This is a genomic window from Methylobacterium ajmalii (assembly GCF_036448855.1).
Classification (GTDB): Bacteria; Pseudomonadota; Alphaproteobacteria; order Rhizobiales; family Beijerinckiaceae; genus Methylobacterium; species Methylobacterium ajmalii.
This window is the reverse complement of sequence record NZ_JAZFXT010000020.1, coordinates 1-56,640: the sequence shown is the minus strand read 5'-3', so window position 1 is coordinate 56,640 and position 56,640 is coordinate 1. Positions and strand designations below refer to the sequence as shown.

Here is a 56,640-nt window from a genome sequence, read left to right as displayed (position 1 = left end):
CGTGCCAGCTTTAACCGCTTGGCCGGCTGCGCTCGCCCGACCGGCTCCGCCGGCCAAGCTACCCGTGGTGGAAAGGCCCACGGTTCACTAACATTCCACTCGGGCCACCCCGTGGGGGCTGATCAGTCGGAGCGACAAACATATAAATTCCGAAAGAGAGTCTTTCAAAAAGCAAAATGTGAATAAACCAAAACACCATCCTAAACAGACCAGTGGCCAGACTGCTAAAAAATCTGAGAACAACGCCGATTATGGGACGCTAAAAAAGCGACGCCGAAATAGGAAGCGTAATAAACCCAACACTACGGCCACAGAAAAATAAATCGCGGGAAATAATAAATATTAATATATTTTAATGCGCACCTTACGACACATCGATTAACTGAACGATCGCAGTAGCCAAACAGATCCGGTCACGAACATGAGTTCGTGACCGGATCTGTTTGATAACACAGCCCTACAACGTCAACCGTCAGCTCTTCACCGCGCCCGCCGTCAACCCACCCACCATATACCGCTTGAACACGTAATAGATCGCGGCTGGCGGCAGGGCGTAGATCAGCCCGGTGGTCATCAGCAGCTCCCACGGCGAGTCATCCGCCGCCAGGAAGCTGCCCAGGGCCACCGGCAGGGTCACGTCGGTGTCGCGGGAGAGGAGCAGGAAGGCGAACAGGTACTCGTTCCAGGCGAGCAGCAGCGCGTAGACGCCGATCGCGACCAGCGACGGGACCATCAGCGGCAGGTAGACGAAGCGGAAGAGCTGGGGCGGCGAGGCGCCGTCCATGATCGCGGCTTCGTCCAGTTCCACCGGCAGCTTGTCGGAGGCCTGCTTCAGCACCCAGATCGCGTAGGGGCTGGCGATCGTCACCATCGCGAGGATCAGCGCCCACTTGCTGTTCAGCAGCCCGTACGCTCCCATCGTCTTGTACATCGGCACGGCCAGGAACGCGGCCGGGATGAAGTAGGTGAACAGCGCCATGTTCATCACGGTCCGGCCGCCCTTCACCTTCAGGCGGCTGATCGCGAAGGCCGCCGCGGTGGCGACGAACAGCGTCAGCACGCCGGTCGCGAAGGCGATGACCGCCGAGTTCCAGAATTGCTGCCAGAAGTTCGAGAGGAAGTAGTGCTGCTGCCCGAACACGATCCGAAAATTCTGGAGCGTCGGGTGGGCCGGGAACAGCGCCCCCGACATCGCGTCCTGCTTGGGCGAGATCGCGAACAGGACGAGGTGGTAGATCGGGATCACGGTCCAGAGCAGGACCGGGATGCCGATGAGGAGGAGCTTGGCCTCCGTGCCGGCCGCCTTGAGCCAGTTGGTGCGGGCGGCGGCGCGCTCCTCGGCGGACGGCGTCGCGCGGGCGGTCAGGGTCGTGCTCATTTCGAGAGCCTCTTCATCAGCACGTAGACCAGCGGCAGCACGAAGGGCATCGCGCAGACCACCGCCGCCATCGAGGCGTCGACCTGATCGAGGCGCAGATACCGGATGCCGAGCGTCGCCAGCACGTGGGTGAGATCGGCGGGACCGCCGCCGGTGAGCAGGTAGACCGAGTTGAAGTCGCCCAGCGTCCAGATCATCGACAGGATGGTGCAGGTCACGTAGAGCGTCCGCATCGACGGCCAGGTGACGTGCAGGAACTTCTGCCACTTGGTGGCGCCGTCGACGGAGGCCGCCTCGTAGAGGTCGGCCGAGATGGCGAGGCGGCCGGCGAGCAGGATCAGCGTCCAGAACGGCAGCGACTTCCAGATATGGACGCCGATGGCGAGCGTCAGCGCCAGCGACGGGTCGTTGAGCCAGTTCGGGCCGTCGTCGCCGGTCAGCCGGAAGATCAGCGAGTTCACCACGCCCCATTCGGGGTTCAGCATGAACCGCACCGACAGGATGGTGGGGATCGACGGCACCGCCCAGGGCAGGATGAACAGCACCGACAGCCAGCGGATCCACTTCCGCTCGTTGGTGAAGAAGCCCGACAGCACGAGCGCGATCGCCATCTTCACGTTGATGCCGACGAGCAGGAACACCAGCGTGTTGACGACCGCGCGGGCGAAGATCGGGTCTTCGGCCAGGTGCACGTAGCTCGCGGGGCTGCGCGCCAGCCACAGGCCGTAGCCGATCGGGTAGATGACGAAGAAGATGAAGATCAGCAGGTAGGGCGCGATCAGGATCAGCCCCCAGGCCTGCCACGAGGTCAGGCGGAAGGGCTGGGCCGCGGCGACCGGCGCTGCCTCAGCGACCGTTGCGGACATGGTCGGTCTCCTTGGTGAGGCCGTGAGGCGGGGGATGGGAAAACCGAGAGCGGGCCCCGATCAGCGTGTGATCGGACCCCGCTCTGGACGGTGTGGATTGAGGCACGGGTGCCTCTCCTGTTGTTCCGCGGGTCTGGGCGGGACTGTCCTTCAAAGGACGAGCACCCTCCCCTCCCCCTTGTGGGGAGGGGTCAGGGGGTGGGGGTGGTGCCGCGTAGAGCGCGAGGCTTCTCCGGCACCACCCCCACCCCTAGCCCCTCCCCACAAGGGGGAGGGGAAGCGCGCACCTTTCAAAACGAGAGATCGGTCAGGCCGATATCTTTGTTACTGCCCGGCGATCTGCTTGATGCGGGCCAGCATCTCGTCGGCGGCCTTCTCGACCGGGACCTTCTCGCTCACCACCCGGTTCATCGCCTTGGCGAAGACGTTCTCGTTGTTGACCAGCGTGAACTTGTAGTTCTTCACGTAGTCGAACGGCTCGGTGCCCGACTTGAACTGGTTGTAGACCGCCTTGCGGTGCTTGTCGGCCTGCCAGAACGGGCTCTCGATCGAGTCCTTGGTGACCGGGAACCAGCGGCCGATCGCGCCCTCGACGTAGGGACGGAGGTTGTCCTCCTCCATGATGAACTTCACGAACTCCTTCGCCGCCGCCTTATTCTTGGCGCCCGAGAAGACCACGCCCTGCTTGACGTCGGCGCGGTAGGTCATCGGCTTGCCGTCCGGCCGGTTCGGGAACGGCGCGGTGATGATCGTCTCCTCGTAGGCCTTCTTCGAGGCCTCGCGCTGCTCGGGCGTGTTGTTCGGGTTGACGCTGTCCTCGTACCACTTCGCGGCGATCGAGATGGTGAAGTTGTGCGTCATCACCGTGGTGCGGTTGTGGAAGGCGACGTTGTTGTCGGGATCCTTCCAGGTCGTGGCCGAGGGCGGCACGCAGCCCTTGACGTAGGGATCGGTGTAGTCCTTGAGCGCCTTGACCACGCCCTCGCGGGTCTTCGGGTCGTCGACGGTCAGCTTGCCGTCGGCGTCGACCAGCTTGGCGTCGTAGGCGTCCATGAAGGCGTAGAACGACTGGAAGCTGTCGGTCGATTCGACCCCCATCGGCGCGCCGATGCCGTAGGTCCGGGTGCCCGACGCCTTGCGGTAGCCGGGCTGGACCTTGTCGCACCAGAACGCCCAGTAATCGGACCACTTCTGCGGGATGTCGGCCTGCTTGAAGCCGGCCTTCTCCAGCATGTCGCCCCAGATCTCGGTGTGGAGCGTCTGGCGCTTGAGCGGGAAGCCGTAATAGGCCTTCTTGCCGGTCTGGCCGTTCATGAGCAGCACGTGCTCGACGGTCTGGGGCGCGAAGCGCGGCATCATCGGCTGGAGGACGTCGGTCAGGTCCTCGAGCTTGCCCTCGAACGCCCACTTGCCGGCGGCCTGGTTGTTGTAGGTGTCGGAATAGCCGACATCCGGCGGCGAGCCGGAATCGAGCGCCGCCACGGTCTTGGGGATCATGTCCTGGATCGCGTATTGCGACAGCTCGACCTTGATCCCGGTCTTCTGCTCGAACTTCTTGATCGTCGCCCAGAGCGACTCGTCCTCGGACCGATAGAAGCCCTTGCTGAACCAGACGGTGAGCGTCTTGTTGTCCTGCGCCACGGCCGGCAGCGCTGCCATAACGAGGGCGCCCAGGGACAACGCTCCCGCGATCACTCGCTTCATCGATCGATTCCTCCCAACGCCGCCCCGTTGGTCGGGCGGCTTATGCCGCATATCAGCACGCCCCGCGGGCCGAGGCAATTCGGCGAAAGTCAATGACGGTCCGGATCAAGCGAAATTATATGGCGCGCGACGGAGCATGACTCGCAGGATTATTCCACCGGTCGACACACTCCGCACGCAACGGCGCGGCCGTGCCCCGCCGCAATACACGACGTTCCTGCATCGACGCGCCCCGGGTCCGAGACGTTACGCTGGCGCTAACAGGAAACCGACGACGTCGGATGCGGCGGACCGGGCGTCACGACGTCCGGGCGGACAGGGCCGCCGGGCCCGCCGCCACGCGGAAGCGCGCCCTCCCCTCGGCCTTGGCGGCGTAGAGCGCCGCGTCCGCCGCCGCGTAGAGCTCGGCGGAGGAGCGGCCGTCGGCGCGGGCGATGCCGATCGAGGCGCCGATGCTGAAGGTCCGGCCGGCCCAGGCCACCGGCTGCCCGAGCGCGGCGACGAGGCGGGCCGCGACCTCCTCGGCGATGCCGGGCGCGGTCGTGGCGAGGAGGACCGCGAACTCGTCGCCGCCGATCCGGGCGACGAGGTCGCCGTCGCGGCACGACCCGCGCAGGCGGCCCGCGACCTCGACGAGGCAGGCATCCCCGGCCGGATGGCCGAGCGTGTCGTTGACCGGCTTGAAGCCGTCGAGGTCGATCAGCAGCAGGGCGCCGAAGGGGGAGCGCCCCGGGGCCTCGTCGAGGGCGGCGAGGCGGGCCTGGAACGTCGCCCGGTTGGCAAGGCCCGTCATGGCGTCGAACTCGGCGAGGTAGCGGGTCCGGTCGGCGAGGAGCTTCTCTTCCGTGATGTCCTGCTTCATCCCGAAGATCCGCACCGGGTCGGCGCCCTCGCACTCGACCACCGCGTTGATGCGGATCCAGCGGCGGCGGCCCTGGCCGGTGACGATCTCGGCGTCGAGGGTGAAGCCGCCGCGCTCGGCGATGGCCCGCCCGCGGGCCTCGGCGAGCGCGGCCCGGGAGTCCGGCGCGTAGCAGGCGACGATCCGGTCGCGGTCGAGGGGCGCGTCGCGCGGCAGGTCGAACATCGCGTAGACCTGATCGGTCCAGGTCAGGGTCTCGTCCGGCAGGGCGCATTCCCACACGCCGATCCGCGCGGCGGTCGCGGCGCGGTCGAAGATCTTGCGGCTGTGGGCGAGCGCCCGCCCCTGGGCGGCCAGGGCCTGCGCCAGGCCCTCCCCCGCCCGGGCGAGGCGGCCGAGGCTCTCGGCGGCGACGGAGAAGTCGGCGAGGCGCCGCTCCTGCACCCGCGTCAGGCGGCGGGGCCGGGCATCGAGGAGGGCGAGGAGGCCCGGTCCGGACCCGAGCGCCTGGGTCGCGACGAAGCGCCAGCCCGGCGCGCCGGCGACCGCCGGGTGGGTGCGCCAGCGCGGGGCGGCGAGGTCGGGGACGACGCGCAGGCCCTCGCCGGAGACCGCCCGGCACAGGGCGGCCGCCGCGGCGTCGGGCGTCGCGCCGCCGCTCGCCCAGGCGGGCGCCCCGCCCTCCGGACCGAGCAGCAGGACGGCGCGCACGGCGAAGGCCTCGCGGACGCGATCGAGGAACGCGACCACGGTGTCCGCCCCCGGAGCGAGGGACGAACAAAGGTCGGTTGCGTCGTACAACCCGTTGCTCGCGTGCATTGCAGGCGGATGTCACATGCCGAACAGTCTGACCGGACGTAATGGCCATGACTTAAGACATGATTGATCGGCCGGAATTCACCGGTCAAGCTCCGTTCGTCGAAGGACCGGCGGCGAACATGGTCGCCGCCGCGGCCAGGATCGACGGCGCCCCGCCTCAGCCGCGGGTGAAGCGCAGGCTGTCGCGGGTGAGCTGGTCGATCCTGGTGCAGCCCATCAGCTTCATGTCGCGCTCGATCTCGATCCGCATCAGCTCCAGCGCCCGCTCGACGCCGGGCTGGCCCGCGGCCGCGAGCGGGAAGAGGTAGTAGCGGCCCAGGCCCACCGCCTTGGCGCCGAGCGCCAGGGCCTTGAGCACGTGAGTGCCGCGCTGCACCCCGCCATCCATGATCACGTCGATCCTGTCGCCGACGGCATCGACGATCTCGGCGAGCTGGTCGAAGGCGCTGCGCGAGCCGTCGAGCTGGCGCCCGCCGTGGTTCGACAGCACGATGCCGGTGCAGCCGATCGCCACCGCGCGCTTGGCGTCCTCCACCGACATCACGCCCTTGAGGCAGAACTGGCCGCCCCAGTCGCGCACCATCTCGGCCACGTCGTCCCAGGTCATGCCCGGATCGAGCATCTCGGTGAAGTAGCGGCTGATCGAGAGGGCGCCGCCATCCATGGCGATGTGGTTCTCGAGCTGCGGCAGCCGGAAGCGCTCGTGGGTGACGTAGTTGATGCCCCAGGCCGGCTTCATCGCGAACTGCGCCATGCCGCCGAGGGTGAGCCGGAACGGAATCGCGAAGCCGGTGCGCTTGTCGCGCTCGCGGTTGCCGCCGGTGATGCTGTCGACGGTCAGCATCATCACCTCGATGCCGGCCTGCTTGGCGCGGGCCATCATCTCGCGGTTCAGGCCGCGGTCCTTGTGGAAGTAGAACTGGTAGACCTGGGGACCGCTGCTGATCCGGCGCGCCTCCTCCAGGCTGACGGTGCCGAGCGAGGAGACCCCGAACATCGTACCGAACTTGCCGGCCGCCGCCGCCACGGCGCGTTCGCCCTGGTGGTGGAAGAGCCGCTGCAGGGCGGTGGGCGAGCAGTAGACCGGCATGGCGAGGCGCTGGCCCATCACCGTCACCGACATGTCGACGTCGGTGACGCCGCGCAGGACGTTGGGAACGAGGTCGCAGGCCTCGAAGGAGGCGGTGTTGCGCCGGTAGGTGACCTCGTCGTCGGCGCCGCCGTCGATGTAGTTGAAGATCGGGCCGGGCAGGCGGCGTTTCGCCATGCGGCGGAAGTCGTGGAAGCTGTGGCAGTCGCTCAGGCGCATCGGGGCTCTCGCATCAAGGCTTTCCCGGGGGGCGATCCCGCGGGCGCGGGGAACCGCGCGGCCAGGCAGAGGGAAGGACGGGGGCCGGGGGTCGCAGCCCCCGGCCCGGTCGGAGGATCAGTGCGCCGGCACGAGCGCGGTGAAGGGCGGCACGTAGGCCTGGAGCATCACGAGGCAGCCGACGAGGCAGGCGAGCGCGACCGAGTGGAAGAACACGTAGCGCAGGATCTTGGCCTCGCCGCCGTACCATTGCGTGGCCGTGGAGGCGACGACGATCGACTGGGCGTCGATCATCTTGCCCATCACGCCGCCCGAGGAGTTGGAGGCGGCCATCAGGGTCGGCGAGAGGCCGAGCTGCTCGGCGGTGATCTTCTGCAGGCCGCCGAACAGCACGTTCGAGGCGGTGTCCGATCCGGTCAGGGCCACGCCGAGCCAGCCCAGCATCGCGCCGAAGAACGGGTAGATCCAGCCGGTCTGCGCGAAGGCGAGGCCGAGCGTCGCGTCGGTGCCCGAGTACTTGGTGACGTAGCCGAGCGCCAGCATCGCGGCGATGGTGAGGAGGGAGTAGCGCACCAGGTAGGTGGTGCGGCCGTACTCCCGCACCAGCCGCAGCGGGGAGAAGCCGAGGATCAGCCCGCCGACGAGGCCGGCGAGCAGGATGCCGGTCCCGGTCGCCGAGAGCAGGTTGAGGGTGTAGACCGCGGCCTCCATGGTGGGCTTGGCGACGACCGGCGGCATCTTCACCACCAGGTTGTGCAGGGCGGGCACCGGCAGCTTCCAGACCCAGAGCGAGTCGAGCCAGGCGCGGAATTGCGGCGTGCCCCAGGCGAAGACGAATACCGACAGGATCATCCAGGGCGTCCAGGCGCGCAGGACTGCCCGGGTGGCGTGGGTCTTCGGCTCCGCGACCGGCGCCTGCGCGCCGTCGTCCCCGGTCGAGGTCCAGATTCTGGCCGGGCGCCAGACCCGCAGGAAGCCCGCGAGCGCCGCCATCGAGCAGAGCGCAGCCACCACGTCGACGAGCCAGGGGCCGTGGAAGTTCGAGACCAAGTATTGCGGCACCGCGAAGGACAGGCCGGCGACGAGGAGCGCGGGCCAGACCTCCCACATGCCCTTGCGGCCGGCAAAGGCCCAGATCAGCCAGAACGGCACCAGGACCGAGAAGAACGGCAGCTGGCGGCCGATCATCGCCGAGAGCTCGATGAGGTCGAGCCCGGTCACCGCCGAGAGCGCGATGACGGGGGCGCCGAGCGCCCCGTAGGCGACCGGCGCGGTGTTGGCGATGAGCGAGAGGCCCGCGGAGGCGAGCGGCGAGAAGCCCAGGCCCATCAGCATTGCGGCGGTGACCGCCACCGGCGTGCCGAAGCCCGCCGCACCCTCGAAGAAGGCGCCGAACGAGAAGGCGATGAACAGGAGCTGGAGCCGCCGGTCCGGGGTGATGCCGGCGATCGAGTCGCGCAGGACGTCGAACTGCCCGGTCTTCTCGGTGAGCCGGTAGAGGAAGATGACGTTGAGGATGATCCAGCCGATCGGCAGGAGACCGAAGGCGGCGCCGTAGACCGCGGTGGCGCCGGCCATCGGGGCCGGCATGCCGAAGCCGAGCACCGCGACCGCCAGGGCGACGGCGAGGCCGGCGAGCGCCGCGACGTGCGCCTTGAGGTGCAGGAGGCCGATGCCGCCCAGCAGCACGACGATCGGCAGGGCGGCGAGCGCCGTCGACCAGACGCTGTTCGACAACGGATCGTAGACTTGATTCCAGCTCACCTTGTGGATCCTCCCCCTCTTCGACTTCCTCGTCCTCTCGGACCGTCTCGCCCGTTGCGGACGCGTGCGGGTCCTTGGGACCTCTCTCTTGCGGATGCGGCTGCCTTCGATCCGCGCGGCCGCCATCGCCGTCCCGCACCGGGTGCGGGGGCGTGAGCGGGCGCACCGGCCGACGGGACCGCGCGACCTCGATGACCGACTTGAACCAGAGGCATGGGAACGGTAAAATGATTTTACCAACCCGGTCAATTGGAAATCGCGATTTCCCGCATTATAGTGCCGGTCAGGGTGACGGTGGTCGGCGGAGCGCGGGATGGAGCAGGACCCGATCAAGGGCGCGAGCGTGGCCGAGGGGACGGCCCGCCACCTCAAGGACCTCATCCTCGAAGGCTCGCTCAGCCCCGGCGACCTGCTGCTCCCCGAGCGCGACTTGGCGCTGCGCCTGAACGTGTCGCGCCCCACCCTGCGCCAGGGGATGAAGATCCTGGAGGAGGAGGGCCTGCTGGTCGCCTCGGGGGGGGGGCGCGCGGTGGCGCCCCTCGGCCGGGAGATCACCGATCCGCTGATCGCGCTCATCGCCTCCCACGCCGAGGTGGTGGACGACTACCTGGAGTTCCGGGCGACGACGGAGCGGATGGCGGCCCGGCTCGCCGCCGCAAGGGCCAACGCGGTCGACCGCGACCGGCTCACCGCCTGCATGGCGCGGATCGACCGCGCCCACGAGGAGGGCGTGCACCGGGAGGAGGCCGAGGCCGACGTGGACCTCCACGTCGCGGTCTACGAGGCGAGCCACAACCTCGTGGTGCTGCACACGATGCGGGCCCTGTCGGGGATGCTGCGACAGGGCGTGATCGAGAACCGCGAGAAGCTGTTTGCCCGCCCGGAGACCCGCGACCGCCTACGCGCCCAGCACCGGGCGATCTACGAGAGCGTGATGGCGGGCGACGTCGAGGCGGCGGGCGAGGCCGCCGAGGCGCATATCCACTACACCCACCAGGCCCTCACCGAGATCAAGGCCGCGGAGGCCCGGCTCCAGGTCTCGCTGCGCCGGCTCAACGGCGGCAGCGTCTCGGTGCGGCGCAAGGGCGAGCGGTAGGACCCAGTCCTTGAACGGGGCGCCGTTGCGCAGCGCGCCGGGCTTGCGGGCGAGCACGGGGACACAGGCGAGCGGCACGAAGGCGGGAGCCGTCACGCCGGCCTGCTGGCGCTTCCGCGTCTTGGCGTAGCGACGGACGCCATCATAGCCGCCCTCGTAGCCGAGTCCCCGCAGCGCCTCGAAGATCCGGGTCAGCGTCAGCCGATCCCGCGCCGGCTTCCCGGCATGGGCCGCCAGCATGCGGTCGAGCTCGTCACGCCAGGACCCGAGCTCGGGCGCAGGCTGGACGCTGCGGGTGTAGCGGAAGATGGTTGTCTCCGGGCGGGCCCCCTTCCTGACGACCTTGCGGGAGAGCTTCAGCTCCCGGCAGATCTACTTGATCGGCTTATGCTGCACGAAGTACGCGCGGCGGATCTTCGCGACCAACATCCTCCGCGAGCCTTCCGTTTCGAGTATGGGAGGCGTCTGGATGACGTATCCTGGGGGCTCGTTTGGACACCGATCACCCCGGAAACGGGGTCCTTATCCCTCGCCTGATAACAAGCCGGGGGCGGCGACCGGGGCGGGCGAGGTGACGACGACCATCGCGGGCGTGGCCGGCCGGGCCGAGGAGACCGGCGCGGCGGCGTCCCAGGTTCTGTCGGCCTCCTCGGAGCTGTCGCGCCAGTCCAAGCACCTGACCGCCGAGGTCGCCCGCTTCCCCACCACCGTCCGGGCGGCCCGGGACCGGGTCGTACCCGGTCGATCCGGCGAACGATCGTAGACGAATGATCAAGCCCCCATGACGCTGGTGCAGCCGGTCGTCGTGGCGAAATTTCCGTCTTGTTCCACTCCCCTCCGTAACGTCTTATGACGGAAGTCATAACATAAATCTTCGATTAATTCTAACGACCAATGTCGATAGGGCCCGACTCGCCTAGCGATCCTGGATTATGCATGCTGCCAGCATAGGGATCAGCAAGCGAACGGCGCCATGGACTGCATTTCACCCGCTCCCGCTCCCGTCCTCGTCGAGGAGCAGACGGCCCTGCTGCAGCGTCACCTGGTGACGATCTCCGACGCGATCGTGCGCACCCGCGAAGAGATCGCCGGGCTGCGCCAGGAGCAGGATGCCGGGCGCGCCCGCGACGAGCTCCAGGCCGTCGTCCAGGGCACCGAGCGGGCCACCAACACCATCCTGGGCGCCTCCGAGACCGTGGACGACCTCGCCGGCCGGATCGTCCGCGGTGCCGCCGACGAGGCGACGCGCGGCCATGCCGCCGCCATCCAGGCCCAGATGCAGACCGTCTTCGTCGCCTGCAACTTCCAGGACCTGACCGGCCAGCGCATCTCGAAGGTCGTGCGCACCATCGCCTTCATTGAGGACCGGGTCGCCGAGATGCTCCGCGTCTGGGGTGCCGGCGCCGCCCCCGCGGCAGCCCGCAGCGACCGCCGCCGCGGCGAGGACGCCCTCCTCAACGGCCCCGCCCTGCCCGACGTCGCGGCCGTCTCGCAGGACGCCGTCGACGCCCTGTTCGCCTGATCCTCCCGCCGGGGCCCGACCATGCACCGGATCCTAATGATCTCGGACGATCCCGGCCGCAGCCGCGGGCTCGCCCGCGACCTCGGCGAGGGCACGGCTTGCGAGATCCGCGACCTCTACGACGACGACGCCCCGGCCGGCCCGGCCTCGGCCCTCCTCGCGGACGTCGAGGACCACAGCGCCGAGGCGCTCGACCGCCTGCGCCGCATCCTGGCGGTCGCCCGGCACGGTGCTCCCCTCGTCGTCCTGCTGCGCCAGAACTCGGCGCGCGCGCGGCTGTTCGGCGTGGCGCTCGGCGCCTCCGAGACCCTCTGCGCGCCCTTCGATCCCGCACGGGTCCGCGCCGCCGCCGGAATTCCCCACCCCGTCGTGCTCGACCCCTGCACCCTGCGCGCCAGCGAGGAGGCGCGCCAGTTCTTCGGCTCGGTGTTCGTGCCCGACGGCCCCGTCACCACCCGCGTCGTCGAGACCGGGACCGACTTCATCGCCCAGGCGGTCCGCGACACCGGCATCCGCGACTGGGTCCGGGCGGTGCGCCGCTTCGACGACGCCACCCACCAGCACTGCCTGCTGGTCACCGGGCTCGCCGCCGCCTTCGCCCGCAGCCTCGGGCTCGGCGAGCGCGAGTGCCACCGCCTCACGAAGGCCGCGCTCCTGCACGACGTCGGCAAGATCCACGTCCCCTCGGCGATCCTCAACAAGCCGGGCCGCCTCGACGCGAACGAGATGGCGATCGTGCGCCAGCACCCCGACAAGGGCTACCGCATGCTCGCCGGCCAGGGCTTCGAGCCCGAGATGCTCGCGGTCGTGCGCTCCCACCACGAGATGCTCGACGGATCGGGCTACCCCGACGGGTGCCGGGAGGACGACATCCCCGACCTCGTACGCCTCGTCACCGTCTGCGACATCTACGCCGCCCTGATCGAGCAGCGCCCCTACAAGCCGCCGCTGCCCGGCGAGGAGGCGATGGCGATCCTAGAGGGCATGACGGGCCGCCTCGATCCCGCGGTCGTCGCCGCCTTCCGGCCGATCGCCGCGGCCTTCACCCCGCACTTCCCCGCCGACGCATGAGCGTGCGCCTGATCTCCCTCCTGCCGCGCGGCCTGCGCTCGGCCCGGACCTGGGCCGCCCTCGGGGTCGTGGCTCCCCTCGGCATGGTGGCGGTGTGCGGCGCGATGCTGGCCGACATGCGCCGGGACGCCTGGGACAAGGCCGCCCGGACCTCCTGGAACCTGCTCCAGGTGATCGAGCGCGACGTCGACCGCAACGTCGAGATCATCGATCTCGCCCTCCAGGGCGTGATCGAGAACCTCCAGATCTACGATCTCGAGGAGGTGAAGCCCCACTTCCGCCAGCGCGTCCTGTTCGACCGGGCCGTCAATGCCAAGGACCTCGGCGTGATGCTCGTCCTCGACGAGCACGGCAACGCGATCTACGACGCCGCCGGCTGGCCGGCACGGCGCCTCAACAACGCCGACCGCGAGTATTTCAAGGCGCACAAGGCCGATCCCGACCTCGGGCTCCACATCAGCCGGCCGGTGATCTCGCATCTCGCCGGCAAGCCGGTGATCGTGCTCAGCCGCCGCGTCGCCATGGCGGACGGCTCGTTCAACGGGATCGTGCTCGGCAGCCTGTCGCTGTCCTACTTCGACCGGATGTTCGAGCGGATCCGGCTCGGGCCCGGGAGCACGATCGCGCTGTTCCTCGCCGACGGCACCCGGATCGTGCGCCACCCCGAGCCCAACGAGGAGCTCGCCCCGAACTTCGCCTCCTCGCCCAACGTCCAGCGCTTCCTGCGCGAGGGCACGGGCAGCTTCGTCGGGGTCACGCCGAGCGACGGCGTGGAGCGGTTCTACACCTTCACCCGCGTCGGCTCCCTGCCGCTCTACCTCAGCGTCGCGCTCTCGACCCGGGAGATCGAGGCCGGTTGGCGCACCAAGGCGATCGGGATCGGCCTCGTCGTCCTCGCCCTGTGCGCCCTCGCGGTCGGGCTGTCGGTCCTGGTCGCGGGCGAGCTGCGCCGGCGCAATGCCGCCGAGGCCGAGCTGGCGCTGCTCTCGCGCACCGATCCCCTCACCGGCCTGCCCAACCGCCGCGCCTTCGACGAGACGTTCGAGCGCGCCTTCGCGGAGGCGCGCCGCCGCTCCTCGCCGTTGGGCCTCCTCGTCGTCGATGCCGACCACTTCAAGCGGTTCAACGACCGCCACGGGCACGAGGGCGGCGACCGGGTGCTGGTGGCGCTCGCCGGCGCCCTGTCGGCGAGCGCGCGCCGACCGGGCGACCTCGTGGCGCGTCTCGGCGGCGAGGAATTCGCCGTCCTCCTGCCGGACACCGACGCCGAGGGCGCCGCCCGCGTCGCCGAGAACGTGCATGAAGCCGTCGGCTGCCTCCTCGTGGAGGCGCGGGACGGCCCGGTCGGCCGGATCACCGTCAGCATCGGCCTGGCCTTCGGGATGCCGCGCGCCGGCGGGGAGGCGGCCGAGCTGTTGCGCCTCGCCGACGCCGCCCTCTACGAGGCCAAGGCCGCCGGGCGCGACCGCACCTGCTACGCGCTGATGGCGGACGACGCCGTGCCGGGCGAGATCGCGAGCTGGATGGACCCGGCGAGCGACGAAGCCGCCCCGGCGCATCGCGGCGCGGCCGGCCGGCAGCCCGGCGGCCCCCTCCCCTTCCCCCTCGCATCCTGAAGAAGGCCTGCCGTGCACGTCGCCCTGATCGATCCGAGCCGCGTCGTCCTCAAGATCGTCGCCGGCATGCTCGAGGCCGGCGGCCACACCGTCGTGGCGTTCTCGAACTCCGCCGCGGCGCTGGCCCATGTCGAGGCCGACCCCTCGGTCGCCTGCGTCCTCACCAGCCTCGAGGTCGAGCCGCTCGGCGGGCTCGAGCTGTGCTGGTCGCTGCGGGCGCTGGTCGACGAGCGCCGCCCCCTCACCATCCTGGTGATGTCGAGCGCGCGCGACGACCGGCCCCTCGGCGAGGTTCTGGACAGCGGCGCCGACGACTTCCTGTCGAAGCCGCCGAGCCCCCAGGAGCTCCACGGCCGCCTGCGCGCGGCCGAGCGGGTGCTCGGCCTCCAGCGCGCCCTCATCCGCCAGGCCGACACCGACCACCTCACGCAGCTCCTCAACCGCGGCGCCCTGATGCGCCGAGCCGAGAGCGACCTCGCCGCCGCCTCGGCCGAGAACCCGCTGGCGATGCTCCAGGTCGACATCGACCACTTCAAGTCGATCAACGACCGCTTCGGCCACGACATCGGCGACCAGGTGATCCGCCGCGTGGCGCAGATCCTGCGCGAGACCGGCGAGACCAGGGCGACCGCGGGCCGCCTCGGAGGCGAGGAATTCGCCGTGCTGATGCCCGGCCACGGCATCGCCGGCGCCGCGGTGGCGGCCCACCGCATCCGCATCCAGTGCGCGGCGGGCACGGTCCCGGGACTGCCGGACCTGCGCTTCACCGCCAGCATCGGCCTGAGCGAGTGGGCGCCCGGCGACACCGTCGACAGCCTGCTCAAGCGCGCCGACGTCGCCCTGTACGCGGCCAAGCGCGGCGGGCGGGACCGGGTGGCGGTGGCCGGCCCCGACATGGAGCCGGCGATGGTCGGCTGAACGCTTAGATCGAACGGCCTATTGGATGCGAAAAACACCCTGTTATGCTTTAGATGTGCAATGGATTTAATATATTTTAATGAATACCCGCAATACCGGTAAAAAATAAATCCAGGGATTTTATCATGTTTGGTTCGGTGTCCGTCTCCGGCGACCTGAGGGCCAAGTTCGAGGCCCTGGATCGCTCCCAGGCCGTCATCGAGTTCGCCCCCGACGGCACCATCCTGACGGCCAACGAGCGGTTCCTGGCCGCCATGGGCTACGCGCTCGACGAGGTCCGGGGCCGCCACCACAGCCTGTTCGTTGAGACGAGCCACCGGGACAGTCTGGAATACCGGAGCTTCTGGGAGGCCCTGGGCCGGGGCGCCCACCAGGTGGCCGAGTTCGAGCGCGTCGCCAAGGACGGCCGACCGGTCTGGATCCAGGCCAGCTACAATCCGGTGCTCGACCGGTCGGGACGCGTCGTCAAGGTCATCAAGTTCGCGACCGACATCACGGCGCACAAGCTGCACGCCCTCGACCTCGCCGGCCAGATCGCCGCCCTCCACCGCTCCCAGGCGGTCATCGCCTTCGACCCGGCCGGGACGATCCTCGACGCCAACGCCAACTTCCTCGACGCGATGGGCTACGCGCTCGACGAGGTCCGGGGCCGCCACCACGGCCTGTTCGTCGATCCCGCGGAACGGGCGAGCGAGGCCTATCTCGGGTTCTGGCAGCGGCTGGGCCGCGGCGCCTTCGAGGCCGGCGAGTTCCGCCGCATCGCCAAGGGCGGGCGCGAGGTCTGGATCCAGGCGACCTACAACCCGATCCTCGCGCCGGGCGGCGAGGTGCTGAAGGTGGTGAAGTTCGCCGCCGACATCACCGCCCAGGTGCAGGAGCGCCGCCGGCGGCACGAGGCGCAACGGACGATCGGCCTCGAGCTCGACGCCGTCGCGGCCTCGGTCCGGGGCGCCAGCGCCCGCACCGCCGAGGCCATGGACCTGACCGGGCGCGTCTCGGACGACATCCGAGGCGTCGCCTCGGGGGCCGAGGCGCTGTCGGTCTCGGTCGGCGAGGTCAGCCAGCAGGTCGGCTACGCCGCCCGGATGGCCGCCGAGGCGGTCGCGCAGGCCCGGCACACCGGCGCCGTGGTCGAGGGCCTGAGCGATCTGGCCGCGCGGATCGGCGACGTCGTCGGGATGATCCAGGCCATCGCCGCGCAGACCAACCTGCTGGCGCTGAACGCCACCATCGAGGCCGCCCGCGCCGGCCCGGCCGGCCGCGGCTTCGCCGTGGTGGCGGCCGAGGTGAAGGCCCTGGCCGGGCAGACCGCGACGGCCACGACCCAGATCCGTGACCAGATCTCGGGGGTCCAGGCGACCACGCAGGAGGCCGCCACGGCCATCCGGTCGATCCGCGGCACGATCCAGGGGCTCGACGCGATCTCGACGGCGGTCGCGGCGGCGGTCGAGGAGCAGTCCGCGGTGACCCGGGAGATCTCCGGCAGCATGGCCGCGCTCGCCCGGAACGTCTCGGCCTTCGCCGGCGGCATGGCCTCCATCGCCGATGCCAACGGGGCGATCGAGGCCGCCACCCGGCACGTCCGGGAGCTCTCCCGGTCCGTCGGATGAGACGGGGCTGACCTCGACCGGGTCGATGCCGGGCGGTGACCGTGCGCCCGGCCACGGCGGGGTGGCATGAACGACAACCGCGCCGGTCCTGATCGGGCCCCGAGGACGCAAGCCGTCCTGAACACGGTCCAGGGCTTCGGCCGCCGAGACAGGCGCCGCCTCAGCCCGGACGCGCCTCCTTCGCGTTCGCGGTCCTGCGCCTGGCGGCCCTTCTCCCCGACGACGCGCGGCTCCGGTCGGATCGAGGGGACCGGATGGCCTACGGGAGCAGGTCGGCCGATGCCTTGCGCCGCAGATGCTCGGGGCGAAGCGTCGATCGGATGACGGCGCGGGCACCGGTCCGCACGAGCACGGTTGCCGGTTTGGGCCGGTGTCGGGCTCGCGCTGGCGGGCCGCCGGGATCGGCACCATCAGCCAGCCGCGCGGTGATCGCGGCCGCGAGCCCGGGTCGGGGGCGAATCTCTCCTTCGAAAGCCGGTGCGAGCGAGCGGTTGCTGCACGCGACAGACGCTCGAACTCAGGCTCCGGCGTCCATCGCGAGCGTGCCGGGCAACGATCCCCGGCCGCCCGTCCCGTCAGGCGATACGGGCGCGTCGCTCTCGATCGGGATGCGGCCCGTCGGAGCCCCCCTGGCGACGCGCGAGGGGGCCCTCCTGGAGCACGCGCACGAAGGTGCTGACCTGCTCCTCGATCAGCGAGGATTGCGACCGCATCGTCCTCGCGGCGTCGAGAACCGCCCCCGCGTTCCGCTCGGTCTCCCGTGCCTCCGAGCGGACTTCCGCGATGTTGAGGGCGAGCTTCTCGGTACCGTCCGCCGCCAGCTGCACGCTGCGGGCGATGTCGCCGGTGGCGGCGTTCTGCTCCTCGACCGCCGAGGCGACGGCGGTCGTCGCCGTGAGGATGTCCCGCATCATGCCGACGAGCTGCTCGTTGGCATCGAGGACCCGGCGCGTCGTCGCCCGGATCTCGCCGACGCGGGCGACGATCTCCTCGCTCGCCTGCGCCGTCTGGCCCGCCAGGACCTTCACCTCGGCGGCGACCACCGCGAAGCCCCTGCCCGCCTCCCCGGCCCGCGCCGACTCGATGGTCGCGTTCAGGGCCAGCAGGTTCGTCTGCGAGGCGATCGCCTGGACCGAGCCGATCACCGCCGCGATGCGCTCGCCGATTTCCGCCATCGCCCGCGCCTGGCCCGCCGAGGCCGTCGCCGTCTCGCTGCCTTGCCGCACGATGGCGGCGACGCCCTGGACCTGCCGGGAGATCTCCTGAATCGAGCCCGAGAGCTGGTCGGTCGAGGCGGCCATCATCGTGACGTGCCCGGAGGTCTGGCTCGACGCCTGCGTCGCCGCATCGGCTTCCTGCGAGGTCTGGCTCGAGATCGCCGTCAGCGCCTCCGCGGTGCGCTGCATCTCGGCGGTGTTGGTCGCGACCGTCGTCACGACCTGGCCCATCGCCTGGCGGAAGGCGGCGAGGCTCGCCTCGAGATCCTGGATGCGCTGCTCCTTCTCCCGCTCGGTGAGCGTCACCTGCCCCTCGAGACGCCCGCGCTCGATCGCGTTGTCGCGGAACACCAGCACGGCCTTGGCCATCGCGCCGATCTCGTCGCGCCGCTCGACGGAAGGGATCTCCTGCTGGAGACGGCCCTCGGCCAGCTCGCGCATCACGCGCGCCAGGTGGCTGATCTTTCCGGCGATCGAACGTCCGATCGACAGGGCGAGGGCCACGATCACGACCGTCGCGAGGGCGACGCCCTTGAGCAGGCCGAGGAGCGCATCCCGGACATGCGCCGCGGTATCGTCGGCGTAGACGCCCGAGCCGACGATCCAGCCCCAGGGCGCGACGCCCTTCACGTAGGAGATCTTGTCGACCGGCTCGTCCTCGCCGGGCTTCGGCCACTGGTAGGGCACGAAACCGCTGCCGGCTCTGCGCACCACATCGACCATCTCGACGAAGAGGGCCTTGCCGTTCGGGTCCTTGAGCTCGGAGAGGCTCGTGCCGTCGAGCTTGGGCCGGGTCGGGTGCATGATCATGCGCGGGGACATGTCGTTGACCCAGAAGTACTCGGCTGCGTCGTAGCGCATCGCCTTCAACGCCGATATCGCCAGCCGCTGGGCCTGATCGCGGGACAAATGTCCGGCCTGTTCCTGATCGGCGAACCCCGACACGAGGCTGTGAGCTGCCTCGACCAGTTGCCGTGTCTTCGTCATGCGGGCCTCGACGATGGTGTCGCGCAGGGCGAAACCCGCGAGAACCACGATGGCGGCAATCCCCAGGACGGCCGCCGCCGTGAGCGCGTGCAGCTGGGCTCTGACTCCGACGGCCAATTTTTCCTCCTCGAAACTCGCCCTTCCGTTGCATCGGAATGTTCGAGCTTATTTTGAGTTGTGATCTCCTAAAATATATCTGGAAATTTCTTTAAGAAACTTGACCGCCCATGATTCTGCCGACGTCAATCGAACAAGGTCCATGCAACTGGGCCGCCCATCGATCTAACAGCTCCTGCGGTCGGATGGCGGCCGTCGACTTGCGAAGAAGCTTCGCGCCCAGCCCGTCCCGTCGTCGTTCCGCCCGTATGACTGGCGCGAAGGCCTCGAGCGGTCGACGATCTGGGATCGCCATCGAACCTGGACAGGTGTGAAATCGGAGATCGGAAATCAGGGGGAGGTCCACGAGGCACGCGCTCGACCTCTGCGGGACGACCCCGAGCGACGCGGCCGGCCCGCGCGGCGAGGATACGGAAGACCCGCGGGGTCGCGCGACAGGCACGAGGATCGGAGGCGGCCCGACCACGCGTCAACCTGGAAGGCCATCAGGGAGCGGTCGTCACCATCAGGCTGCCGACTCTTGGGCGCTCGGCCGGGCTGTCCCGGCAGCCACGCGCTCCCGCCATGGTAGAAGGGAGCCCGCGCCTTGCGTGGATCTGGCAGGCGAACATACCCCTCCACGCGACCCTTCGGTGACGACCTACCGAGACCGAACTTCAGGATTGCCCTGGTCGTCGACCGTCACCCGATCGGAAACCCCGTCGGTCTTGCCGCTCAAGCCCGGCACCTCGTCGAGCTGACGTAAGCTGGTGAACCGGCCACGCTCCTCGCGGTAGCGCACGATTTCGAAGCCGTGCCCCTTCAGCATCGGTACGCTGTCCAACTCCTCGGCGGTCGCCGCGTTGAGATCGATCACCGGTCGTGCTCCTTGTCTCGCCATTCGTCTCTCTGCCGCAGACGCCCGCGCCACAGCGGGCGCCGCACCGTCCTGTCGCTCGGGCGGAGGCGAAAGCGGCAGGACACTCGTCACCTGCCGTGGATTCGTCAGGCAGCGGCGGGCGGTCCGCCAAAGCGTCAGATCGTGATCCGGCCGGTGAGCAGGAGCACGACCAGGATGATGAGCAGGATGCCGCCGATTCCGAGGCCGCCCGTGCGATAGCGCCCACCGCCGTAGAAGCTGCCGCCGCCGCCAAAAAGCAGAATGAGCAGGATGAGAACGATCAGGAGGGTCATGGAGGGGTCGTCCCTGACGGCTAGGCTGCTGGATGGAAGGAATGCTGCCCCTCCGTCTTTCGTTCCTTCGCTAGGGTGAACCGCTCCGGGTTTGTCGGAGGCCGGTTGTCTTGGGTGAGGCGGCAGGGCCACTGGTCGCCGACGTCGGCACGATAGAGCATTTTCCGACGAAGTGGATGCCGGTTCGTCGAAGAAAATGCGACAAAACAATGACTTGGAGAGCTTCGCGATTGCAACGCGATCGTGAAGCGCTCTAGCGCGCTTCGGTCTCGGCGCGAGGATCAGTGCCGATCGGCGCGGGCGAAGCGGCGATGGTCGTCGCGATCGATCCACTCCGGGATGGCGCATGCGACCGCCATGACGGACCGCCACGGGCCGCGCCGGTGGATGACCGCTGCCTTCAACGCACCGTCGACGGTCTCCGCCAAGGCGTCGTCTTGGTGCACCTCACAAAACTCCCGCCGCGATGTCGCTGCCACAGCAAGCCGAGGCAGTGATCGGGAGTTTTGTGAGAGACACTTGGCCCTCCCCGCCGCACCCGCGACGCGATCCTCGCGCGCCGCATGAACCGGTCGACCGCGCCGTCGGGCGACCTGCCCCAGATCCGTAATCCCTCATGCCGCGTGCGCCGGAACACATCGCACCGCAGCACGGCCACCTATATTCCGATCATCGCAAGAGAGCAGGCCACATATCTCGGCCTGCAGCGTATGAAGGAGCATGGATACCAGATGAAGACCCGCATCGCCGCCGTCGTCACCGCTTTTGTCCTTGGCGTCGCCCCGATCTCGTCCGCCATGGCATCCAGTGCGAACTCCCCGGCCAACCCCTTCGCCCCGCGCGACGTCGAGACCACCGGCTCCATCGGCGGCCGGGCCAACACCAGCGTACCGTTCTACGGCGCCTGCCCGATGAGCTCGGCCTCGGAGGGCAATGCCAACCAGCAGAACTTCCCGGTCAAGCAGTACGGCCAGACCACGGGCGGCTACCGCTGCTAACGGAGATCCACCGATGAGCGAGATGAAGCTTCTGCGCGCCGTGTCCTACGGCATGATCGGCGTCCTGGCCGGCGGCCTCGCCATGACGGCCTTCGGCACCGCCAGCGCCTTGATGAACATGTAAGGACCGAGCGAGACAACAGAGGACCGCCCCCCGGGGGCGGTCCTCTTCGTCTGCGCGACGACCGGCGGCGACCGTCACCGTGGCCTGAAATACACACCCGGCCCGGAAGGTCCGGCCTACCCGGAAATCGCCGCAAACCGCCGTCACCTCTTCGACCCGACGGCGCGAGGCTTACGTCGGCCCCGGGCCGCCCCGTCCGGCGCTCGATCGGACGGCAAGCTTGGCACTTCGTTAAGCACTCACTCGCATCCTCGCGCCCACACCCTTCGGAGACCCTCAGCGTGCGCGCTCTGACCTCTCACGGCCTTCCGCGCCTCGGCGCGGGCGCGGCGCTCGTCGCCGCCCTCTTCGTCACCGCCGCCCCCCAGGCCCAGGCCCGCGACAATGTCGGCGCGGCGATCATCGGCGGCGCGGCGGCCGGCATCCTTGGCGGCGTCGCCGCCGGCGCGATCATGAACGGCGCCCAGGCCGCCCCCCCGCCGCCTCCGGCCTACGTCGTGCCGCCGCCGCGCCGGGTCTACGTCGAGGAGCCCGAGACCGTGTACGTGCGCCCGCGCCGCGGCCCGATCTGCCACTTCGAGCGCCGCAAGGTGTGGCTCGACGACGAGTCCTTCACCTACAAGCGCGTCGAGGTCTGCGAGTAGGCCTCGCAGCCTCTCCGAGAATTCAGGGGCCGGCACCCGGGCACGGGGCCGGCCCTTTTCATGTCTTCACCCCGTCCTTCACCAGGATCCAGTCCTCGATCACCACGGCGTCGAGGCCGGTGGTGGAGAACATCAGGATCGCGTCCTCGGCGGTGTGGAGGATCGGCTTGCCCATCACGTTGAAGCTGGTGTTGAGCAGGATCGGCACGCCGGTCCGCTCCGCGAAGGCACGGATCAGGGCGGCATAGGCCGGGTTGCGCGCCTCGGTCACGCTCTGGAGGCGGCCGGTGCCGTCCTCGTGCACCACCGCCGGCACCCTGTCCCGCATCTCCGGCCGCCAGACCAGGGTGCGCTCCATGTAGGGGCTGTCCTGGTAATCCTCGAACCAGTCGGGCCCGGCCTCGGCCAGGATCGAGGGCGCGAAGGGGCGGAACGCCTCGCGGTACTTCACCTTGCCGTTGAGGATCGCCTTGGCGTCGGAAGGCCGCGGATCGGCCAGGATCGAACGGTTGCCGAGGGCGCGCGGCCCGAACTCGGCCCGGCCCTGCACCCAGCCGACGAGCCCGCCCGCCGCCAGGATGTCGGCCGCCGCCTGCGTCACGCCGTCATGGCCGAGATGGCGCAGCCGCGGCTCCCACCCGACCATCCGCTCCAGGGGCTCGGTCGAGACCCGCGAGCCGAGATAGGGCGTGGCGAGCACGCCCGGCCCGGTCCAGTCCGGGTGGTCCTCCCGATACGCCAGCCAGGCCGCGCCGAGCGCGTTGCCGTCGTCGGCCGGCGCCGACGGGACGTGGAGGCACCGGAACTCGCTGCGCCCGAGCAGCCGGCCGTTATAGGACGAGTTGAGCGCGCAGCCGCCGGTGACGACGAGGTTCTCGTGGGGGCTGAGCCGCCAGGCCTCGGCGACGAGCACGTCCATCATCTCGGAAAAGATCGCCTGGCCGCAGGCCGAGAGGTCGGCCCAGCCGTCCTCGTCGGCCTCCGCCGGGCGGCGGGCGCGGATCTCGTCGGCCACCGCCTGGACGGTGGCGGCGTCCGAGAAGCGCAGGCGGCCGTTCTCGATCCGGTACAGCCGGCGCAGGAGCGCCATCAGCTCCGGGTCGGGCCGGCCGTAGGGGGCGAGCCCCATGATCTTCCATTCCTCGCCCTTGGCCTGGTCGAAGCCGGCGAGGTCGGTGACGAGGCCGAAGAAGAAGCCGACCGATTCGCGGCCGCGATGACGCTTGACCTCGACGAGGCGCCCCCCCTCCATCCGGTAGATCGCCGAGGCGCCGGTCTCGCCCATGCCGTCGACGACGAGGCAGGTCGCGTCCCGGAACGGCGAGCCCCACAGGCCGTAGGCGGCGTGCGTCAGGTGGTGGGGGTAGCGCCTGAGTCCCGCGATGGTCGAGCGGCCGCCATGGGCCCGGTCGAGTCCCAGCAGCGTGCCGTAGCCCGCCCGCCCCTGCGCCAGCGCCAGCTCGGCGATGAAGGTGCGCTCGGCCCGCTCGGGCACCAGCGAGCGGTTGAGGGCCGGCGAATGGGCTTTCAGCGCGTCGAGCCCGAAGGCGCCGGTCCCGGCCTGGTCGGCGAGGTAGCGGCTGAACTCCGGCCCCCAGGTGGTGGCGACCACCAGCTCGGCACCCGGCGGCAGGTGGGCCTTGAGCAGGCCCGCCATGCGGGGCGCCGAATCCGGCTCGCAGTTCGGGGCGCGCTTGTACTGCAGGTAGCGCTCCGTCGCCTCGGCGAAGAGCACCGTGCCGTCCGGCCCGACCAGGGCGAGGGCCGGGTCGTGGAAGGTGGTGGCGAGGCCGAGATAGTAGCGCATCGGGTCCGTCGATCGGGTCACGCTGCCGCTCTAGCAGCGTCGCCCCGCCCTGTCAGGCGGGTCCGGAGCGTGGCACAGGCGCATCGGGGGCGGGCTCTCGCTGCGTGATCGCGCCGGATTTCGCCCTCGTTTCCGATGCCGATATGCTAGCCCGGTCATCGGGGTACGGCCCGTCGGGCCGTCGGACGAACATGGGGCGGCGCTCTCCTCGCGGGGCGGCACGGACAGCACGGTGCGCGACATCCTGACCGCCCTGGCGGGCCTCGTCATCCTGATCCTCGCCGCGGCGCTCGTCGCGCCGCCCTTCATCCCGTGGGAGGCCTATCGCGGCTCCCTCGACGCGGCACTCAGCCGCTCGCTCGGGCTCGAGGCCCGCAGCGACGGCCGCCTGGAGATCCGCCTGCTGCCCTCGCCGCGCCTGCGGGTCGACCACCTGCGCCTCGCGGCCGGGCGCGACCGGGCCTCCCTCGACGCGCGCTTCGTCAAGGCCGAGATCGCCCTCACCCCGCTCCTCTCCGGCGAGATCCGCTTCACCGAGACCCGGATCGGCCGCGGCGAGGTCACCCTGCCGACGACGGAGGCCGGCGCCCTCCTGCCCCTGCCGGCCCTCGCCGGAGAGGGCCGCGACCTCGCGGTCGAGGACCTGCGGGTGGCCCAGCTCCTCGTCACCACCCGGGTGGCGGCGACCGGGCGCACCGACCAGGTCTACGCCGAGACCGTCCGTCTCTCCGCGCCGCGGCTCGCCGGCCCGTGGCGGGCCGAGGGCCGCGTCGAGGGGGTAGCGTTCCGCCTCACCACCGGCGAGCCGGGACCGGACGGGACGGTGCCGGTCAAGCTCGGCGCCGGCGGCGACACGATGCCCCGGCTCGACCTCGACGCCCGGGTGAGCCTCGTCCCCGGCCCCGAGGGCGGCAGCGTGCCGGAAGCCGCCGGCAGCGCCCGCCTGGTGGTGGGGCCGCCGGCCCAGGCCGCGGGCGCCGCCCTGCCGTTCTCGGTCCAGGGCGGGTTCAAGGCGAAGGGCCGGCTCGCCACCTTCGAGACCTTGAGCCTCGAGGTCCCCGGCGAGGCGCCGCTGCGCTTTACCGGGCGGGGCAGCCTCGACCTCGCGGGCGCCCGGGCCGCCCTGAGCCTCGAGGCGCGCCGCCTCGACCTCGACGGCTTCCTGATGAGCGCCACCGGCCAGGCGCTCCTCGGCCGCGGCCTGTCGCCCGGCGCCCTGCCGGGCACCCTCTCCCTCGACGTCGCGGTCGACAGCCTGACCCTCGCCCGCGAGGAATGGACCGGCGCCGCGTTGAGCGCGGTGCTGCGGCCCTCCGGCGCCGTGGCGTTGCGGCGGCTCGCCGGCAAGGCGGCGGGCGGCCTGGGGCTGGCGCTCTCCGGCGACGTGACGCCGAGCGGCGGCCTCTCGGGCCACGTCGCCCTCGACGCGCCGGCCTCCGACCGCCTCGCCCGCCTCCTCGACCGGCTCGGCCTCGGCGGTCCCCTCGCCGGGCTCCTCGACGGCCGGCCGTTCTCGGCCGAGGCCGACGTGGCGGCGGCCCTTCCCGTCCTGTCGCTGCGCAACGCCCGGGTGGCGCTGGGGAGCGCGAGGCTCACCGGATCGGCCCGCTACAGCCCGGCCGGGCCGGACCAGCCGCGCCCGCGCTTCGACGCCCAGATCATCGCCGACGGCCTCGACATCGCCGAATTGCCGCCGATGCGCGGCGCGGTGGCCGCCCTGCACGACCACGATGTCGGGCTGACCCTGCTCGCGCGCGACCTGCGCTACGGCCCGACCGGGCCCCGCACCGGCGAGATCGCCGCCAGCCTGCAATCGGAGGGCGCCGCGATCCGCCTCGACAGCCTGGAGGTGCGCGACCTCGCCGGGGCCCGGGCCAGCCTGTCGGGCCGGATCGGGGCCGACGGCGCCGGACGCATCGCCGGGCAGGTGAGCGCGCCGGCGGCGGCCCCGCTCATCGACCTCGTGTCGCACGCCTTCGTGGACGAGGCACGCCTGGTGCCGGGCTTCCTGCGCGACGGCCCGGTCGCCCTCGACCTGACGCTGGAGCGGGACTCCGGCACCGACCCGGACCGGCTGCGCGGCCATGCCCGCGGCACCGCGGCCGGCGGGCGCCTCGCCCTGTCGCTGGCCGCCCGCGCCGGGCGGCTCGACGACCTCGACATCCGCCTCGACGGCGTCCCCTCCGGCCGCTGGCTCGGCCGGCCGGCCGACCCGGCCCTGGCGATGCCGGCGGTCCTCCACATGGCCGGGCGCCGCGACGGCGCGGAGGGACCGCTGCGCCTGACCCTGGACGGCGAGTTCGCCGGGGCCAAGGTCGGGACCGCCCGGGCCCTGGTGATGCCGGCGGCCGGCGGTCCCCTGCAGGACGGCGCCCTGACCGTGGCGGCCACCGACCTGCGTCCGCTCGCCGGCCTTCTCGGCCGCGCCGCGCCCCCGCCGGACCCGGTGCCGGCGACGCTGACCCTCGGCCTGTCGCGCAGCGGCGAGACGCCGCGCCTCGCGGTGACCGGCACGGTGGCGGGATCGGCGGTCGACGCGACCCTGACGCGGAATGCCGGGGGCGACGTCACCGGCACGGTCGCCCTCGAACGGGTCTCCCTGCCCTGGCTCGCCGACGCGATGGTGCTGAACGGGGGGACGGCCCCATCCGGGCCGGAGGCGTGGTCCGCGGTGCGGTTCGGCCCGGCCCCGGTCCCGCCCGCGACCGGCCACGTCGCCCTGACGGTGCGCCGCCTCGATCTCGGCCGCGGCCTCGCGGCGGACTGGGCGCGGTTCGACCTCGGGTTCGGGTCCGAGGGTCTTTCCATCCGCGACTTCACCGGCGGGCTGGCGGGCGGGCGGCTCACCGGCGGCGCCACCCTGGCGCGCCAGGGCGGGCAGGCGACGCTCGCCGCCGAGGGCGGCCTGACGGCGGCCTCCCTGACGGCGCTGACCGGCGGCGACGCCGTGAAGGGCCAGGTGTCGCTGCGCCTGCGCCTGGGGGCCGCGGGCGACAGCCCCGCCGCGCTGGTGGGCAATCTCGCCGGCAGCGGGGCGCTGGAGCTCGCGGGCCTGAGCGTGCGCGACCTCGATCCCGCGGGCATCCCACGGGCCCTGACCCGGCTCCTGTCCGAGGAGGACCCCCTGCGCGCCGGCCGCGTCGCCCAGGTGGTGGCGGAGGAACTCGACCGCGGCTCCCTGGTGGCGGCCGGGCCGGTCTCGGTCCCGGCCTCGGTGGTCGGCGGGGTTTTGCGCACCGGCGGGCTCACCCTCGACCTCGGCCCGACGACCTGGACCGGCCTGGTGCAGGTCGACGCCAAGGCCTGGCGCCTCGACGCCCGCGGCACGCTCACCGCCACGGCGACGCCCCGCGCCTGGACCGCGCCGGCCCCGACGCTGGGCCTGGCGCTCGCCGGCCCCGTGGCGAAGCCGCAGCGCGACCTCGACCTCGTGCCGCTCTCCAACGTGCTGGCGGCGGTGGTGCTGCAGCGCGAACTCGACAAGATCGAGACGGTGGAATCCGACCGCAACGAGATCGCCCGGCGCCGCGGCCGCCTGGAGATGGACCGCGCCCGGGCCCTCGAGGACGCACGCCAGGCCCGGCAGCGGGCGGAGGCGGCGGCACGGGCGGAAGCCGCCAGGGCTGCGGAGGCCGCCCGTGCCGCGGAAGCCGCCAAGGCGGCCGAGGCCGCTCGCGTGGAGGCCGCCCGCGCCGCGGAAGCCGCGCGCCGGAAGGCCGAGGAGGACGAGGCCGCCCGCCGTCAGGCCGGCGGCACGTCGGAGACGGACAGTCCCTGACGCGAACCGGCAGCGGTCGGCCGGGAGGGCGACGATCGCCCTCGGTTCCGTCCGGCCCGTCGGCGTGGTAGCGAGGCGCCTTTCCCCTCGAACCCCTTCGTCCCGCGCATGAATCCCATCTTCGCCGACCTGCCGACCACCGTGTTCGAGGTGATGTCGGCGCTCGCCCGCGAGACCGGCGCCGTGAATCTCGGCCAGGGCTTCCCGGACGATCCGGGCCCGGCGGACGTGCGCGCCAAGGCCGCCGAGGCGGTGATGGAGGGCTGGAACCAGTACCCGCCGATGATGGGGCTGCCCGAGCTGCGCGGAGCGATCGCCCGGCACTACGCCCGCTGGCAGGGGCTCGACCTCGACCCGGACACGGAAATCATGGTGACCTCGGGCGCCACCGAGGCGCTCGCCGGCGCCCTGATGGCCCTGATCGAGCCCGGCGACGAGGTCGTGCTGTTCGAGCCGATGTACGACGCCTACCTGCCGCTGGTGCGCCGGGCCGGCGGCGTGCCGCGCTTCGTCACCCTGACGCCGCCGCACTTCCGGCTGACGGAGGAGGCGCTGGCCGCCGCCTTCTCGCCGCGCACGAAGGTCGTGCTGCTCAACAATCCCCTCAACCCCTCGGCCACGGTCTTCCCCGACGAGGACCTGGCCCTGCTCGCCGGCTTCTGCGAGCGGTTCGACGCCGTGGCGCTCTGCGACGAGGTCTGGGAGCACGTCGTGTTCGACGGGCGCCGCCACCGGCCGCTGATGGCCTTCCCGGGCATGCGCGAGCGCACGGTGAAGATCGGCTCGGCGGGCAAGATCTTCTCGCTGACCGGCTGGAAGGTCGGCTTCGTGATGGCGGCCCCCGGGCTGATGCGGGGGCTGGCCAAGGCGCACCAGTTCCTCACCTTCACGACGCCGCCGAACCTCCAGGCCGCGGTCGCCTACGGGCTCGGCAAGGAGGATTCCTACTACGAGGGCATGCGAGCCGACTTCGCCCGGGCCCGCGACCGCTTCGCCGACGGGCTCGCGGGCCTCGGCTTCCGGGTGCTGCCGTCCGCCGGCACCTACTTCCTCAACCTCGACATCGCGCCGCTGGGCGAGAGCGACGACGTGGCGTTCTGCGAGCGGCTGGTGCGGGAGCACGGCGTCGCGGCGATCCCCGTCAGCGCCTTCTACGCCCACCGTCCGGTGCGCACCATCGTGCGGTTCTGCTTTGCCAAGCGCGACGACACCCTCGACCGGGCGCTGGAGCGCCTGCGCGGGCTCGCGCCCGGGCGCGCCGCCTGATGCGAGACCTCCTTGTTGAACGGGGGAGCCGGGGCCACATCCTGGAGCATGAGCACCACGCACACGCTCCGGAGTTCCGGGATGACCTCTTCGCAGACGGCCGGCCCTGTCCCGCCCTTCGGGGCCGGGTCCTTCGGCGCCGGGGCCGAGTTCCAGACGGGCGGCTTCCAGGGCGCGGGCTTCAAGGACGCCCGCTTCCCGCAGGACGACCCGCTGGGGCTGCGCGCCCAGGCGGCCCAGGCCATGGCGGGCTCGACGCCCGAGCAGGTGATGGCGCGGCTCGAGCTGCTCGCCCACATCCTCGACACCGCGATCGTGCTGCCGGGCAACCGGCGCATCGGCCTCGACGCGATCGTCGGCCTGATCCCGGTGATCGGCGACGTGGTGACCACGGCGATCTCCTCCTACATCGTCTGGGAGGCCCGTCGCCTCGGTGCGCCGCGCTGGCTCATCGCCCGGATGGCGGCGAACGTGGCGATCGACGGCGTGGTCGGCGCGGTGCCGCTGGTGGGCGACCTGTTCGACGCGGCCTTCAAGGCCAACCGCCGCAACGTCGTGCTGCTGCGCCGTCACCTCGAGCGCAGCGGGTCGCTCAAGCCGAGCGTGATCGACGTCACCGCGACGCGGATCGACTGATCCCGCCGCGCCCGACCGTGACCGCCCGACCGGGGGACGCCGCATGAACCAGCGCCCCCCGACCCCCGAGCTCGACGCGATTCCCGTCACCTCGCCGGCGGCCGCGCCGGTGATCCTGCCGCTCCCAGGTGCTGCCGGACACGGCCGGCTGTCGCCGCTCAACCGGCGGCGCCTGGCGAACTTCAAGGCGAACCGGCGCGGCTACTGGTCGTTCGTGCTGTTCTGCCTGATCTTCGTCCTGAGCCTGTTCGCCGAGTTCATCGCCAACGACCGGCCGATCGTCGCCTCCTACAAGGGCGAGATCCTGTTTCCGATCGTGGTCGACTATCCGGAGGAGAAGTTCGGCGGCTTCCTCGCCCGGACCGACTACCGCGACCCGGTGATCGGCAAGGAGATCGCCGAGCACGGCTGGGCCCTGTGGCCGCCGATCCGGTTCTCGTACAACACCCACAACCTCGACCTGCCGGTGCCGGCCCCGGCCCCGCCGACCTGGCGGCTCTCGGACGCGCAGTGCCGGAGCATCGCCGAGAAGACCGGCGGCACGACCTGCCGCGACATCGAGTGGAACTGGCTCGGCACCGACGACCAGGGCCGCGACGTCGTCGCCCGGCTGCTCTACGGCTTCCGCCTCTCGGTGTTGTTCGGCCTCACCCTGGCGCTGGTCTCGTCGGTCATCGGCGTGCTGGCCGGGGCGGTGCAGGGCTACTTCGGCGGCTGGGTCGACCTGGTGTTCCAGAGGGTGATCGAGATCTGGACCGCGATCCCGTCGCTCTATCTCCTGATCATCATCTCGTCGATCATCACGCCGAGCTTCTTCGTGCTGCTCGGGATCCTGCTGCTCTTTTCCTGGGTGTCGCTCGTCGGCGTGGTGCGGGCGGAATTCCTGCGGGCGCGCAACTTCGAGTACGTGCGCGCCGCCCGCGCGCTCGGGCTCTCGAACGCCCGCATCATGTTCCGCCACCTCCTGCCCAACGCCATGGTGGCAACGCTGACCTTCCTGCCCTTCGTGCTGAACGGCTCGATCACGACGCTCACCTCCCTCGACTTCCTGGGCTTCGGCCTGCCGCCGGGCTCGCCGTCGCTCGGCGAGATGCTGGCGCAGGGCAAGGCCAACCTCCAGGCGCCCTGGCTCGGCCTGACGGGCTTCGCCGTCATCGCGGTGACACTGAGCCTGCTGATCTTCGCCGGCGAGGCGGTGCGGGATGCCTTCGATCCGAGGAAGACCTTCCGGTAGGGGGCCCGCGAGAACGAGGCCCGAGATCGAGGGTAGGCCGGCCTTCGCCCCCGGCGATGCCCTCGGTCAGCGCGATGATGATCGTCCGACGTCGCGCTCCGGGTCACTCGAACGGGTGATCGAAGGAGATGCCGGCGAACTCCCCCCGCCGCCACATCAAGGAGGCGCGGCGGGTGACGTTGGCGTGCCGGATGACGATCCAGAAGCGCTCTGAGAGGACATAGCGCCGGGACAGACCGATCTTTGCCCCACTGTCCGACAGATCGCGGACGATGCAGGGAATCTGATCGTAATGGGAAATCACGATCGTGGCCGGCATCGAGGTCACATGACGCACTCGTCCGCGCTTATCGTCGATAGCATGGTCCAGGGCACGTTCTCGATGATCGGACTGCACGACAGGGGCGCCGCTCATCCTATCCAGACTCCTCTACAATCTATCGAGTCGTTGTATCGCGCACTCTTGCATATGGTCCCACGACGGCCTGATGGCCGGAGCCGTGGCTCGATACTTGGATACGAAGGTTAAACAAGTCCTGCCGTTCAATCTTTGCGTGTGGATTGTGACGAATGCAAACGGGCCGAGCGATGTCGGCACCTGGAGCGGCGCCCGACCGCGGGGCAGCACGGGACACGATGCTGATGATGGATACGGTCCGCCCGGTCTTCGGCCTGTCGTAAGCCATCCCCCTTTCCCGGACGACTGAAGCGTCAGCGGAAGGAGATCCGGGAAAAGGTTGGCCCATCACGGAACGTCGGCCTCTCGGCATGCGCATCCGTCAGTATCGTGGACCGTGCGCTGTAACCGGATGCCATGCCAAGGCTCTGATGTCGCGTCGCTTCGTCTCGACGAACCGGTGTCACTCCCTCAAAGAATGCCTCAGACCACCAGCCCGCCCACCGGCCGCAGCGCCTCGGTGCCGGGAAACACGCTGCGCGCCAGCACCGCCGGCGAGAGGCCGAACAGGTCCGCCGCCAGGCCCTTGGCGACCGCCCGCAGGTCGGTGGTCGGGGCGAGGTCGCGGCCCTGGTGGAGCTGGGCGGGGGCGAGGCCCGGCCAGTCGGCCAGCACCCGGCCGCCGCGCACCGCCCCGCCGAGGAGGAACGCCACGGTGCCGGTGCCGTGGTCGGTGCCGGTGGTGCCGTTGACCCGGGCGGTGCGGCCGAACTCGGTGACGACCAGGATCGCGGTGTCGGCCCAGCGCGGGGCCAGCACCTCGGCGAAGGCGGAAAACACCCCGTCGAGCCCACCGAGCAGGCCCGCGAGGCGGCCGGTGGCGCCGCCCTCGTTGGCGTGGGTGTCCCAGCCGTCGAGGGCGAGGGCGGCGATGCGCGGGCCGTCGTCGGCGGCGACCAGCCGCGCCGCGCCCTCGGCGAGGCCGCGCAGCCCCCCCGCCTCCTTCGGTCCGCCCTTGGCGAGCGCATCGACGTCGAGGCCGCGGGCGAGGGAGGCGGCGAGCGCCGGGTCGCCGGCCTCGTAGAGGGCGAGCACCCGCCGGGCGAGCTCGTCGCTCGCCCGCGGCATCCGCGGCGGCGCCCAGCCGAGGACCGGGGCCGGCCCGCGCAGGATCAGGGGCGGCACCACCCCGACGCCGAGCGCCGTGCGGGGCGCGATCCCCTCCCCGGCCGGCAGGGCGGCGACGAGGCGGTTGAGCCAGCCGCTGGCGGTGTGGCCGGGGCCGGGCTGGCCGCTCTCGAGCACGTCCTGCCCGTCGAAGTGGGAGCGCTCGCGGTAGCCGGTGGCGCAGGCATGGACCACCAGCGCCTGCCGGGCGGCGTAGAGCCGGGCGAAGGTCGGCAGGGCCGGATGCAGGGCGAAGAAGCCGTCGAGGGGCAGGGCCGCTCCCGGCCCGTCGCGGGTGAGCGCGATGCCGGGCCGCAGATCCGCGTAGGCGGGATCGCCGAGCGGCGCCACCGCCGAGAGCCCGTCGAGGGCGCCGCGCAGCACCACAACGACGAGGCGGGCGTCGCGGGCGCCCGGGGCGGCGGTGGCGGTACGGGGGATCGCGCTCCAGGCGAACAGGGCGCCGGCGGTGCCGAGGATGCGGCGGCGGCTCGGATGGGTCTCGCAGAGGTCGGCGTGGTCGCTCATCGGTGTCACCGTCGCTGGAACTCGGGCGCCATCAGCAGCAGGGCGATCCCTTGCGCCCGGCTTTCCGCCCTGCGCAGCGCCGTGCGGGTCTCGTCGGTCGCGAGCGGGCCGAGCACCGCGTCGGCGAGGGCGAGCGGATCGGTGCCGGCGGCGAGCTGGCCCGCCCGGGCGGCGAGGTCGAGGCGCGCCCGCAGGCCTTCGGGCGAGGCCCAGGCGCCCGCCTCGTCCGGGTAGCCGTTCGGGGCCGCGGCCGACCAGTAGGGCTGGCCGAGGCTCGCGAGCCCCGCCATCACCATCCGGGGATCCGGCGCGAGGCCGAGGCCGCGCGTCGCCGCGACGAGGAATTCCTGCGGCGAGCGCACCTTGCGCTGCGCCGGGTCCCAGGCCTCCGGCGCCTCGACCAGCGCCAGCGACACCCGGGCGAGGTCGCCGTCCTGGTCGAGGAAGGTCTGGGCGAGGCGCGCCACCAGGGCGGGGGGCGGATCGTCGGCGACGAAGTGGCGGGCGAGCCGCAGGGCGACGTGACGGGCGGTGGCCGGATGGGCGGCGAGGTCGGCGAGCGCGAGCCGCAGCTGCTCGGGCCCGACATCGAGGTAGGTGCGGCCGAGCAGCGTCACCGCGCCGGGCTCGTGCTCGCCGCGGCGGAAGGCGGTCGCGCCGGGAAGGCCGTCGGCATTGCCCTCGCGCGTGAGCGACCAGCCGGTGAGGATGCGGGCGAGCGCCGTCACGTCGTCCTGGGTGTAGCCGCTCCCGACCCCGAGGGTGTGCAGCTCCAGGATCTCGCGGCCGAGATTCTCGTTGAGGCCCTTCTGCCGGCGCTGGCCCGCCGGCGAGTTCGGGCCGACCGAGGCGACGTTGTCGAGGTAGATCAGCATCGCCGGATGGGTAGCCGCGGCGAGCAGGAGATCGCGGAAGCGCCCCAGCACGTGCGGGCGGATCGCCTCGCGCTCGAAGGCGCCGGCCGTGACCCGCAGCTGCGGCCCCCGCGCCACCGAGACGGTGAAGTGGTTGGCCCAGAACCAGACCAGGCGCTCGGCAAACCCGATCGGTGCGGCCTGCGCCAGGGCGAGGCGCGCGGCCACCTCGGCCCGGTACGTGCGCTCGGGGACCGGCGGCGCCGGCGGCCCTTCCGGCAGACTCGCATCCGGCCCGCCCTCCCGGGCGAGCTTGCGGGCCTGCTCCTCGGTGCGCAGCGCCGAGAGCAGCGTCGGCGTGGCCTCGAGGTCCGGTCCGCTCGGCAGGGCGACCGCGCCCGCCGTCACCTCCCGGCGCAGGGCGTCGCGGATCGGCTCCTTGCGGGCGAGGTCGCCCGGGCGGGCCCCGAGCCCGAATCGCCCGAGGGCGAGCGCCGTCTGCCGCGGATCGACCGTCATGCTCCCCCCTCGCCTTTCCCGCACAGACCTCCATCACGCGCCACGCGGGCTTAACCGAGGCTGAGCGGCGGATGACGGTTTCGTAAGGTGAGGCCGGGGCGGGCTGCCGCCCTCTCGGAGCCATGCCGTTCGGTCTTCATTGTTTGGGATCGCAATGAAACGCGACCGTATCCCAGCCACGCGTGATGATGCGTCCAGGGGCTCGGAGTGCTTCGAAGACCAGGATACTGTTTGAGAGACGACGGCACGTCGCCAATGGATTCGATCAGAATGAGTGCCAGAAAAATACCTTAAAAGGCACGACTCTCGGGCAGGCGTCCGCGGCATCGACGGCAAGAAGAAGATACGGGGGCTTCAAACGCCGCGTGACGACGTGCTCCCGTGACTTTGTCCTGGCCGCAGTGGCGACGGCGGCCAACGTCCACGATACGCAAGTGGCCGGTCGGGTGCTGGACCCTGGCGCAAAGGCGGACCGGGCGCCGGTGCGGGTGAAGGTGGACGGGATCTGGATCGATCGCGATCACACCCAGGAGCAAAAGATCGGCCGGGCAACTTGGCGTCTCACACCGACAGCCACCGCCGCACCTGCGCCTCGACCATCCCCGAGCGCGGGCCCGCCTCGACCACCTGGCCGCGATCCATCACCGCGTAGGTGTCGCAGAGGTCGCGGGCCCATTCGAAATACTGCTCGACCAGCACGATCGCCATGTCGCCCTTGCCCCGCAGGTAATCGATCGCCCGGCCGATATCCTTGATGATCGAGGGCTGGATGCCCTCGGTCGGCTCGTCGAGGACGAGGACGCGGGGGCGGGTCACCAGGGCGCGGCCGATGGCGAGCTGCTGCTGCTGGCCGCCCGAGAGGTCGCCGCCGCGCCGGCCCAGCATGTCCTTGAGAACCGGGAAGAGGTCGTAGATCTCGGCCGGCACGTAGCGGTCGGCGCGCTTGCAGGGGGCAAAGCCGGTCTCGAGGTTCTCCTTCACGGTGAGGAGCGGGAAGATCTCCCGGCCCTGCGGCACGAAGGCGATGCCCTGGCGGGCGCGGTCGTAGGGGGCGAGCCGGCTGATGTCGCGGCCGTCGAGCTTGACCGCGCCCTTCGACACCGGCTGCTGGCCGACGATGGCGCGCATCAAGGAGGTCTTGCCGACGCCGTTGCGGCCGAGCACCGCCGTCACCTTGCCTGCCTCAGCCTGGAGCGAGACGCCGCGCAGGGCCTGCGCGGCGCCGTAATGGAGATCGATGGTCTCGACGGAGAGCATGGAAGAAATCCTCAGAGCCCGTTCGGCTCGTCCGACGGAATGGCCGCCCTCACCGCCATCCTGGGGCGAGCCGGGCTGAGAACCCGGGATCCATGACCGCTGACCTCGAGGAACGAGGCGACCGGCGTCCCGCTTCATCCGGCATCGTCGGCGGTTATGGATCCCGGGTTCCGCTGCGCGGCCCCGGGATGACGGGGAGGGATGCCGATGGGAGCGCCTGTCCGGCTTTCGCCGCCACCGACGCTCTCAGCGGCCGAGATAGACCTCGACCACCCGCGGGTCGGCCGAGACGGAATCGATCGAGCCTTCGGCCAGCACCGCGCCCTCGTGCAGGCAGGTGACGCGGCATTGCAGCGCCCGCACGAAGTGCATGTCGTGCTCGACCACGATGACGGCATGATCCTTGGCGATGCGGCGCAGGAGCGCCGCGGTCGCCTCGGTCTCGGCGTCGGTCATGCCGGCCACCGGCTCGTCGACGAGGAGGAGCTTGGGGTCCTGCGCGAGCAGCATCCCGATCTCCAGCCACTGCTTCTGGCCGTGCGAGAGGTCGGCCGCCGGGCGCGCCCGGTGGGCGATCAGCCCCACCGTCTCCAGGATGGCGTCGATCTGCGCCCGCTCGACCCGGTTGCGCCAGCCGAACAGCGAGGCGGTCGCGGCCCGCGGCCCTTTCAGCGCCAGCAGGATGTTGTCGGCGACCGACTGGCTCTCGAACACCGTCGGCTTCTGGAACTTGCGGCCGATGCCGAGCTCGGCGATCGCCGCCTCGTCCATCCGGGTCAGGTCGTGCACGCCGTCGTAGATCACCTGGCCGGTATCGGGCCGGGTCTTGCCGGTGATGCAGTCCATCATCGTGGTCTTGCCGGCGCCGTTCGGACCGATGATCGCCCGCATCTCGCCGGGCATCAGGGTCAGGGACAGGCCGCGCAGGGCCCGGTAGCCGTCGAACGTGACCTTGATGTCGTCGACGTAGAGGAGCGCCTGGGTGAGCCGCTTCTCGTGAACCGGGTCGGAGGGGGAAAGGGCGACCGCCGCGCTCATGATCCGCGGCCCTCCTCGGCGAGAGTGGGGGGAATGTCGGTCCGGACCTTGGCCCGCCGCGCGCCGAGGCGCTCGGACAGGGTGCCGAGGATGCCCTTGGGCATGAACAGGGTGACGACGACGAACAGGGCACCGAGCGCGAACAGCCAGGCATCCGGCAGCGCGCCGGTGAGCAGCGTCTTGGCGTAGTTGACCAGGACCGCGCCGAGCGCCGCGCCGACCAGCGTCCCGCGCCCACCCACCGCGACCCAGATCACCGCCTCGATCGAGTTGGCGGGGGCGAACTCGGACGGGTTGATGATGCCGACCTGCGGCACGTAGAGGGCGCCGGCCACCCCCGCCATCATCGCCGACACGGTGAAGGCCAGGACCTTGAAGTGGGCGGTGCGGTAGCCGAGGAAGCGGGTGCGGGACTCGGCGTCGCGGATCGCGATCAGCACCTTGCCGAAGGCCGAGGTCGTCATGAACCGGGCGACGAGATAGGCCAAGGCCAGCGCTACGGCCGTCAGGACGAACAGGACGACGCGGGTGCCCTGCGCCTGGACGTTGAAGCCCAGAATGTCCTTGAAGTCGGTGAGCCCGTTGTTGCCCCCCAGCCCCATGTCGTTGCGGAAGAAGGCGAGCATCAGCGCGAAGGTCATCGCCTGGGTGATGATCGACAGGTAGACGCCGGTCACCCGCGAGCGGAAGGCGAGCCAGCCGAACACGAAGGCGAGGAGGCCCGGCACCAAGAGCACCATCACGGCCGCGAAGGGAAACCAATCGAAGCCGTGCCAGTACCAGGGCAGGGACTTGTAGTTCAGGAAGACCATGAAGTCGGGCAGGACCGGGTTGCCGTAGACGCCGCGCGGCCCGATCTGGCGCATCAGGTACATGCCCATCGCGTAGCCGCCGAGCGCGAAGAACGCGCCGTGGCCGAGCGAGAGGATGCCGCAATAGCCCCAGACGAGGTCGAGGCTGAGCGCCAGGATCGCGTAGGCGAGGTACTTGCCCATCAGCGAGACGGCGTAGGTCGGGACGTGGAACGCCGAGCCCGGCGCGGTGAGGAGGTTGAGGGCCGGCACCACGAGGCAGGCGAGCGCGAGCGCGGCGAGGAAGATCCAGCCCGGCTTGTCGATGCGGGAGAGCAGCATGGTCAGGCCTCCACCGCCCGGCCCTTGAGCGCGAACAGGCCGCGCGGCCGCTTCTGGATGAACAGGATGATGAAGACGAGGAGCAGGATCTTTCCGAGCACCGCGCCCGCATAGGGCTCGAGGAACTTGTTGGCGACGCCGAGCGTCAGGGCCGCCACCAGCGTGCCCCACAGGTTGCCGACGCCGCCGAAGACCACGACCAGGAACGAATCGATGATGTAGCCCTGGCCGAGATTGGGCGAGACGTTGTCGATCTGCGAGAGCGCGACGCCCGCCACCCCGGCGATGCCGGAGCCGAGGCCGAACGTGAAGGCGTCGATCCACGGCGTGCGGATGCCCATGGCGGCGGCCATGCGGCGGTTCTGGGTGACGGCGCGGGTCTTCAGGCCGAACGAGGTCGCCTTGAGGATCAGGTTGAGGGCGACGAAGACGCCGAGCGCGAACACCACGATCCACAGCCGGCCCCAGGTGATCGAGAGGCCGAACAGGTCGAAGGCGCCCGACATGTAGGACGGCGCGCCGACCTCGCGGTTGGTCGGCCCGAAGACCGAGCGCACCGCCTGCTGCAGGATGAGGCTGATGCCCCAGGTGGCCAGCAGCGTCTCCAGCGGCCGGCCGTAGAGGTGGCGGATGACGGTCCGCTCGATCAGGATGCCGACGGCGCCGGCCGCCAGGAAGGCGAGCGGGATCGCGATCGGCAGCGACCAGTCGAACAGGCCGGGGGCCTTCTGACGGATCAGCTCCTGCACCAGGTAGGTGGTGTAGGCGCCGAGCATCACCATCTCGCCGTGCGCCATGTTGATGATGCCCATCACCCCGAAGGTGATGGCGAGCCCGATCGCCGCGAGCAGCAGCACCGAACCGAGCGAGACGCCGTACCAGGCGTTCTGGACGTTCGCCATCAGGGCCTGGCGGGTCTCGATGCCGGATACGCCGCGGGCGGCGGCGTCGCGCACGCTCTGGGCGGGATCGGTCGCGAGGCCGCGCAGGATGCCGAGCGCTTCCGAGTCGCCGCGGGCCTGGAGGGTGTCGATCGCCGAGAGCCGCTCGATCTCCGGCGCGCCGGACTTCGCCAGCAGGGCCGCGGCGCGGGCCTCCTGTAGGCTGCGCTTCACGCCGGCGTCAGACTCGCGGGCGAGCGCGGCGTCGAGGGCGGGGAGCGCCGCGGCGTCGCGGGCCTTGAACACCGCATCGGCGGCGTTGCGGCGGGTCGCGGCGTCGGGGGCGAGCAGGTTGAGACTGCCGAGCGCGGCGTCGATCGCGCGGCGCACCCGGTTGTTGACGCGCACGGGCTTGAGGCCGTCGGGGCTCACCGCCGCGCCGGTGCGGGCATCGACGACCTTGGCGCCGTCCTTGATGGCGAGCGCCTTGTCGTCCGGGCGGTAGAGCAGGCGGTTGTCGGTCAGCGCGCGCAGGACCGGCCCGGCCTTGGGATCGCCGCTGGCCGCGAGCGCCGCGATGGCGGCCTCGATGTCGGAATAGCTGTCGCTGGCGAGCCGGGCATAGGCGGCGTCGGACCCGGTCTGCGCGGCGGCCGGCAGGACCAAGACGGCGCAGAAGGCGGTGCACAAGGCGACGAGGAGAAGGACGAGGCAGCGGCGCATTCAGGGGATGTCCGAGAGTGGATGTGGTGTTTTCCGCTCTCCCGGATGGGCTGAAACAGCCGCACATCTCATCCGAGAGCTTCCAACCTTGAAAGTCGCGCGCCTCCCCTCCCCCTTGCGGGAGGGGTAAAGGGGGATCGAAGATCCCGCGTGGGGGCGGTGCCGGATAGAGCTCGACGCTCCATTCTGCACCGCCCCCACCCCTAGTCCCTCCCCATAAGGGGGAGGGGAAGCGCTCGCATCGACAATGGGTTGGACTTCACAAGCGAAGTGCGCGGCCGTTGTCCGGCCTGGGAGAGGAGTCCAGCGCTCATGAGGGCGAGCGCATTCGCGCTCGCCCATGGTCGGTCACGCGATCACGCGCCGCCGCACTTCTTCGTCTTGGTGTTGTAGTTGCCGCAGTTCAGCTTGACCCAGTCGGCCTCGAGGTCCTTGGAGCCGTCGAGCTGCTTCGACCAGGCCTCGCCGGGGATCAGGCCGTCGGTCTTCCACACCACGTCGAACTGGCCGTTGTCCTTGATCTCGCCGATGAAGACCGGCTTCGTGATGTGGTGGTTGGCCAGCATCTCGGAGGTGCCGCCGGTCAGGTTGTCCTGCTTGATGCCCGGCAGCGCCGCGATCACCTTGTCGGGATCGGTGGTGCCGGCCTTCTCGACCGCCTTCACCCACATGTTGAAGCCGATGTAGTGGGCCTCCATCGGGTCGTTGGTGACGCGCTTCGGGTTCTTGGTGTAGGCGTGCCACTTCTCGATGAACGCCTTGTTGGCCGGCGTGTCGATCGACATGAAGTAGTTCCACGCCGCCAGGTGGCCGAGCAGCGGCTTGGTGTCGATGCCGGCCAGTTCCTCCTCGCCGACCGAGAAGGCGACGACCGGAATGTCGGTCGCCTTGATGCCCTGGTTGGCCAGCTCCTTGTAGAAGGGCACGTTGGCGTCGCCGTTGACGGTCGAGACCACCGCGGTCTTCTTGCCGGCCGAGCCGAAGCTCTTGATCGCGGCGACGCGGGTCTGCCAGTCGGACTGGCCGAACGGGGTGTAGTTGATCGAGATGTCCTCGGGCTTCACGCCCTTGGCCTTCAGGTAGGCTTCGAGGATCTTGTTGGTGGTGCGGGGATAGACGTAGTCCGTGCCCTCCAGCACCCAGCGCTCGACCTTCTCCTCCTTCATCAGGTAGTCGACGGCCGGGATCGCCTGCTGGTTGGGGGCGGCGCCGGTGTAGAACACGTTGCGCTCGCTCTCCTCGCCCTCGTATTGGACGGGGTAGAACAGGATCGAGTTCAGCTCCTTGAACACCGGCAGCACGGACTTGCGCGACACGCTGGTCCAGCAGCCGAACACCGCTGAGACCTTGTCCTTGGCGATCAGCTCGCGCGCCTTCTCGGCGAAGAGCGGCCAGTTCGAGGCCGGATCGACCACGACGGCCTCGAGCTTCTTGCCGAGCACGCCGCCCTTCTTGTTCTGCTCCTCGATGAGCATGAGCATGACGTCTTTGAGCGTCGTCTCGGAGATCGCCATCGTGCCCGAGAGCGAGTGCAGGATGCCGACCTTGATGGTCTCCTGCGCCGAGGCGACCGTGGTCGCCAGCGTGCCGAGCGCCAACCCGCCCGCGACAGCAGCGCGCGAGAGCCAACCCTTCCACGTCATCGTTATCGTCTCCCTGGGCCGATGCGGCCACGCCCCGATCCGCAAAGCTCGTGCCAAGGAAAATCCGAAAAAGGTTCCCGTGCCTGCGGGCTCAAATTGTGGGCAAGCGCCGGATTTCGGGGCCGCCTGCCCGCCTTTTGCCGAACGCGCTGCTCGCCCGGGCGCCATTCTGCCTAAGCCGGCGCCAAGGCTACGCTCCGGCTGCACCTGCCCTAGTTGTCCAGTCGAGCGACAATCGACGAGGCGTGAGGAGAACCGGGGTGATCGAGGACCTCTGGTACAAGAACGCGGTGATCTACTGCCTCTCGGTCGGCTCCTTCATGGATGCCAACGGCGACGGCATCGGCGATTTCGAGGGACTGGAGCGGCGCCTCGATTATCTGCTCGGGCTCGGCGTGACGGCGATCTGGCTGCACCCGTTCCAGCCCTCGCCGGGCCGCGACCACGGCTACGACGTGGCCGACTATTACGGCGTCGACCCGCGCTACGGCACCCTCGGCGACTTCGTCGCCTTCACCCACGCCGCCAAGCAGCGCGGGATGCGGGTGCTGATCGACCTCGTGGTCAACCACACCTCCGACCAGCATCCGTGGTTCAAGGCCGCCCGCTCCGACCCCAACGCTCGCACCCGCGACTGGTACGTCTGGTCGAAGACGAAGCCGGCCAACGCCCACGAGGGCGTGGTCTTCCCGGGCGTGCAGAAGAGCACCTGGACCTACGACAAGGAAGCCAAGGCCTGGTACTTCCACCGGTTCTACGACTTCCAGCCCGACCTCAACACCGCCAACCCCCACGTCCAGGCCGAGATCCTGAAGATCATGGGGTTCTGGATCCAGCTCGGCGTCTCGGGCTTCCGGATGGACGCGGTGCCGTTCGTCATCGCCGAGAAGGGGCCGGAGGCCTCGGGCGAGCCGCACGAGCAGTTCGAGCTCCTGCGCCTTTTCCGCGAGTTCCTGCAATGGCGCCAGGGCGACGCGATCATCTTGGCGGAGGCCAACATCCTGCCGCGCCAGGACCTCGACTATTTCGGCGAAGACGCCGACCGCATGCACATGATGTTCAACTTCCAGGTCAACCAGGCGCTGTTCTACGCGCTCGCCTCGGCCGATGCGCGCCCGCTGGTGAAGGCGCTGCAGAAGACCTGGAACCGCCCGCCCTCCGCCCAGTGGGCGATTTTCCTGCGCAACCACGACGAGCTCGACCTCGGGCGGCTCACCGAGAAGCAGCGCCAGACCGTCTTCCAGGCCTTCGGCCCCGACCCGGACATGCAGCTCTACGACCGCGGCATCCGCCGGCGGCTGGCGCCGATGCTCGGCGGCGACCGGCGCCGGATCGAGCTCGCCTACAGCCTGATGTTCACCCTGCCGGGGACGCCGGTCCTGCGCTACGGCGACGAGATCGGCATGGGCGACGACCTCTCGCTGCCCGAGCGCGACTGCGCCCGCACGCCGATGCAGTGGTCGCACGAGCCCCAGGGCGGCTTCACGTTGAGCGACCACCCGGAATCGCCGCCGATCCACGAGGGGCCCTACGCCTATTCCCACGTCAACGCGGCGGCGCAGCGCTGCGCGCCGGAATCGCTCCTCAACTGGATGGAGCGCATCATCCGCATGCGCAAGGAGGTGCCGGAGATCGGCTGGGGCGACTTCACCGCGCTCGAGACCGGCGATCCCGGCATCCTCGCCCTGCGCTACGACTGGCGCAACACCGCGGTGTTGTGCCTGCACAACCTCGCGGCCGAGCCGAAGGAGATCACCTTCGCCACCGGTCTCGACGGCGACGGCCGCAACCTGATCGATCTGCTGACCGGCCAGCGCAGCCTCGCCAACGACGACGGCTGCCACTGCGTGCTCCTGGAGGGCTACGGCTACCGCTGGTACCGGGTGGGGGGCCTGGACTACCTGCTGCGGCGCAGCGAGATCTGAGACCCATGCCTTTTGCGGTGTCTTCGTGGCCATCAGCTTAGCCGTTTCGAGGACCCTGGCGGTGGCCACCTGCTCCCGCGCCATGATCACCGCCATGTCGGACTTCTCGTCCTTGCGCTTGCGCGGTCTCGAAGCCGGCTTCGTCGAAGGTGCGGAGACTCTGTGGCCGAAGGCGTCGGTCTCGGCGGTGACGTTGTGGTGCTCGTCGTAGGCGAACCGCTGGGCGAGGGCCTCGGCGCCGCCGGGGAGGGAGGTGGTGCGGCGCGTGGCGGCGTCGTAGGTGAAGCGCGACTGCGAGCGGCGGGTGCGGTTGTGCCAGGCGGCCAGCAGGTCGCGGTCGGGCTCCCAGAGATACGCGACCGACATGCCGAAGGCGCAGTCCGCCTCGGTCATGCGGCCCATGGCGTCGTAGGCGTAGCGGGCGAGGTCCAGGCGCGAGCCGTCGGTGCCGATCAGCGTGATGCCGGTGCGGCGGCCGCGTTCGTCGTTCGTGAAGGCGAGGGCGAGCCCGTCGGTGCCCTCGGCCCGTTCCAGCACCCCGTCGGCATCGCGCAGGAAGGTGATGGCGTGGCCATCCAGATCCTCGATCCGCACGAGGCGGTAGATCTCGTCCTCGTCCTGGCGGAAATGCTTGATCAGGCGGCGGTCGCGCAACTCGAGCTGGCGCAGCCAGGGGGCGCGCAGGTCGAGATGGGGGAAGCCGGCATTGTGGCTGGCGAGGAAGTTGAACGGCCTGTCGAAGCGGACGACCTTGCCGTCGGCCTGGTGGAAGTCGAGCTGGCCGGGCTCCGGGTTGGCGACGATCTCGTCGAACATCGAGATCTGGCAGGGGCCGAGGGGGCCGGCATAGCCCGCGGGCAGGGGCAGCTTGAGGCCCATGGAGCGCGCGCCGTCGAAGGGCAGAGTCGCCGGGATCGGGAAGTCGTGCCAGGTCTCGAGGTATTCGCCGGTGGCGACGGAGACGGGTCCGTCCGGCGCGCGTCGGCTGCCAGACGGTGGTTCTCCCCATGGTTCATCCACCACTCGTCGTCGTGGCGCGCCAGGGCACCCCTTCCGCCCGCACGCGCCACGACCCGTCGATGATCTGCCCGTCGATCTCACCGACCGGGGACGGCGGAGCCGGAGCGTGGCGGAAACCGCACCGCCCCGTACAACCGCGTCACGCGCAGGGTCTCGATCCCCCGGCCGCCCTCGAGGAACACGATCGTCACGGCGCGGTCGTCGTCGAGGTAGAACGTGCTGGTCCGCGTCGCCGGGAAATCGTCACGGTCGGGGTCGAGCTTGCCCGTGGCGCTCTCGACCGTCTCGCCCTCGGCCTCCAGGTCGAACGGCAGAGGCGCCCGCAGCGGATCGAACGTCACGTCGGCGATGAGCCACTGGTCGGGATCGCACGTGGTCGCCCTGTCCCAGAAGGGATAGTGCAGGCGCAGGGCCACCCCGCGCTCGGGCGCGGCGTAGGGGGCGAAGCGCTCGGGGCGCGACGGCGGAAAGGTCCCGGCCTGCTGGCCGAGCCAGGCGCCGATCTCGGGCAGTTGGTCCGCGATGCCAGTGCACCGGACGAGACCGGCCAGCCGGTCGCTCCAGGCCCGGGCCTCGGGCCGCTCGGACGGCGCGCTCATCGGATCGGCGGATGACCGGGGAAGTCGATCCGCTCCCAGGCATGGCCGTCGAAGCGGACGATGTCCTTGATGCTCATCGCCCACAGGACCCCGTGCGCGCTGTCGACGAAGTGCGGGTCGGCGATCTCGGGCTGCAGCCCGGTACGGACCGGGGCGATGCGTCCGTCGCGATAGGTGAAGAGGCCGAACGGATCGCCGCCGCTGGCCGCGAGGTAGAGCGTGCCGTCGTACATGGTCATGCGCTGGAACAGCGTCGTGCCGAGGCCGGTGCCGGGGCAGAGCCGGAACCCGGTCCTGTGGTTGCCCTTGAGCAGGGTGCCGTCGCCGCCGCAGATCCAGATCGCGTCGTCGGACTCGACGTGGATGTCGATGAGGGTGGAGCGGACGGGGCAGTCGAGCTTCCGGACGGTCTCGCCGTTCCAGAAGTAGATCGATCCGCGCTGTCCGACGGCGTAGACCGCGCGCTCGTGGGGACCGTTGATGCGGGGCATGATGCAGTAGGCGGAGGCCGGCGTTCCGGGCGGCTGGCGCAGGTCGGGCGCGAGGCAGTGCCAGGTCCCGTCCCCGTAGCGGCTGCGCCTGTAGAACTGCAGGCCGTCGCCGCAGGCAAACAGGCTGTCGCCGATCTCCTGGATGTCCTGCATCCGCCCGAAGTACTTGGAGTCCGGCGCATGTATGCCCGTCTCGGGTATGCGTTCGGAAATGGTCGGAAATGAAAAATAACTAACATCGCCTTCAGCCGAAATGACGCAGAATCCAGCGTACTCTGCTCCTTCGATCTGAGTGATAGTGACGCCCTGAACGCAGCTATCAAGCGCAAACGATCCCCACTTGTTGTCGTCTCGATCATGGTGATCGTAGACACAAAATCGCGTGAAAGGTGAATATGTATTGTTTTCCTCCGGAGCAGCAGAAATACCAAGACGTCGGCCACATTTCATGCGCGTTAACAAATATTGCGTTTTCATTTTGGATGAGCCTTATCTCTCTGTTTCTGGTTTGACAATGTTTAACAACTTTGATATTGCGCTACTTTTGCCGATCGGATTTTTGGCACCTCTAATCGGCGTGCCCGGATCGAACTTCCTGAATTCGTCATAAGTTTTCGTCAGGATTTCGCCGCTGCATTCCAGTCTCGCCGCGAGGGCGTGCGACACCGAGATGTCAACACCCTCACCGAGGGAAAGCACCCCACCGTTGTCGGCAGCCCTGGACTGGATTTCGCCGTCTCCCCCATGGGCGGCGTTATGGGGAGTTCCCTGGGTCGACTTGTTGCCGATCAGGCAGATCGCAGGTCCATCGCCGAACGACGTCAAGAGACTTCCATCGTTGGCGTAGAGGCGGTCGCCTCTCTCCCGCATCTTCCTGTTGCCCGCCCCGAGAAGATAATCCGGGACGATGTGGTGCGCCTGCGACCCGGGGCATTCGACCTGGCAGGCCGTCTTCTGCTTCGAGTAGGGCTCGACGGTGCAAGGGCATTTCCGTTGGCGATCCCGCGCACTGATACGGACGCTGCCCGTTCCCGATTTCGTTCCTGACTTTTCTTTTTTTTCTTTATCCCGAGATTGTACAGCGGCCGCTGCATGTAGTCCGAGAACGTCTCCCCTTCCTCGGGTTTCAGTCCCTTGATGCCCTTCCACACCGCATCCGCCGCCGCCGTTCCCTGCCCCTGCGGGATCGGCGGCACCGGCATCGGCACCGGAACGGGCCCCGGCATCGGCACCGCCAGTTGCGCGTATCGCGCACCCGGACGAACCGCATCCGGGCTCGCGTCGCTCGCCGTCTCGCCCGGCGGCCCGGACGCACCCGGCATCCGCGGCGTGACCTCCTTCTCCTCCGGCGTCTCGTAGCGCTTGGCATCCTTGACGTAAGTCAGCCGACCATACGTGTTCCTGTGGTTCATCCACCACTCGTCGTCGTGGCGCACCATGGGGCGCCCTTCCGCCCGCACGCTCGACGACCACGTCTTCGGCTCGCACTCCGCACCCCGCGTCCCCGACCTCACGCCCCCGCCAACCCCCGGCTCGTCGCCGTAGCACTGCCGGATCAGCGAGCCCCGCACGTGCGAGCGCTCGTCGGTCTGACGCACGCTGTCGGCGGTGCTTGCCCCCTCCACCTGATGATGCGTGTAGATCCTGTAGGGCACGATCGCGGTCGGCGAGCGGCACCAGTCCATCGCCTCCGCGACGACGATCCCCTCGCGAACCGTCCGCGAGCCCTCCCGCGGCAGGCTCACGAACCCGCCTCCTCGCTCAGCCCGTGCTCGCCCGACACCGCCAGGCCCGCCGCCTCGGCCAGCGGCACCACCCCCAGCACCGCCCCGTGATAGGCCGGGCAGCGCGCCACCCAGCCGCGCCAGGTCAGGTCCACCCGCCAGGGCGGCGCCTCCGCCCGCAGGTCGAGATGCACCCCGTCGAGGTGCAGCCGCGCCGACACGGCCCGGCCGTCGAACCAGGCGTGGTGGGCCACCGGCACCAGCCCGGGCAACCGGAACGCCAGCGCCCCGCCCGGCACCAGCCCGTCGAGCCGCACGGTCTCGTCGCCGTGGAGGCGTGGCCGGATCAGGGCGGGCGCGGCGGTCTGGAAGAAGCGGTAATCAAAATCCGCCGGCATCTGCGGGCAGCGCTCGCGAAGCCACGCCTCGTCGCGGGTGCCGCAATGCCCCTCGCGCCAGCGCCAGAACGGCGGCACCGGGCCGAAGCCCGCCGGGCGCGCGACCGCGAAGGGATCGGCGAGGGCCGCCTCCGGCGCCTCGATCCGGGGCGCCGGCAGCACCCGGCCGACCGGGCTCCAGTCCCGGTGCAGCTGCCCCGGGCCGATCGGGTTGTCGGGGCTCGTCGTGCCCTCCGGATCCCCCACTACGCGCCCGCCCGCGGCGAGGCGATAGTCGAGCGGCACGCGGGTGGCGGGCTCGGCCGGGCCGAGCTTCCAGGTTGGCCGCAGGAAGCGCAGCGCCGGTTGCCAGGCGCGCGGCCCGTGGACCCGCAGCGCCGCCCGCGTCTCGCCCACCGTCAGCGCGACCGTCCACGAGCGGGCCGGCCTACCGCCGGGCGCGTGGGCGTGGCCGAGGACGGTCACGTCGGCGCCGGGCTTGTAGGGAATCAGGTCCCCGACCTGCACGAGCGGCGTGCGATGGGGATCGCCGGCATAGACGTCGTTGAGCACGAGCGCCTGGGTGTCGGCGAGGCTGAGCGCGCCCTCGGCGGAGAGGTCGTAGCGGCCGCGCACCGCGACCACCGCCATCCCGATCCCGTCGCGGTGCAGGTCGCCGAAGCCGAGGGCGGCGAAGGGCGTGTCGTTGCGGATGAGCATCGGACGCCCCCGTCAGCGCGACGGGTTGAGGTCGATGACCTTGCCCCAGTGCTTCACCTGGTCGGAGAAGTCGGTGGTGAAGGTCTTGCCGGTGATGGTGACGTTGCCGTCCTTGTCCATCGTTAGCGTCGAATTGCCGACGACGATCCGGAACACCTCGCCGACCGTGCGGGTGTGGGCCACGCGGACAGCACATCGTCTGCAGCGAGCCTACCGCTCCGCGGGATTGCGCCAATCACCCGGCTCGCCCAGCCGCGCGACCAAGAGGCGGTCGAATCCGACGAGACCGTCCAGGAACCGCAACTCGATCACCCGGCCCCCGTCGATGAAGAACGAGATGCGCCGATCCCCGGCCGCCAGCTCGGCGGGGGAACCTCCCACCGTGGCGGTGGACAACTTGGCCGTCGCCGTTGCGAGGGTCTCGCGGGCGGCATCGAGGCCCAGCGGCATCGCGGCGCCCGCATCCGCCTCGATCGCGATCAGGCGGAGCCGATCGCGCGGGTCGGGCAGCCCCTGCACCCGCGAGACCGCGCCGATGCGCAGGACCACGCCGGATGCGCGGGGCGTGACCGCCTCGCTGTTCCCGTCGAAGGCGGCCGGCAGGGGCAGGCCCAGGGGCGCGAGCCAGGCCTCCAGCCAAGCGCCGACGGCGGTACAGTTGATGCGGCGGACGGCTTCGCCCATGAGAGCAGGGGTCATCGCCATCTCAGTCGGACCACTTCGGCAGCTTGATCCGCTCCCACTTCGTGCCGTCGAAGCGGGCGACACTGGTCAGGCCAAAAGCCCACAGCGCGTCCGCGACGCCGTCCACCGTGTTGATGTCCTTGAATACGGCGGACGGGCCGGTCGTGAGCTGCCGGACGCGGCCGTCGCAGACGAAGACGCCGCGCGGGCCGGCGTAGCTCGACAGGTAGATCTTGTCCCTGAAGCGGGTCACGGTGTTGAAATCTGGTTGGCCCTCGCAGGGGACGAGCGTGAAGCCCCGGCGGGCATTGCCGCGCAGCAAGGTCCCTTCGCGCCCGCAGATCCAGACCGTGTCGGTGTCGTCCACCAGGATGTCGTTGAGGAAGGCTGCCATCGGCACGGGAATTTTTTGTGATCGTATTCCATCCCAATGATATACGGCACCATCCTGGCCGCACATATAGACGTCGTTCACGCTGCTGCCGTCGATGCTCATGAGCGTCAGGCCGCTATTCAAAAGCCTGACGCGGCGATCGCTTTCGGCCTTCTCGTCGGGGTGAGCGTCCCAATAGGCGTCTTGCTCGGCACCTGTCGTTCCTTGTGCCCCGATAGCAAACACCCATCTTGGATCGACATATTCGTCGAAAAGTGAGAGATCGAGCGGGACCCACTGGCCATCGTCAAGCCGGCGGTAGTTTTGCCCATTATCACCGCAAGCCAGGAGCGTACTCCCTGCTTGCCGAATGGCAGCGATGCGGCCACTTTTTTTCTGGAAATTCAAACTGCCATCAATGACCGGTTGGCACTTGAATGAGGGCTCAGGAGAGAAAATCGTCCCATTAGAAGATACATAGACTGCAATTCGCCCTCCTTCGGGGCGATGATACAAGGATATATATTGCGTAGAAATGGGAACATCGGCATGATCCCATCCCCCTTTGTTATACTGATAAATACGGGTAAGGGGGTCGTCAATTTCATTGTCGCCTGGAATGCCGGATGCATAAAAAACATCGCCCGTGATGGCTCGTGCCCGAGGAAACTTGAAATTTTTCATTATTTTGCTCCATTTAGTGTACAGTGGGATGTTGGTTGACGAGGGCGGGGATCGTGTATGGAGACGGCGGAAATCGGGAGTCTCCATATGTTCTTCCAAGCATATTTTGATTTACGTTAGTCATTTCTGCTGAAAATCCAGCCTTTATTTGCGCCGCGCACTTGCTGCGCGCCGCGATCATTTGGTCTTCGCTGAGCCTACGAATTTCTTTTATGGGCGCCGTACCCTTGGGAAAAGCTGGCGTATCCGGATGGCTTAGACCTAGAGCTTCGATTTTCTCGTCAACTTGATGGGCAATCCAATGTTCTGAGCCTTGCGTTTCCTTCTGCCCCCTCACGCAAATAGACATACCATCCCAATATCCTGCGAGCCCTCCGATCCTCTTCAAGCCAACAATGCCCTCCTTGCGACTTCCATAGTGCTTGACTTGATCGGGCATAATATGATGCGCCTCTCCATCAATACAAGCTTTCGAGCAAACCTTCGACATTTGCCGGTAGGGAGCAACGACGCAAGGACACTCGTTCGGGCGTCGCGACGTACGCGCCCCGGTGAAGATCTTGACCAGCACGCCACGGATCAAAATTTCCCCGGCCCGCGCCCCGTTGATCAGCGGGGGGATCAGGATCCGCCCGCCCTGGAACACCAGCCCGCCGGCGCCGACCGAGGAGGTGGGGCCGGCGAACGAGGTCGCCTCGGGTGCCGCGGTGCCGACCCACCGGCCGTCGTCCATCAGCGGCACGACCGCGCGCGGACCCGCGACCTCGGCCTGCTCCATGTCCTTGGTGTAGATCAGCTTTCCGTAGGTGTTGCGGTGGTTCATCCACCACTCGTCGTCGTGGCGCACCATCTCGCGCCCCTCGACGAACACCGAGGACGACCAGGTCTTGGGCGTGCATTCCGCGCCCGTCGTCCCCGAGCGGATCCCGCCGCCGGTGCCCGGCTCGTCGCCGTAGCAGCGCAGCACCAGCGAGCCCCTGGCGTGGGTGCGCTCGTCGGTCTGGCGGATGCTGTCGGCGAGTTCGGCGGCGTCGGCCTGGCGGCACCAGATCGTGTAGGGCACCGGCACCATCGCGGCGCCCTGCGGCGTCAGGCAGATGTCGGGCACCTGCGAGACGATGAGGCCGTCCCGGATGTCGCGGGAGCCTTCGCGGGGCCAGGTCATGCGATCACCTCCGGCTCGCGCAGGCCGTGCTCGCCCGAGACCGGCATGCCGTCGGCGTCGGCGTCGGCGAGCCGGACCGGCAGCAGCACCGCGCCGTCATAGGCCGGGCAGGCCTCGACCCAGCCGCGCCAGGTCAGGTCCACCCGCCACGGACCCTCGTCCCGGCGCAGGTCGAGATGGACACCGTCGAGCGTCAGCCGGGCATGGACCTGGCGGCCGTCGAGCCAGTGGTGGTGGGCGACGATGGCCAGGCCGGGCAGCGTGACGCGGAGCATCCCGCCACCCGGCACCAGCCCGTCCAGACGCAGTTCCTCGTCGCCCCGGATGTGTGGCAGGACGAGGTCGCCGTGGGCCGTCTGGTAGAAGCGATAATCGAAGTCGTCCGGCAGGCGCCGCTCCGGCGCGGCCTGCCAAGCCTCGTCGTAGGTGCCGGCATGCGCCTGGCGCCATGACCAGAACGGCGGCACCGGCCCGAAGCCCTGCGGCAGAGGTCTGGCGAACGGGGCGTCCACCGGGGCGCGGGCGCTGTCGATCTGCGGCGCCCGGCACGGCTTGCCGACGCGGCTGAACTCACGATGCAGAAGCCCGGGGCCGAGGAGGTTGCGGGCGTCGGCGCCGCCGTCGGGATCGCCGACATACCGGCCGCCCAACGCGTAGCGGTAGTCGAGCGGGACGCGCGTGACCAACTCCGCGGTCCCGAGCTTCCAGGTCGGCGTGAGAAAGGCGAGCGCCGGCTCCCACGACCGTGGGCCGTGCACCCGCAGCCGGACGCCGTGATCGCCGATCGCGAGCGCGACCTCCCAGCGCCTCGTCGCCCGGCCGTTCGGCGCGTGGGCCGCGCCGAGCAGCGTGACGTCCGCGGCGGGCTTGTAGGGAATGAGATCACCCACGCGGAGCAGGGGCGTGCGCAGCGGGTCGCCTTCGTAGACGTCGTTGAGGACGATCGCCTGGTCCTCGGCGAGGTGGAGCGAGCCGTCGGGATCGAGCCCGCAGCCGGCGCGCACGCAGAGCACCGCCATCGGCGTGCCGTCGCGGTGGAGCTGCCCGAATCCCATCGCGGCGAAGGGGGTCTCGTTGCGGATGAGCATCGGCCCGCCCTCAGCGCTTCGGGTTCAGGTCGATGACCTTGCCGAAGGCCGTCACCGAATCGGAGAACCCGAGCAGCATCTTCGTGCCGGTGATCGTGACGTTGCCGTCCTTGTCCATCGTCAGCGTCGATTTTCCGACGACGACCTGGAACACCTCACCGACGTTGACCTGCATCTCCTTACCGACATTGATGACGAATTGCTCTCCGACGGTGTGGGTATGGGCCTTGCCGACGTTCTCCAGCATCGTCTGCCCGACATTGACGACCTTGCTGACGCCGACCTGCTCGGTCGAGGCGATGCCGGTGGTGTTGTTCTGGAAGCGGGTGACCATCGTGTTCATCACGCCGCCCAGGCCGCCCACCATCCCGCCGACCTGGCCGGCGAGCGCCGTGCCCGCCGCCGCCATGCCGGCCCCGCCGGCCATGCGCATGCTGCGCACGCTCGCGTCGTTGATCCCGACCCGGGTTCCGTCGATGCCGGCGCCGATCAGCCCGCCGATGCCGCCGCCCACCAGCCCGCCGAACCCCGTCGCCAGCGCCCCGAGGGCGGAGGCTGCGGGATCGCCCGCGGCATCGCCGCCGCCCGTCCCGGCCGGCCCCGCGAGCGCCCCCGCATCGACCGGCGCCGCCCCGCCGTCCCCGGAGGCCGCGCCCATCGCGTCCATCGCGACGCCCATCGCCTGGCCGAGCAGCCCCGCCGTCTGCCCCGACATCGCCGACATCGCCGCGGCCAGGGCCGCGCTCGCCGCGCCCCCACCGCCCCCACGGTGAGCGAGCGCGAGCCCCCGATCGCCTGGTTCTGGTTGTTGCCTACCTCGAACGAGTGGTTCGCCCCCACGCTCCCGACCTGGTTGGCGTCCACCCGCGCCGTCGCGTCGTTCAGGACCTTCGTGGTCATGTCCTTCTGGGCGTGCGTGAACAGGTTCTCGGCCCCCGCCACGTCCTCCATCAAGATCTCGTTGTAGCCCCGCCCCTTGTAGGTGTTGGAGCGCACCACGAGCTTGGTCTTGTGCCCCGGCAGGTCGCAGGGCACCGGGTTGTCGGTGTAGTAGTTTCGGGTGCTACGGCGAGGACGAGGCTCGGCGCCTGGCACAAGCCGCTCGCCTCCCCGATCTGCCGACGGCCCGAGCCGGCGACGCCTGACGGCCGCCGTCGATCCGGGCGGGCGAGGCATCCGCGGCCGACCGGCGCCTGCTCTACGATTCGACATCCCGTCGCACCTGCGTCATGCCTGGCGGGTTGTCTCCCAGACCCGCCATACCACGCCGGGTTGAACGTCCGGACATCCCGCCCTAGACTATTGGTCATATCTTCGACCTCTACGGAAGGTACGCGATGACCAAGCCCGTGCGCTACACCCAGGCCGGGCGGCTAATGGCGATCGACACCGTCCTCGGCGAGGACGTCCTCCTGCTCGAGCGCCTCGAGGTCGAGGAGGGCATCAACCGCCTCTTCACCATCCAGGCCCGCGTCCGCGCGCAACGCGACGAGGTCCGCCCCGACGAGATCGTCGGCACCGCCGCCGATCTCGCCCTCACGCTGGCCGACGGCTCGCAGCGGGTCTGGAACGGCCTCGTCACCGACCTGCACGAGGGGCCGATCGTCACCCGCGGCGCACGCCAATACGCGCTCACCCTGCGCCCGCGCCTGTGGCTGATGAGCCAGCGCAGCGACTGCCGCATCTTCCTGACCCAGTCGACGCTCGAGGTGGTCGAGACGCTCTGCGCCGAGCACGGCATCCGCGACTACACCCTCGCCGGCGTCACCCGCCCGCCGCAGAAGCGCGACTACGTCGTGCAGTGGAACGAGACCGATCTCGCCTATCTGCTGCGCCGCCTCGAGGAAGAAGGGCATTTCTTCTGGTTTCGGCATGAGCGGGGCAAGCACACGCTCGTGGTCGGCGATCATCCCTCGGCCTATGACGGCGGGACCGAGACCCGGGTTCGTCTTGCCTTCGGCTCGTCGGATGCCGAGCACATCCACGACTGGCGCCGGCAACTCTCGTTCACGCCAGGACGAAGAGCCGGAAAGGATTACGAATTCCTAACACCAAATCTTGATCTTGCCGCCGATACACCGTCGATCGACCGCGTTCCCGAGAATACAGCGTACGAACTCTACGAATATCCGGCAAGGGCGCTGACCCGCGAGGCCGGCGAGCGGGCCACGCGGCTGCGCATCCAGGCGACCGAGACCGGCTTCGACCGCATCGAGGGCCGCTCCAGCGTGCGAACCCTGGCGGCCGGATCGCGCTTCACCCCCTACGAGGTGGCGCATCCGGGCCACGTCTACCCGGCGCAGGTGATCACGCAGCTCCTGCACCGGGCCGAGGACCCGACCTACGAGAGCGGCGCGGGCACGCCGCACTACGAGAACGCCTTCACGACGCTCCCGGCCGACCGGCCGGCGACGCCGCACCGGGCGATCCCGCGCCCGCGCATCGACGGGCTGCAGATCGCGCTGATCGCGGGGCCTCCCGGCGAGGAGATCCACACCGACGCGTTCGGGAGGATCAAGCTGCAATTCCCGTGGGACAGACGGGCCCGGGGCGACGGGACGGATACCGGCTGGGTGCGGGTGACGCAGTCCTGGGGCGGGACGCAGTGGGGCCAGCAGATCATCCCGCGGGTCGGGATGGAGGCGCTGGTGGCCTACCAGGAGGGCGATCCCGACCGGCCGATCGTGATCGGCATCGCGCCCAACCCCAACAACCCGGTGCCCTACGAGCTGCCGCTGAACAAGACCCGGATGGTGCTGCGCTCGGACAGCTACAAGGCCCGCGGCTACAACGAGCTCGCCTTCGAGGATCTGGGCGGGCGCGAGCGCATCCACATGCTCGCCCAGAAGGACCAGACCCACCGCGTCGGCGATACCCTCACCCAGCATATCGAGCGCGACGCGGTCCGCAACGTCGGGGCCAACCACTCGCTCCAGGTCGGCGCCAACATGCAGCACAACGTCGGCGGCGGGATGTCGATTGCGGTCGGAGCGGTGGGCGGGGCGGTGCCGGGCCTCGTCACCGCGACGCTCGCCGGGCTGATGGGCCAATCGTCCGGCCTGCTCGGCGAGGCGATGGGCGTGGTCTCGGGCGCGATGCAGCAGGCGGCGGCGAGCGGGTTGTCCGAGGCGCCGGGTGGCGGCGCAGCCGGGGCCGCGGCGGCGGCCCTGGGGCCCGAAACGTCCGACGGCGGCGGCGCGGAGGCGGGCGCGGACCTCGGCGGCATCGCCGCCACGGTCGCCTCCTACGCGGCGGCGCTGGCCGGCGCCGGGCCGGCGCTGACCGGCGCCGGGGCGGCGGACGCGCTCGCGGGCGTCGCCTCGCCCAAGGGCATCGCCCAGGATGCCGGCGGCGCAGTCGCGGCCGCCGGCGCCGAAACCGGCCGGCAGGTCGCCGGAATGATCGGATCCGGCATCCTCAACCAGGTGGTCGGGCGGCTGCAGAACAACTCGGTCGGCCTCGCCCAGACCGAACAGATCGGGGCCGTCAAGGCGCTCAGCGTCGGCAACGTCTACACCCAGAAGATCGGCAACCAGCTCAAGATCGACGTTGGCGACGAGGTCGTCATCGCCGTCGGCCCGAACGGCTCGGCCAAGTCGCTCCTGGTGATGAAGGGCGACGGCACGATCCTGCTCAAGGGCGTGAAGGTCTACGTCGAGGGCGATGCCCACATCCAGATGCTGACTCCGATGCTCGACCACAACTGAGCGGGCCGATGCCGGAACTCCTGAACTACACCCCGTTCCCGAACTTCCGCTACTACTCGTCCGACAACCGGGGGCGGGAGTTCGGGGTCGTCATCGTCAAGGCGACCTACGCGATCGAGGCGGACGGGCGGCTCGCGGTCGCCGAGGAGCAGGCCCCGCTGGTCTTCGACGACACCTGCCACGGCGCCGACAACGAGACCTCGCTCCGGCTCCCCTCCGATCTGGTGCCGCACAAGCCGCGCACCGACCTGATCGTCGACGCGGTGGCGCGGGCGCCGGGGGGCGAGCCGAAGCGGTCCTGGACCTGCGGCATCGCCGTCGAGGGTGCCGCCGGCCCGGTGCTGGCCAAAAGCCTGCGGGTGACCGGTCCGCGGGAGTGGCGGCCGCGCTGGCGCCGCCGGCTCTCCGCCGAGGAGGCGCGGGATTGGCGGGCGCATCGCCGGCTGTTTGCCGGCTGGGAGCTGTCGGAGCCCGAGCCGGCGAGCGAGGTGCCGCTGCGCTACGAGCTGGCGTATGGCGGCACGGTGGCGGCGGGGGAGGACGAGGCGGGGCGACCCCGCTTCGTCTGCGAGGTGCGCAACCCGATCGGCCGCGGGCTGATCGATCCGGACTGGACCGACCACGGGCAGGCCCGGCCCGCGCCGCAGATCGAGGCCGAGGGCGATCCTGTCACCGATCCGGGCCGGGCCTACCCGCCCCAGGGCCTCGGGCCGATCCCGCCGGCCTGGGAGCCGCGGCTGCCGCTCGGGGGCACCTACGACCAGCACTGGATCGACCACGTCTGGCCGAACTGGGCCGAGGATTACGACTTCGCCTTCCACAACAGCGCCCATCCCGACCTGATCTGTCCCGGATATCTCGCCGGCGGCGAGACGATTGTGCTGATGAACCTGATGCCGGGCGAGGCCGAGAGCCGGCTGGTGCTGCCCGACCACGGGATGGTCGCGGAATTCGTGCGGGCGGACGGCACGGCCGAGGCGCGGGAGATGGCCCTCGACACGGTTTTTCTCGACCTCGCCTGCGCGCGGCGGAGCCGGGCGCGGGTCTTCCTCACCTGGCGGGTGAATTTCGAGCCCGGCGCGTTCGCGGCGGTGCGGCTGGTGACGCGGGCGGACCGGGACGCGGTGCTGGCCGCGAGGCGGACGGACGGGGTGGCGGAGGAGACGGCATGAGTGAGGGACGGATCTCGGCGCGCAGGGACCGGTCGAACATGCTGGTCTCGAAGGGGCCGGACGTGTGCCTGACCCCGCGCGGGGGCACGATGGTGCCGGTGCCGTACTCCGTGGTCGCCTTCATGGACGTGTCAAACGGCATCGGAACGGGACCCCTGATCGGCGTCCAATCGGGCCCCCTTGTTGAGCATGCGCGACGCCCCTGCTCAGCCCGGCGAAGCGGGTCGGGGTGGCGCAGCCGGGCTGAGCAGGGGG

General features: G+C 70.2%; 45 protein-coding genes and 4 pseudogenes. 17 read left to right on the top strand and 32 right to left on the bottom strand.

Features of this window, described 5'->3' with window-relative positions; genetic code table 11:
* Window positions 1-472: 472 nt before the first annotated feature.
* The 6 genes from V3T34_RS07655 to V3T34_RS07630 all read right to left on the bottom strand — a co-directional run bounded on the left by V3T34_RS07655 (window position 473) and on the right by V3T34_RS07630 (window position 8,702).
* Window positions 473-1,378, bottom strand: a complete 906-nt coding sequence (locus V3T34_RS07655) for a carbohydrate ABC transporter permease (protein ID WP_082742470.1) — start codon at window positions 1,376-1,378, stop codon at window positions 473-475.
* A complete protein-coding gene (locus V3T34_RS07650; protein ID WP_060846782.1) occupies window positions 1,375-2,244 on the bottom strand; it encodes a carbohydrate ABC transporter permease in 870 nt (289 codons plus the stop codon). Before V3T34_RS07650 ends, V3T34_RS07655 begins: the two co-directional genes overlap by 4 nt.
* Window positions 2,245-2,568: 324 nt before the next feature.
* Window positions 2,569-3,948, bottom strand: a complete 1,380-nt coding sequence (locus V3T34_RS07645; protein ID WP_305078670.1) for an ABC transporter substrate-binding protein — start codon at window positions 3,946-3,948, stop codon at window positions 2,569-2,571.
* A gap of 298 nt (window positions 3,949-4,246) precedes the next feature.
* A complete protein-coding gene (locus V3T34_RS07640) occupies window positions 4,247-5,611 on the bottom strand; it encodes a GGDEF domain-containing protein (RefSeq protein ID WP_331369140.1) in 1,365 nt (454 codons plus the stop codon).
* Between the two features lie 175 nt (window positions 5,612-5,786).
* Window positions 5,787-6,938, bottom strand: a complete 1,152-nt coding sequence (locus tag V3T34_RS07635; RefSeq protein ID WP_305078668.1) for an alpha-hydroxy acid oxidase — start codon at window positions 6,936-6,938, stop codon at window positions 5,787-5,789.
* A 117-nt stretch (window positions 6,939-7,055) separates the two neighbouring features.
* Window positions 7,056-8,702, bottom strand: coding sequence for an L-lactate permease (locus V3T34_RS07630; RefSeq protein WP_305078667.1), 1,647 nt, complete (start codon window positions 8,700-8,702; stop codon window positions 7,056-7,058).
* A 313-nt stretch (window positions 8,703-9,015) separates the two neighbouring features.
* On the opposite strand from V3T34_RS07630, the gene V3T34_RS07625 reads away from it, so the two are divergent.
* Window positions 9,016-9,798 (top strand): FCD domain-containing protein, encoded by a 783-nt coding sequence (locus tag V3T34_RS07625; RefSeq protein ID WP_060846787.1) that lies wholly within the window; start codon window positions 9,016-9,018, stop codon window positions 9,796-9,798.
* A gap of 57 nt (window positions 9,799-9,855) precedes the next feature.
* Here the strand turns inward: V3T34_RS07625 and V3T34_RS07620 are convergent.
* Window positions 9,856-10,227: pseudogene (locus tag V3T34_RS07620) on the bottom strand (IS21 family transposase); the annotation flags it as partial.
* A 109-nt stretch (window positions 10,228-10,336) separates the two neighbouring features.
* Between V3T34_RS07620 and V3T34_RS07615 the strand changes: the two are divergent.
* From V3T34_RS07615 to V3T34_RS07590, 6 genes and pseudogenes are all read left to right on the top strand, one after another.
* Window positions 10,337-10,561 (top strand): annotated as a pseudogene (locus V3T34_RS07615) (hypothetical protein); the annotation flags it as partial.
* Window positions 10,562-10,771: 210 nt separating this feature from the next.
* A complete protein-coding gene (locus tag V3T34_RS07610; protein ID WP_060846789.1) occupies window positions 10,772-11,320 on the top strand; it encodes a protein phosphatase CheZ in 549 nt (182 codons plus the stop codon).
* A 21-nt stretch (window positions 11,321-11,341) separates the two neighbouring features.
* Window positions 11,342-12,391: an HD-GYP domain-containing protein gene (locus tag V3T34_RS07605; RefSeq protein WP_060846790.1), complete on the top strand. Its 1,050-nt coding sequence runs from the start codon at window positions 11,342-11,344 to the stop codon at window positions 12,389-12,391.
* The gene (locus V3T34_RS07600; protein WP_305078666.1) at window positions 12,388-14,007 is read left to right on the top strand and encodes a sensor domain-containing diguanylate cyclase; all 1,620 of its coding nucleotides are present in this window, start codon (window positions 12,388-12,390) and stop codon (window positions 14,005-14,007) included. Before V3T34_RS07605 ends, V3T34_RS07600 begins: the two co-directional genes overlap by 4 nt.
* Before the next feature lie 12 nt (window positions 14,008-14,019).
* Window positions 14,020-14,925, top strand: a complete 906-nt coding sequence (locus V3T34_RS07595) for a GGDEF domain-containing response regulator (protein ID WP_060846791.1) — start codon at window positions 14,020-14,022, stop codon at window positions 14,923-14,925.
* A 125-nt stretch (window positions 14,926-15,050) separates the two neighbouring features.
* Complete coding sequence (locus V3T34_RS07590; RefSeq protein WP_305078665.1) at window positions 15,051-16,535, top strand: methyl-accepting chemotaxis protein; 1,485 nt, start codon at window positions 15,051-15,053, stop codon at window positions 16,533-16,535.
* Window positions 16,536-17,110: 575 nt separating this feature from the next.
* On the opposite strand, the gene V3T34_RS07585 is transcribed toward V3T34_RS07590, so the two are convergent.
* The 4 genes and pseudogenes from V3T34_RS07585 to V3T34_RS07570 all read right to left on the bottom strand — a co-directional run.
* Window positions 17,111-18,856 carry a cache domain-containing protein gene (locus tag V3T34_RS07585; RefSeq protein WP_305078664.1) on the bottom strand — a complete coding sequence of 582 codons (1,746 nt, stop codon included), beginning with the start codon at window positions 18,854-18,856 and terminating at the stop codon, window positions 17,111-17,113.
* 640 nt (window positions 18,857-19,496) lie between these two features.
* Window positions 19,497-19,712, bottom strand: a complete 216-nt coding sequence (locus tag V3T34_RS07580; RefSeq protein WP_060846794.1) for a ComEA family DNA-binding protein — start codon at window positions 19,710-19,712, stop codon at window positions 19,497-19,499.
* Window positions 19,713-19,870: 158 nt separating this feature from the next.
* On the bottom strand, window positions 19,871-20,029 hold the full coding sequence (locus V3T34_RS07575; protein ID WP_091883624.1) for a DUF3309 family protein: 159 nt from the start codon (window positions 20,027-20,029) through the stop codon (window positions 19,871-19,873).
* 253 nt (window positions 20,030-20,282) lie between these two features.
* Window positions 20,283-20,466 (bottom strand): annotated as a pseudogene (locus V3T34_RS07570) (IS3 family transposase); the annotation flags it as partial.
* Between the two features lie 294 nt (window positions 20,467-20,760).
* Here V3T34_RS07570 and V3T34_RS07565 point away from each other — a divergent pair.
* Window positions 20,761-21,027, top strand: a complete 267-nt coding sequence (locus tag V3T34_RS07565; protein ID WP_060846795.1) for a hypothetical protein — start codon at window positions 20,761-20,763, stop codon at window positions 21,025-21,027.
* 405 nt (window positions 21,028-21,432) lie between these two features.
* The gene (locus V3T34_RS07560) at window positions 21,433-21,795 is read left to right on the top strand and encodes a hypothetical protein (protein ID WP_305078663.1); all 363 of its coding nucleotides are present in this window, start codon (window positions 21,433-21,435) and stop codon (window positions 21,793-21,795) included.
* A gap of 58 nt (window positions 21,796-21,853) precedes the next feature.
* On the opposite strand, the gene V3T34_RS07555 is transcribed toward V3T34_RS07560, so the two are convergent.
* The gene (locus V3T34_RS07555; RefSeq protein WP_305078671.1) at window positions 21,854-23,602 is read right to left on the bottom strand and encodes a carbamoyltransferase family protein; all 1,749 of its coding nucleotides are present in this window, start codon (window positions 23,600-23,602) and stop codon (window positions 21,854-21,856) included.
* Between the two features lie 232 nt (window positions 23,603-23,834).
* Between V3T34_RS07555 and V3T34_RS07550 the strand changes: the two genes are divergently transcribed.
* The 4 genes from V3T34_RS07550 (at window position 23,835) to V3T34_RS07535 (ending at window position 30,516) form a co-directional block, all read left to right on the top strand.
* Window positions 23,835-27,380 carry an AsmA-like C-terminal region-containing protein gene (locus V3T34_RS07550; RefSeq protein WP_305078662.1) on the top strand — a complete coding sequence of 1,182 codons (3,546 nt, stop codon included), beginning with the start codon at window positions 23,835-23,837 and terminating at the stop codon, window positions 27,378-27,380.
* Between the two features lie 108 nt (window positions 27,381-27,488).
* Window positions 27,489-28,646: an aminotransferase gene (locus V3T34_RS07545; protein ID WP_091883627.1), complete on the top strand. Its 1,158-nt coding sequence runs from the start codon at window positions 27,489-27,491 to the stop codon at window positions 28,644-28,646.
* Between the two features lie 81 nt (window positions 28,647-28,727).
* On the top strand, window positions 28,728-29,282 hold the full coding sequence (locus tag V3T34_RS07540) for a DUF4112 domain-containing protein (protein WP_082742472.1): 555 nt from the start codon (window positions 28,728-28,730) through the stop codon (window positions 29,280-29,282).
* Between the two features lie 43 nt (window positions 29,283-29,325).
* Window positions 29,326-30,516, top strand: a complete 1,191-nt coding sequence (locus V3T34_RS07535) for an ABC transporter permease (RefSeq protein ID WP_060846799.1) — start codon at window positions 29,326-29,328, stop codon at window positions 30,514-30,516.
* A gap of 103 nt (window positions 30,517-30,619) precedes the next feature.
* Here the strand turns inward: V3T34_RS07535 and V3T34_RS07530 are convergent, their stop codons facing one another.
* From V3T34_RS07530 to urtA, 8 genes are all read right to left on the bottom strand, one after another.
* Entirely contained in the window at window positions 30,620-30,931 is a 312-nt protein-coding gene (locus V3T34_RS07530; RefSeq protein ID WP_139234897.1) for a PilZ domain-containing protein, read from the bottom strand.
* A 465-nt stretch (window positions 30,932-31,396) separates the two neighbouring features.
* Window positions 31,397-32,608, bottom strand: a complete 1,212-nt coding sequence (locus V3T34_RS07525; protein ID WP_060846801.1) for a DUF1501 domain-containing protein — start codon at window positions 32,606-32,608, stop codon at window positions 31,397-31,399.
* 5 nt (window positions 32,609-32,613) lie between these two features.
* On the bottom strand, window positions 32,614-33,981 hold the full coding sequence (locus V3T34_RS07520) for a DUF1800 domain-containing protein (RefSeq protein WP_331369139.1): 1,368 nt from the start codon (window positions 33,979-33,981) through the stop codon (window positions 32,614-32,616).
* A 561-nt stretch (window positions 33,982-34,542) separates the two neighbouring features.
* On the bottom strand, window positions 34,543-35,238 hold the full coding sequence (gene urtE, locus V3T34_RS07510; RefSeq protein ID WP_060846803.1) for an urea ABC transporter ATP-binding subunit UrtE: 696 nt from the start codon (window positions 35,236-35,238) through the stop codon (window positions 34,543-34,545).
* Window positions 35,239-35,484: 246 nt separating this feature from the next.
* Window positions 35,485-36,276 (bottom strand): urea ABC transporter ATP-binding protein UrtD, encoded by a 792-nt coding sequence (urtD, locus tag V3T34_RS07505; RefSeq protein ID WP_305078660.1) that lies wholly within the window; start codon window positions 36,274-36,276, stop codon window positions 35,485-35,487.
* On the bottom strand, window positions 36,273-37,409 hold the full coding sequence (gene urtC / locus V3T34_RS07500) for an urea ABC transporter permease subunit UrtC (protein ID WP_305078659.1): 1,137 nt from the start codon (window positions 37,407-37,409) through the stop codon (window positions 36,273-36,275). Before urtC ends, urtD begins: the two co-directional genes overlap by 4 nt.
* Before the next feature lie 2 nt (window positions 37,410-37,411).
* Window positions 37,412-39,013, bottom strand: a complete 1,602-nt coding sequence (gene urtB / locus V3T34_RS07495) for an urea ABC transporter permease subunit UrtB (RefSeq protein WP_305078658.1) — start codon at window positions 39,011-39,013, stop codon at window positions 37,412-37,414.
* 356 nt (window positions 39,014-39,369) lie between these two features.
* Window positions 39,370-40,656 carry an urea ABC transporter substrate-binding protein gene (gene urtA, locus V3T34_RS07490; RefSeq protein WP_060846807.1) on the bottom strand — a complete coding sequence of 429 codons (1,287 nt, stop codon included), beginning with the start codon at window positions 40,654-40,656 and terminating at the stop codon, window positions 39,370-39,372.
* Between the two features lie 260 nt (window positions 40,657-40,916).
* Here urtA and V3T34_RS07485 point away from each other — a divergent pair, with 260 nt between their 5' ends.
* Both V3T34_RS07485 and V3T34_RS07480 read left to right on the top strand, forming a co-directional pair.
* Window positions 40,917-42,581, top strand: a complete 1,665-nt coding sequence (locus V3T34_RS07485) for an alpha-amylase family protein (protein WP_305078657.1) — start codon at window positions 40,917-40,919, stop codon at window positions 42,579-42,581.
* 162 nt (window positions 42,582-42,743) lie between these two features.
* Window positions 42,744-43,664, top strand: coding sequence for a hypothetical protein (locus tag V3T34_RS07480; RefSeq protein WP_305078656.1), 921 nt, complete (start codon window positions 42,744-42,746; stop codon window positions 43,662-43,664).
* A gap of 14 nt (window positions 43,665-43,678) precedes the next feature.
* On the opposite strand, the gene V3T34_RS07475 is transcribed toward V3T34_RS07480, so the two are convergent.
* The 12 genes and pseudogenes from V3T34_RS07475 to V3T34_RS28555 form a co-directional block, all read right to left on the bottom strand.
* On the bottom strand, window positions 43,679-44,200 hold the full coding sequence (locus V3T34_RS07475; RefSeq protein ID WP_305078655.1) for a hypothetical protein: 522 nt from the start codon (window positions 44,198-44,200) through the stop codon (window positions 43,679-43,681).
* Window positions 44,197-44,844 (bottom strand): hypothetical protein, encoded by a 648-nt coding sequence (locus V3T34_RS07470; protein ID WP_060846811.1) that lies wholly within the window; start codon window positions 44,842-44,844, stop codon window positions 44,197-44,199. Before V3T34_RS07470 ends, V3T34_RS07475 begins: the two co-directional genes overlap by 4 nt.
* Before the next feature lie 336 nt (window positions 44,845-45,180).
* Window positions 45,181-45,516, bottom strand: a complete 336-nt coding sequence (locus V3T34_RS07465; protein ID WP_305078654.1) for a hypothetical protein — start codon at window positions 45,514-45,516, stop codon at window positions 45,181-45,183.
* Window positions 45,513-46,436, bottom strand: coding sequence for a DUF4150 domain-containing protein (locus V3T34_RS07460; protein ID WP_305078653.1), 924 nt, complete (start codon window positions 46,434-46,436; stop codon window positions 45,513-45,515). The genes V3T34_RS07465 and V3T34_RS07460 overlap by 4 nt, the downstream gene beginning before the upstream one ends.
* The gene (locus V3T34_RS07455; protein WP_305078652.1) at window positions 46,433-47,512 is read right to left on the bottom strand and encodes a DUF2169 family type VI secretion system accessory protein; all 1,080 of its coding nucleotides are present in this window, start codon (window positions 47,510-47,512) and stop codon (window positions 46,433-46,435) included. The genes V3T34_RS07460 and V3T34_RS07455 overlap by 4 nt, the downstream gene beginning before the upstream one ends.
* Before the next feature lie 12 nt (window positions 47,513-47,524).
* On the bottom strand, window positions 47,525-47,695 hold the full coding sequence (locus V3T34_RS07450; RefSeq protein ID WP_305078651.1) for a hypothetical protein: 171 nt from the start codon (window positions 47,693-47,695) through the stop codon (window positions 47,525-47,527).
* A 27-nt stretch (window positions 47,696-47,722) separates the two neighbouring features.
* Window positions 47,723-48,211 carry a hypothetical protein gene (locus V3T34_RS07445; RefSeq protein WP_305078650.1) on the bottom strand — a complete coding sequence of 163 codons (489 nt, stop codon included), beginning with the start codon at window positions 48,209-48,211 and terminating at the stop codon, window positions 47,723-47,725.
* Window positions 48,212-48,218: 7 nt separating this feature from the next.
* On the bottom strand, window positions 48,219-49,253 hold the full coding sequence (locus V3T34_RS07440) for a beta propeller repeat protein (protein WP_305078649.1): 1,035 nt from the start codon (window positions 49,251-49,253) through the stop codon (window positions 48,219-48,221).
* A gap of 13 nt (window positions 49,254-49,266) precedes the next feature.
* Window positions 49,267-50,418, bottom strand: a complete 1,152-nt coding sequence (locus V3T34_RS07435) for a DUF4150 domain-containing protein (protein ID WP_305078648.1) — start codon at window positions 50,416-50,418, stop codon at window positions 49,267-49,269.
* Entirely contained in the window at window positions 50,415-51,506 is a 1,092-nt protein-coding gene (locus V3T34_RS07430; protein WP_305078647.1) for a DUF2169 family type VI secretion system accessory protein, read from the bottom strand. Before V3T34_RS07430 ends, V3T34_RS07435 begins: the two co-directional genes overlap by 4 nt.
* A gap of 10 nt (window positions 51,507-51,516) precedes the next feature.
* Complete coding sequence (locus V3T34_RS07425; RefSeq protein WP_305078646.1) at window positions 51,517-52,221, bottom strand: hypothetical protein; 705 nt, start codon at window positions 52,219-52,221, stop codon at window positions 51,517-51,519.
* Between the two features lie 56 nt (window positions 52,222-52,277).
* A pseudogene (locus V3T34_RS28555) lies at window positions 52,278-52,682 on the bottom strand (bacteriophage T4 gp5 trimerisation domain-containing protein); the annotation flags it as partial.
* Window positions 52,683-52,843: 161 nt separating this feature from the next.
* Here V3T34_RS28555 and V3T34_RS07420 point away from each other — a divergent pair.
* Together V3T34_RS07420 and V3T34_RS07415 are read left to right on the top strand one after the other, a co-directional pair.
* The gene (locus V3T34_RS07420) at window positions 52,844-55,213 is read left to right on the top strand and encodes a type VI secretion system Vgr family protein (protein WP_305078645.1); all 2,370 of its coding nucleotides are present in this window, start codon (window positions 52,844-52,846) and stop codon (window positions 55,211-55,213) included.
* An 8-nt stretch (window positions 55,214-55,221) separates the two neighbouring features.
* Window positions 55,222-56,385, top strand: coding sequence for a DUF2169 family type VI secretion system accessory protein (locus tag V3T34_RS07415; RefSeq protein WP_305078644.1), 1,164 nt, complete (start codon window positions 55,222-55,224; stop codon window positions 56,383-56,385).
* The last annotated feature ends 255 nt before the right edge of the window (window positions 56,386-56,640 follow it).

Excerpts from the sequence above, each read along its gene's own strand:
- V3T34_RS07655 (WP_082742470.1), bottom strand. The coding sequence starts at position 1,378 with ATGAGCACGACCCTGACCGCCCGCGCGACGCCGTCCGCCGAGGAGCGC.
- V3T34_RS07650 (WP_060846782.1), bottom strand. The coding sequence starts at position 2,244 with ATGTCCGCAACGGTCGCTGAGGCAGCGCCGGTCGCCGCGGCCCAGCCC.
- V3T34_RS07645 (WP_305078670.1), bottom strand. The coding sequence starts at position 3,948 with ATGAAGCGAGTGATCGCGGGAGCGTTGTCCCTGGGCGCCCTCGTTATG.
- V3T34_RS07635 (WP_305078668.1), bottom strand. The coding sequence starts at position 6,938 with ATGCGCCTGAGCGACTGCCACAGCTTCCACGACTTCCGCCGCATGGCG.
- V3T34_RS07625 (WP_060846787.1), top strand. The coding sequence starts at position 9,016 with ATGGAGCAGGACCCGATCAAGGGCGCGAGCGTGGCCGAGGGGACGGCC.
- V3T34_RS07610 (WP_060846789.1), top strand. The coding sequence starts at position 10,772 with ATGGACTGCATTTCACCCGCTCCCGCTCCCGTCCTCGTCGAGGAGCAG.
- V3T34_RS07605 (WP_060846790.1), top strand. The coding sequence starts at position 11,342 with ATGCACCGGATCCTAATGATCTCGGACGATCCCGGCCGCAGCCGCGGG.
- V3T34_RS07600 (WP_305078666.1), top strand. The coding sequence starts at position 12,388 with ATGAGCGTGCGCCTGATCTCCCTCCTGCCGCGCGGCCTGCGCTCGGCC.
- V3T34_RS07590 (WP_305078665.1), top strand. The coding sequence starts at position 15,051 with ATGTTTGGTTCGGTGTCCGTCTCCGGCGACCTGAGGGCCAAGTTCGAG.
- V3T34_RS07575 (WP_091883624.1), bottom strand. The coding sequence starts at position 20,029 with ATGACCCTCCTGATCGTTCTCATCCTGCTCATTCTGCTTTTTGGCGGC.
- V3T34_RS07565 (WP_060846795.1), top strand. The coding sequence starts at position 20,761 with ATGAAGACCCGCATCGCCGCCGTCGTCACCGCTTTTGTCCTTGGCGTC.
- V3T34_RS07555 (WP_305078671.1), bottom strand. The coding sequence starts at position 23,602 with ATGCGCTACTATCTCGGCCTCGCCACCACCTTCCACGACCCGGCCCTC.
- V3T34_RS07545 (WP_091883627.1), top strand. The coding sequence starts at position 27,489 with ATGAATCCCATCTTCGCCGACCTGCCGACCACCGTGTTCGAGGTGATG.
- V3T34_RS07540 (WP_082742472.1), top strand. The coding sequence starts at position 28,728 with ATGACCTCTTCGCAGACGGCCGGCCCTGTCCCGCCCTTCGGGGCCGGG.
- V3T34_RS07535 (WP_060846799.1), top strand. The coding sequence starts at position 29,326 with ATGAACCAGCGCCCCCCGACCCCCGAGCTCGACGCGATTCCCGTCACC.
- V3T34_RS07530 (WP_139234897.1), bottom strand. The coding sequence starts at position 30,931 with ATGAGCGGCGCCCCTGTCGTGCAGTCCGATCATCGAGAACGTGCCCTG.
- V3T34_RS07525 (WP_060846801.1), bottom strand. The coding sequence starts at position 32,608 with ATGAGCGACCACGCCGACCTCTGCGAGACCCATCCGAGCCGCCGCCGC.
- V3T34_RS07520 (WP_331369139.1), bottom strand. The coding sequence starts at position 33,981 with ATGACGGTCGATCCGCGGCAGACGGCGCTCGCCCTCGGGCGATTCGGG.
- urtE (WP_060846803.1), bottom strand. The coding sequence starts at position 35,238 with ATGCTCTCCGTCGAGACCATCGATCTCCATTACGGCGCCGCGCAGGCC.
- urtD (WP_305078660.1), bottom strand. The coding sequence starts at position 36,276 with ATGAGCGCGGCGGTCGCCCTTTCCCCCTCCGACCCGGTTCACGAGAAG.
- urtC (WP_305078659.1), bottom strand. The coding sequence starts at position 37,409 with ATGCTGCTCTCCCGCATCGACAAGCCGGGCTGGATCTTCCTCGCCGCG.
- urtB (WP_305078658.1), bottom strand. The coding sequence starts at position 39,013 with ATGCGCCGCTGCCTCGTCCTTCTCCTCGTCGCCTTGTGCACCGCCTTC.
- urtA (WP_060846807.1), bottom strand. The coding sequence starts at position 40,656 with ATGACGTGGAAGGGTTGGCTCTCGCGCGCTGCTGTCGCGGGCGGGTTG.
- V3T34_RS07475 (WP_305078655.1), bottom strand. The coding sequence starts at position 44,200 with ATGAGCGCGCCGTCCGAGCGGCCCGAGGCCCGGGCCTGGAGCGACCGG.
- V3T34_RS07470 (WP_060846811.1), bottom strand. The coding sequence starts at position 44,844 with ATGCAGGACATCCAGGAGATCGGCGACAGCCTGTTTGCCTGCGGCGAC.
- V3T34_RS07455 (WP_305078652.1), bottom strand. The coding sequence starts at position 47,512 with ATGCTCATCCGCAACGACACGCCCTTCGCCGCCCTCGGCTTCGGCGAC.
- V3T34_RS07445 (WP_305078650.1), bottom strand. The coding sequence starts at position 48,211 with ATGACCCCTGCTCTCATGGGCGAAGCCGTCCGCCGCATCAACTGTACC.
- V3T34_RS07440 (WP_305078649.1), bottom strand. The coding sequence starts at position 49,253 with ATGAAAAATTTCAAGTTTCCTCGGGCACGAGCCATCACGGGCGATGTT.
- V3T34_RS07435 (WP_305078648.1), bottom strand. The coding sequence starts at position 50,418 with ATGACCTGGCCCCGCGAAGGCTCCCGCGACATCCGGGACGGCCTCATC.
- V3T34_RS07430 (WP_305078647.1), bottom strand. The coding sequence starts at position 51,506 with ATGCTCATCCGCAACGAGACCCCCTTCGCCGCGATGGGATTCGGGCAG.
- V3T34_RS07425 (WP_305078646.1), bottom strand. The coding sequence starts at position 52,221 with ATGTCGGGGCAGACGGCGGGGCTGCTCGGCCAGGCGATGGGCGTCGCG.
- V3T34_RS07420 (WP_305078645.1), top strand. The coding sequence starts at position 52,844 with ATGACCAAGCCCGTGCGCTACACCCAGGCCGGGCGGCTAATGGCGATC.
- V3T34_RS07415 (WP_305078644.1), top strand. The coding sequence starts at position 55,222 with ATGCCGGAACTCCTGAACTACACCCCGTTCCCGAACTTCCGCTACTAC.